The organism is Rhodoferax sp., assembly GCF_028689305.1.
In the GTDB taxonomy this organism is placed as follows: Bacteria; Pseudomonadota; Gammaproteobacteria; order Burkholderiales; family Burkholderiaceae_C; genus Rhodoferax.
This window is the reverse complement of record NZ_JAQTWM010000020.1, coordinates 1-41,838: the sequence shown is the minus strand read 5'-3', so window position 1 is coordinate 41,838 and position 41,838 is coordinate 1. Positions and strand designations below refer to the sequence as shown.

General features: G+C 60.6%; 36 protein-coding genes and 1 other RNA gene. 27 read left to right on the top strand and 10 right to left on the bottom strand.

The window, feature by feature from the left end; all coding sequences use genetic code 11:
• The 5 genes from pstA to phoR form a co-directional block, all read left to right on the top strand.
• The coding region (gene pstA / locus PHW99_RS06475) for a phosphate ABC transporter permease PstA (protein WP_300174924.1) at positions 1–609 on the top strand (609 nt) is incomplete at its 5' end.
• A 35-nt stretch (positions 610–644) separates the two neighbouring features.
• Entirely contained in the window at positions 645–1,427 is a 783-nt protein-coding gene (gene pstB / locus PHW99_RS06470; protein ID WP_300174936.1) for a phosphate ABC transporter ATP-binding protein PstB, read from the top strand.
• 53 nt (positions 1,428–1,480) lie between these two features.
• Positions 1,481–2,182: a phosphate signaling complex protein PhoU gene (gene phoU, locus PHW99_RS06465; RefSeq protein ID WP_300174922.1), complete on the top strand. Its 702-nt coding sequence runs from the start codon at positions 1,481–1,483 to the stop codon at positions 2,180–2,182.
• Positions 2,179–2,895 carry a phosphate regulon transcriptional regulator PhoB gene (gene phoB, locus PHW99_RS06460; RefSeq protein WP_300174920.1) on the top strand — a complete coding sequence of 239 codons (717 nt, stop codon included), beginning with the start codon at positions 2,179–2,181 and terminating at the stop codon, positions 2,893–2,895. Before phoU ends, phoB begins: the two co-directional genes overlap by 4 nt.
• A 24-nt stretch (positions 2,896–2,919) precedes the next feature.
• Positions 2,920–4,245: a phosphate regulon sensor histidine kinase PhoR gene (phoR, locus tag PHW99_RS06455; RefSeq protein WP_300174918.1), complete on the top strand. Its 1,326-nt coding sequence runs from the start codon at positions 2,920–2,922 to the stop codon at positions 4,243–4,245.
• 5 nt (positions 4,246–4,250) lie between these two features.
• Here phoR and PHW99_RS06450 read toward each other — a convergent pair whose 3' ends face one another.
• The 4 genes from PHW99_RS06450 to trxA form a co-directional block, all read right to left on the bottom strand.
• On the bottom strand, positions 4,251–5,957 hold the full coding sequence (locus PHW99_RS06450) for a hypothetical protein (RefSeq protein ID WP_300174916.1): 1,707 nt from the start codon (positions 5,955–5,957) through the stop codon (positions 4,251–4,253).
• 81 nt (positions 5,958–6,038) lie between these two features.
• A complete protein-coding gene (locus PHW99_RS06445; RefSeq protein WP_300088519.1) occupies positions 6,039–6,296 on the bottom strand; it encodes a type B 50S ribosomal protein L31 in 258 nt (85 codons plus the stop codon).
• A gap of 99 nt (positions 6,297–6,395) precedes the next feature.
• A complete protein-coding gene (gene rho, locus PHW99_RS06440) occupies positions 6,396–7,661 on the bottom strand; it encodes a transcription termination factor Rho (protein ID WP_300174914.1) in 1,266 nt (421 codons plus the stop codon).
• 201 nt (positions 7,662–7,862) lie between these two features.
• Positions 7,863–8,195, bottom strand: coding sequence for a thioredoxin TrxA (gene trxA, locus PHW99_RS06435; RefSeq protein WP_300174912.1), 333 nt, complete (start codon positions 8,193–8,195; stop codon positions 7,863–7,865).
• Between the two features lie 130 nt (positions 8,196–8,325).
• On the opposite strand from trxA, the gene PHW99_RS06430 reads away from it, so the two are divergent.
• Positions 8,326–9,579, top strand: a complete 1,254-nt coding sequence (locus PHW99_RS06430) for a TIGR03862 family flavoprotein (protein WP_300174910.1) — start codon at positions 8,326–8,328, stop codon at positions 9,577–9,579.
• Between the two features lie 122 nt (positions 9,580–9,701).
• Here the strand turns inward: PHW99_RS06430 and ffs are convergent.
• An RNA gene (gene ffs / locus PHW99_RS06425) (signal recognition particle sRNA small type) lies at positions 9,702–9,798 on the bottom strand.
• 72 nt (positions 9,799–9,870) lie between these two features.
• Here ffs and dnaX point away from each other — a divergent pair.
• The 4 genes from dnaX (at position 9,871) to PHW99_RS06405 (ending at position 13,336) form a co-directional block, all read left to right on the top strand.
• Positions 9,871–11,754 (top strand): DNA polymerase III subunit gamma/tau, encoded by a 1,884-nt coding sequence (dnaX, locus tag PHW99_RS06420; RefSeq protein ID WP_300174908.1) that lies wholly within the window; start codon positions 9,871–9,873, stop codon positions 11,752–11,754.
• 65 nt (positions 11,755–11,819) lie between these two features.
• On the top strand, positions 11,820–12,152 hold the full coding sequence (locus PHW99_RS06415; protein ID WP_300174906.1) for a YbaB/EbfC family nucleoid-associated protein: 333 nt from the start codon (positions 11,820–11,822) through the stop codon (positions 12,150–12,152).
• Between the two features lie 160 nt (positions 12,153–12,312).
• The gene (gene recR / locus PHW99_RS06410; RefSeq protein ID WP_300174904.1) at positions 12,313–12,903 is read left to right on the top strand and encodes a recombination mediator RecR; all 591 of its coding nucleotides are present in this window, start codon (positions 12,313–12,315) and stop codon (positions 12,901–12,903) included.
• Positions 12,904–12,922: 19 nt separating this feature from the next.
• Positions 12,923–13,336 carry an MAPEG family protein gene (locus tag PHW99_RS06405; protein WP_300174902.1) on the top strand — a complete coding sequence of 138 codons (414 nt, stop codon included), beginning with the start codon at positions 12,923–12,925 and terminating at the stop codon, positions 13,334–13,336.
• An 8-nt stretch (positions 13,337–13,344) separates the two neighbouring features.
• Here PHW99_RS06405 and PHW99_RS06400 read toward each other — a convergent pair whose 3' ends face one another.
• Together PHW99_RS06400 and gloB are read right to left on the bottom strand one after the other, a co-directional pair.
• The gene (locus tag PHW99_RS06400) at positions 13,345–14,877 is read right to left on the bottom strand and encodes a transglycosylase SLT domain-containing protein (protein ID WP_300174900.1); all 1,533 of its coding nucleotides are present in this window, start codon (positions 14,875–14,877) and stop codon (positions 13,345–13,347) included.
• Complete coding sequence (gene gloB, locus PHW99_RS06395; RefSeq protein ID WP_300174898.1) at positions 14,874–15,641, bottom strand: hydroxyacylglutathione hydrolase; 768 nt, start codon at positions 15,639–15,641, stop codon at positions 14,874–14,876. Before gloB ends, PHW99_RS06400 begins: the two co-directional genes overlap by 4 nt.
• Between gloB and PHW99_RS06390 the strand changes: the two genes are divergently transcribed.
• The 4 genes from PHW99_RS06390 (at position 15,640) to PHW99_RS06375 (ending at position 21,339) form a co-directional block, all read left to right on the top strand.
• Positions 15,640–16,428, top strand: coding sequence for a methyltransferase domain-containing protein (locus tag PHW99_RS06390; protein WP_300174896.1), 789 nt, complete (start codon positions 15,640–15,642; stop codon positions 16,426–16,428). The two genes, gloB and PHW99_RS06390, sit on opposite strands and share 2 nt — an antisense overlap.
• Positions 16,429–16,450: 22 nt before the next feature.
• Positions 16,451–16,900 carry a ribonuclease HI gene (gene rnhA / locus PHW99_RS06385; protein WP_300174894.1) on the top strand — a complete coding sequence of 150 codons (450 nt, stop codon included), beginning with the start codon at positions 16,451–16,453 and terminating at the stop codon, positions 16,898–16,900.
• A gap of 288 nt (positions 16,901–17,188) precedes the next feature.
• A complete protein-coding gene (locus PHW99_RS06380; RefSeq protein ID WP_300174892.1) occupies positions 17,189–18,235 on the top strand; it encodes an efflux RND transporter periplasmic adaptor subunit in 1,047 nt (348 codons plus the stop codon).
• A gap of 17 nt (positions 18,236–18,252) precedes the next feature.
• Positions 18,253–21,339, top strand: a complete 3,087-nt coding sequence (locus PHW99_RS06375; protein WP_300174890.1) for an efflux RND transporter permease subunit — start codon at positions 18,253–18,255, stop codon at positions 21,337–21,339.
• A 9-nt stretch (positions 21,340–21,348) separates the two neighbouring features.
• On the opposite strand, the gene PHW99_RS06370 is transcribed toward PHW99_RS06375, so the two are convergent.
• Both PHW99_RS06370 and ompR read right to left on the bottom strand, forming a co-directional pair.
• Entirely contained in the window at positions 21,349–22,737 is a 1,389-nt protein-coding gene (locus tag PHW99_RS06370) for a sensor histidine kinase (protein WP_300174888.1), read from the bottom strand.
• A complete protein-coding gene (gene ompR, locus PHW99_RS06365; protein ID WP_300174886.1) occupies positions 22,724–23,455 on the bottom strand; it encodes a two-component system response regulator OmpR in 732 nt (243 codons plus the stop codon). Before ompR ends, PHW99_RS06370 begins: the two co-directional genes overlap by 14 nt.
• Before the next feature lie 146 nt (positions 23,456–23,601).
• Here ompR and PHW99_RS06360 point away from each other — a divergent pair, with 146 nt between their 5' ends.
• The gene (locus PHW99_RS06360; protein ID WP_300174884.1) at positions 23,602–24,312 is read left to right on the top strand and encodes an SIMPL domain-containing protein; all 711 of its coding nucleotides are present in this window, start codon (positions 23,602–23,604) and stop codon (positions 24,310–24,312) included.
• Complete coding sequence (locus PHW99_RS06355) at positions 24,309–26,723, top strand: serine/threonine protein kinase (RefSeq protein ID WP_300174881.1); 2,415 nt, start codon at positions 24,309–24,311, stop codon at positions 26,721–26,723. Before PHW99_RS06360 ends, PHW99_RS06355 begins: the two co-directional genes overlap by 4 nt.
• 72 nt (positions 26,724–26,795) lie before the next feature.
• Here PHW99_RS06355 and PHW99_RS06350 read toward each other — a convergent pair whose 3' ends face one another.
• The gene (locus PHW99_RS06350; RefSeq protein ID WP_300174879.1) at positions 26,796–27,566 is read right to left on the bottom strand and encodes a 3-hydroxybutyrate dehydrogenase; all 771 of its coding nucleotides are present in this window, start codon (positions 27,564–27,566) and stop codon (positions 26,796–26,798) included.
• Positions 27,567–27,752: 186 nt separating this feature from the next.
• Between PHW99_RS06350 and PHW99_RS06345 the strand changes: the two genes are divergently transcribed.
• From PHW99_RS06345 to cas6f, 11 genes are all read left to right on the top strand, one after another.
• On the top strand, positions 27,753–28,649 hold the full coding sequence (locus PHW99_RS06345) for an alpha/beta hydrolase (RefSeq protein WP_300174877.1): 897 nt from the start codon (positions 27,753–27,755) through the stop codon (positions 28,647–28,649).
• A complete protein-coding gene (locus PHW99_RS06340; protein WP_300174875.1) occupies positions 28,646–30,889 on the top strand; it encodes a bifunctional (p)ppGpp synthetase/guanosine-3',5'-bis(diphosphate) 3'-pyrophosphohydrolase in 2,244 nt (747 codons plus the stop codon). The genes PHW99_RS06345 and PHW99_RS06340 overlap by 4 nt, the downstream gene beginning before the upstream one ends.
• Positions 30,890–30,964: 75 nt before the next feature.
• Positions 30,965–32,407 carry an exodeoxyribonuclease I gene (gene sbcB / locus PHW99_RS06335; RefSeq protein WP_300174873.1) on the top strand — a complete coding sequence of 481 codons (1,443 nt, stop codon included), beginning with the start codon at positions 30,965–30,967 and terminating at the stop codon, positions 32,405–32,407.
• Positions 32,408–32,571: 164 nt separating this feature from the next.
• Complete coding sequence (locus PHW99_RS06330; protein WP_300174871.1) at positions 32,572–32,769, top strand: Flp family type IVb pilin; 198 nt, start codon at positions 32,572–32,574, stop codon at positions 32,767–32,769.
• Between the two features lie 116 nt (positions 32,770–32,885).
• Positions 32,886–33,032: a hypothetical protein gene (locus PHW99_RS06325; RefSeq protein WP_300174869.1), complete on the top strand. Its 147-nt coding sequence runs from the start codon at positions 32,886–32,888 to the stop codon at positions 33,030–33,032.
• A gap of 111 nt (positions 33,033–33,143) precedes the next feature.
• Positions 33,144–34,142: a type I-F CRISPR-associated endonuclease Cas1f gene (gene cas1f / locus PHW99_RS06320; protein ID WP_300174867.1), complete on the top strand. Its 999-nt coding sequence runs from the start codon at positions 33,144–33,146 to the stop codon at positions 34,140–34,142.
• A complete protein-coding gene (cas3f, locus tag PHW99_RS06315) occupies positions 34,139–37,501 on the top strand; it encodes a type I-F CRISPR-associated helicase Cas3f (protein WP_300174865.1) in 3,363 nt (1,120 codons plus the stop codon). The genes cas1f and cas3f overlap by 4 nt, the downstream gene beginning before the upstream one ends.
• A gap of 208 nt (positions 37,502–37,709) precedes the next feature.
• Positions 37,710–39,035, top strand: coding sequence for a type I-F CRISPR-associated protein Csy1 (csy1, locus tag PHW99_RS06310; RefSeq protein ID WP_300174863.1), 1,326 nt, complete (start codon positions 37,710–37,712; stop codon positions 39,033–39,035).
• Positions 39,025–40,059: a type I-F CRISPR-associated protein Csy2 gene (gene csy2 / locus PHW99_RS06305; protein WP_300174861.1), complete on the top strand. Its 1,035-nt coding sequence runs from the start codon at positions 39,025–39,027 to the stop codon at positions 40,057–40,059. Before csy1 ends, csy2 begins: the two co-directional genes overlap by 11 nt.
• A 17-nt stretch (positions 40,060–40,076) precedes the next feature.
• Entirely contained in the window at positions 40,077–41,114 is a 1,038-nt protein-coding gene (csy3, locus tag PHW99_RS06300) for a type I-F CRISPR-associated protein Csy3 (protein ID WP_300174859.1), read from the top strand.
• Between the two features lie 4 nt (positions 41,115–41,118).
• Complete coding sequence (gene cas6f, locus PHW99_RS06295; RefSeq protein WP_300174857.1) at positions 41,119–41,682, top strand: type I-F CRISPR-associated endoribonuclease Cas6/Csy4; 564 nt, start codon at positions 41,119–41,121, stop codon at positions 41,680–41,682.
• Positions 41,683–41,838: the final 156 nt, after the last annotated feature.

Here is a 41,838-nt window from a genome sequence, read left to right as displayed (position 1 = left end):
GCTACATTGGTGGGGACACCGATAGGCGTCATGGCTGGGATTTATCTGGCCGAATTCGATACCAAGGGCTGGCTGGCTTCGGTCACACGGTTCGTCAACGACATCCTGCTGTCGGCACCATCCATTGTGATTGGCCTGTTTGTGTATGCCGTGGTGGTCACGCGATTCAAGTCATTTTCTGCTTATGCTGGTATTGCGGCATTGGCCTTGATTGTGATTCCGGTGGTCATTCGTACCACTGAAAACATGTTGCAGTTGGTCCCTGCCGGTTTGCGCGAGGCCGCTTATGCCTTGGGTGCACCCAAATGGAAGGTCATTTTGAGCATCACCATGCGCTCGGCACGTGCAGGTGTTGTCACAGGTGTGTTGTTGGCGGTGGCACGGATAGCCGGTGAAACTGCCCCGTTGTTGTTTACGGCTCTGAGCAACCAGTTCTGGACATCCAATTTGAGTGAGCCCATGGCCAGCTTGCCCGTCACCATATTTAAATTTGCCATGAGTCCTTACGAAAACTGGCAGAAGTTGGCTTGGGCAGGTGTTTTCCTGATCACCCTCGCTGTGCTGGGGCTGAATATTCTGGCTCGGGTTTTGACGCGGCAAAAAAATTGACCCTCTGTGCCCGCTACGTATAAAGGTTGTTGATGATGACAATGAATGTGACCACAAAACGCGAGAGTCCCAAGATTTCCGTCAGAAATCTGGACTTCTATTACGGAAAGTTTCATGCTCTCAAAGGGATCAATCTGGAGATCCCTGAAAAGAAGGTGACCGCCTTCATCGGTCCATCAGGGTGTGGCAAGTCCACACTGCTGCGGGTGTTCAACCGCATGTTTGAGTTGTATCCAGAACAGCGCGCACAGGGAGAGGTCATTCTGGATGGTGAGAACCTGCTGACCAGCAAGCAGGATGTGGCCTTGTTACGCGCCAAGGTAGGCATGGTATTTCAAAAGCCGACACCTTTCCCGATGTCCATTTTTGACAATATCGCATTTGGCGTGAAGTTGTTCGAGTCCCTGAGTGCGACGGACATGGAAGAACGTGTTGAGTGGGCACTGCGCAAGGCGGCATTGTGGCCGGAAGTCAAGGACAAGCTCAAGCAGAGTGGTTCGAGCCTGTCAGGTGGGCAGCAGCAGCGCCTGTGCATTGCCCGTGGTGTCGCGATCAAGCCGGAGGTGTTGCTGCTGGATGAACCCTGTTCTGCCCTGGACCCGATCTCGACCGCCAAAATCGAAGAACTCATCATTGAGCTCAAGCAGGACTACACGGTGGTGATCGTGACCCACAACATGCAGCAGGCGGCACGTTGCAGTGACAACACCGCCTATATGTATCTGGGTGATCTGGTGGAATTTGGTCCGACCGAGCAAATCTTCTTCAAACCTAACCGGCAGGAGACGGAAGATTACATTACTGGCCGATTTGGCTGATTTTTTGAAACCGGTGATCTTTTTCTTGATCGGTTTATTGAAAGCGCAAGACCATGCCCGAAAAACATTTATCCACGCAATTTGACAGTGAACTGAGTGCCGTTTCCACCCGGTTGATGGAGCTGGGAGGCTTGGTGGAATCGCAGATTCAACAGGCCATCTATGCCCTGTCCCAATTCAGCATCGAAGTCGCGGACCAGGTGACGGCGACCGAAGCCAAGGTCAATGCCATGGAAGTGGAGATTGACCGTGAGCTTTCCAGCATCATTGCCAGACGCCAGCCAACGGCACGTGACCTGCGTTTGCTGATGGCCATTTCCAAAGCCACTGCCAATCTGGAACGAGTGGGTGATGAAGCCGAGAAAATTGCGCGCATGGTGCGTTCCATCATTCGCAGTGGTGCTCCCCGGTCATTGCCATCGCTGGAATTGCGGGTGGCTTCCGACATGGCTTCTGGTTTGCTCAGAAAAGCATTGGATGCGTTTGCGCGGCTGGACACGGTCACAGCTCTGACCATCCTCAAGGACGATGATTTGATTGACAAGGAGTTTGATGGTTTTGTGCGCAAACTCATCACTTACATGATGGAGGACCCGCGCACCATTTCTCCCAGCCTTGATCTGCTGTTTCTGGCCAAGGCGATAGAGCGCATTGGTGACCATGCCAAGAACATCGCCGAGCTGATCATCTACATTGTCAAAGGGGCCGATGTGCGACACGCCTCCATGGCGCAAATTGAGTCGGTGGTGAAATGAGGCGTTTGCCCAGTGTATTGATCGTTGAGGATGAACCGGCCATTGCCGAATTGATTTCGGTGAATTTGCGCCACAGTGGTTTTCGGCCGATCTGGGCCATGGACAGCGCCACTGCCCAGGCGGAATTGGACGCGGTATTGCCGGATGTCATTTTGCTTGACTGGATGTTGCCCGGCGAGTCCGGGCTGACATTGGCCAAACGCTGGCGTTCCCACTCGCGTACCAAGGTGATTCCTATCATCATGTTGACAGCTCGCGCGGACGAACTGGACCGCGTGGCGGGTTTGGACGCGGGAGCCGATGATTACATTGCCAAGCCTTTTTCCACCAAGGAATTACTGGCTCGCATTCGAGCTGTGTTGCGCCGTCGCGCTCCGGAGCAGGATGTCGCCGTTGTGACCTTGGGTCAATTGAGTCTGGATGCTGCAACCTACCGGGTCACGTTTGCCGGCCTACCGGTGAAATTGGGGCCAACCGAATTCAAGTTGTTGCATTATCTGATGACCCATGCTGAAAGGGTGCATAGCCGATCACAACTGCTGGATCAGGTTTGGGGTGATCACGTGTTTATTGAAGAGCGCACGGTGGACGTGCATGTCAAGCGATTGCGTGAGGCCATGGGTGTTCAGGCTGCTGCCATGATCGAAACGGTTCGCGGAGCTGGTTACAGGCTCACCGTCCAGGGCCAATGTTCTGGTCCTGTCGCCGCTTGATCCAGCCTTTCTGACGGTTTTCTCATGTTTGGACGCATCGTCGCTTTCCTGGGGGGCCAGATCGTGGGAATTGGTTTGGGCTGGGTTCTGGGCTCGGGCGATGAGCGACCTGTTACTGCGTTGTCGGGCGGGTTGCTGGGGGCATCACTCTGGTTTTTGTTCGATGCCCTGCGCGCTGCACAGGCTTTGCGATGGTTGCGTGCGGATGAACTGAAGACACTCCCTCCAAAAAGCGGCATGTGGGGTGAACTGCTGGAACGAACCCAACGGCTGCTGCGGGCCAGAGATCGCGTCATTGCTGACAGTGACCATCGTCTTCAGGATTTTTTATCTGCGCTGCAGGCATCGCCCAATGGCGTGGTGTTGTTGGATGGGCAGGGCCGGATTGAGTGGTGCAACCAGACGGCGGCCACGCATTTTGGTTTGGATTCCTCGCGTGATTTGCAACAGACCATTGGGAATCTGGTGCGCGACCCTGGCTTCGCGGCCTATCTTGCCAGCCGCAGTTTCGATCATGAGCTGCGCATGCCGGGGCGCGACCATTCCCCCAGCCGGCCTGTCAACTTGTCGGTGCAGCTTTACCCCTATGGAGGAGGACGGTTACTGTTGTTGTCGCGTGACGTTACGGCTGTGGAGCAGGCCGAAGCCATGCGGCGCGACTTTGTGGCCAATGTGTCGCATGAAATCCGTACTCCCCTGACCGTGTTGGCCGGGTTTGTGGAAACTTTGCAGACACTTGAGCTCAGTCCTGAGGAGCGCGAAAACTATCTGGGCCTGATGGCCCGGCAATCCGGGCGCATGCAGAGTCTGGTCAATGATTTGCTGACGCTTTCCAAACTGGAGGGGAGTCCTGCACCAGGCCTGGACACCTGGTGCTCGGCTACGACGCTGATGCGGCAATTGGCGCAAGACGCACATGCCTTGACGCAAGTCCTCAATGGCACAGGCCAGCCTCAACACGAAGTGTCTTTTGACATCCTGTGGGAGGGGGAAATTGCTGGTATGGCCAATGAATTGCTCAGTGCCATGGGCAATCTGGTCAGCAATGCCATTCGGTATACGCCGCCAGGTGGCCGTGTCGAAGTCAGCATTCGTCCGTTGGCTGATGGACAAGTCATTTTTGAAGTTGTCGACAGTGGCCCCGGTATTGCACCAGAACACTTGCCTCGATTGACCGAGCGGTTTTACCGGATTGATCGCAGCCGGTCGCGTGAAACCGGTGGTACCGGGCTGGGGTTGGCGATTGTCAAGCATGTGGCTCAGCGCCATGGGGCGACGCTGGCGATCCATAGTGTCCTGGGCCAGGGAGCGCGGTTTGGAATTACTTTCCCGGCAACGCGTGTGCGCTGAAATGCCTAGTTGACCTGGCGTTCGTACAAATACAGCTTTTCATTGATGTCCGCCGGGTGATTGACGGCCCCCTTGAGTTGCCATGGTTTGCCGGGGATAAAACCAGCGGTTGCATGTGGGGTTTCACCATCAGCAATCAGCCAGGGACAGTTGGCTCCGGTTTCCACAGGTTTGAGATTCAGGTGACCGTGGAACTGGAAAGCCGCAGTCTGGCTGCGGCTCAAGCCGAGGGTGGACACACAGGTTGGTTTGTCAGGCATCATGGCTGTAGCCTGTTGCACCAGTGGCGCGTAACTGCGGGCAAAGTCCAGCAGTGGCAACCACAGTGTCATCAGCAAAAGCCAGCACAAGGCGGCGCCGCCGGCAGGCAGAATGACACTTTTCCAGAGTGCAGACCGGTGGCGCCCTGCACGCCACGTTACCAGCCAAGCCCAGGTAATGCTTGCACTGACCGCTATCAAAAATGTGGTTAATGAAAAACTGTGCTGAAACCCCGGCGCCAGTCGCGCGACGTTCAGTGCCGGCTGGGCCGGGATACCTGTTTCCATGGAAATCCAGACGACCCAGATGATCACGGCACAGCCGCTGAAAAATATCAGGGTGAACCAGTCGATCAGAGCCCCCACACTGCGTTTCAGGGTTGGCAGTGCAAATGCCGCCAAAGCGGCCAAGGCCGGCAGTGCCAGCAACAAGGATCGGTCAGCCGAGTTGGTGGTGAGGGTAGCCATGCTGGCTACAGCCACAAACCATAGCGGCAACCACAGGTGCCGGCTGGCGAAACGGGCTCCTAACAGTTGATGCCGCCAGCGCCACAATGTCCATACTGCCAAAGGCCAGGCGGGCCAGGTAAACCATAAAAAAAGGCGTCCCAAACTCTGCCATTCGGCCCAATTGGCAGATGGAACGGTCATGCGCCAGCGCCACAAATCAAGTTGCGTCGATAACACGGCGCAAGCCAACGTCATCATCAGCAGGACGGCGGCACGGTGTTTCTGCTGTCTGGATTCTTCCTGCCGCTGTCTGGATTCCAGCAGATAAATGGCTGCGCAACCCAGCCCCAGCAGCACAGCCATGCTAGGGGCACCCGACAGTGTTAGCCCGGTCAAACCGGCCACGGCACTGATGCCCGGCGTGATCGGGCGGCCAGGCAGAGCGGCTGTGGCGTAAAACAGCAGCGCAGTAAAACAGAGTTGTGCCAGGGCGGGTGTGCTTTCGTGGGCCAGTTGTGCCAGGCCTAGGCAGGCCATGAATGCCAAAACGCCTCCATCAGCAATCGCGCGGGCGTAGTCACTGGGGCGCGCTTCGCCACCAAACGCGAAGGCGACCGGCTGGGCCAGCGGGCTGCGCGCCAGGTAATACGTGCCATACCAGGTTGCCCAAAGTGCCAGCAACAGCAGTAACATGAAGGGTAGGCGTGCTGCCAGGTCAATGGGCAACCAGGCCGGAGCCAGTTCGATCGCCCAGGCGCCTAGCCAGTATGGCAGCAGCGCATCCACTTCGGGGCTTACCCCACCGAGCGTGGGATTCCACCAATCCGCCACGCCTCTGGCCAATTCGGCCATGTAGCCAAAAGCCGTGATGTCCGCCCGCTTCCAGGGGCCACGTCCCAGAAAACCCGGCAAAACATAGGCCAAGCAAAACAGCCAAAGCACCAGTCGTGGCAGACGTTGGACCGCATCCTGGGCAACGATGGCTGGCGTGGGCTGGTTCACGGTAGATGTGCTGGATGCTGAGCGCAAAGAAAAAGGCAGCTCGGAATCACCCGGCTGCCTTTGGCAGAACGCAAAAATGGTTTACTTGGCAGCTGTTTTGCCGAAACGGTTGCGGAAGCGTTCCACGCGGCCGCCCATGTTATCCACGGATTTTTGTGTACCGGTGTAGAACGGGTGCGATTCGCTGGAAGTGTCAAGCTTGAAGAGCGGCAGTTCGCGACCATCTTCCATTTTGATCATTTCCTTGGCATTGGCGCAGGAACGTGTCACGAATTTGAAACCATTGGACGAGTCCAGGAAACAGACTTCGCGGTAATTGGGGTGAATGCCTTCTTTCATATTTTCTCCATCAGTTGCGTTAGCCGCGCCAGCCCTTGCACAACCCACTGCGCAATTCAAAGCTGCTCGTACTTTTCGCGAAAAGCTTTAGATTATAGTTCAACCACCACGACGCATCATATCGAAGAATTCGCTGTTGTTCTTGGTGGCCTTCATTTGCTTGAGCACCATTTCCATGGACTCGATTTCGTCCATGTTGTAGAGGAATTGGCGCAGGATGCGGGTCTTTTGCAGGATGTCCGGGGCCAGCAGCAGCTCTTCACGACGCGTACCACTGCGGTTGAGCTGGATCGACGGAAACACGCGCTTTTCGTACAGGCGGCGATCCAGGTGGATTTCAGAGTTGCCGGTGCCCTTGAATTCCTCAAAAATCACCTCATCCATGCGGCTGCCGGTATCGACCAGCGCCGTGGCGATGATGGTCAGCGAGCCGCCTTCTTCCACATTGCGCGCCGCACCAAGGAAGCGTTTGGGGCGTTGCAGCGCATTGGCGTCGACACCACCGGTCAGCACCTTGCCGGAGGAGGGCACCACGTTGTTGTAGGCGCGGGCCAGGCGGGTGATGGAGTCCAGCAGGATCACCACGTCTTTTTTCAGCTCTACCAGGCGTTTGGCACGCTCGATCACCATTTCGGCCACGTGCACGTGGCGGGCGGCGGGCTCGTCGAAGGTTGAGGCAATCACCTCGCCCTTGACGGTGCGCTGCATTTCAGTCACTTCTTCAGGACGCTCATCGACTAGCAACACCATCATGTGGCTGTTGGGGTAATTGGCGGAGATGGCGTGGGCGATATGCTGCATCATCACCGTCTTGCCGCTCTTGGGTGGGGCCACCAGCAGGGCGCGTTGGCCCTTGCCGATGGGGGCGATGATGTCGATGATGCGGCCGGTGATGTTCTCGTCACTCTTCAATCCGTCACGTTCCAGGCGCATTTGCTCCTTGGGGAACAATGGCGTCAGGTTTTCAAACATGACCTTGTGTTTGTTTTCCTCGGGGCCGCCGCCGTTGACCTTTTCCAGCTTGTTCAGCGCAAAGTAACGTTCACCGTCCTTGGGCGTGCGGACTTCACCCTCGATCATGTCACCGGTGTGCAGGTTAAAGCGACGCACCTGGCTCGGGCTGATGTAGATGTCATCGGTGCTGGCGGTATAGCTGGTATCGGGGCTGCGCAGGAAGCCAAAACCGTCGGGCAGGATCTCCAGCACGCCGTCCGCAAAAATCTGTTCGCCGGCGCGCGCACGTTTTTTGATGATGGCAAACATCAGCTCCTGTTTGCGCATGCGCCCGGTGTTTTCAATCTCAAGATCTTCAGCTTGCTTGAGGACTTCTGACACGTGCAGTGCCTTGAGTTCGTTTAAATGCATGGATTTACGCGTTCGATGTGGGAGAGCAAAAACGGGGGAGGTGTGGCGGCCGGACTTGTTGTGCTAAGTCGCATGAGCCTCTGCCGGAGACTCTGGCCGACCCTTGGTGAGAGTCGGTGAGTGCTCGGATTATGACAGGAAAAACGCCGGGTTGAGAGTGGCAGGTGAGGGCGGGTGCGACAACCCGCCCGGGGACACGGATCAGGCCAGTTGCTGGTCGATGAAAGCAGTCAGTTGCGCCTTGCTCATGGCACCAACTTTGGTGGCAGCCAGTTGGCCGTTTTTGAACAGCATGAGGGTGGGGATGCCGCGGATGCCGAACTTGGCGGGAATGTCGCGGTTTTCGTCGACATTCATTTTGGCAATCTGGAGTTTTCCCTCGTAAGCAGTGGATACTTCATCCAGAATGGGGGCGATCATCTTGCAGGGGCCACACCACTCAGCCCAGTAATCCACCAGAACGGGAACACCGGATTGGAGGACATCGCCCTCAAAAGACGCATCGGACACATGTTTGATCAGTTCGCTGGCCATGAATTTTCCTGTTGGATGTATGTGACGAAAAAAGTAACTGCGAAATTGTGACAGAAAGCGGCATTGTCCACTATCCATCGATGCCTGACCTCACGGCATTTGTGCAAACCCATGAAAGCGTTGTAAAGAGATGAAAAAAATATTGGTGGTCGGCGCCGGACCGGCTGGTCTGATGGCGGCTGAAGTGTTGTCACGTGCTGGTTTGGCGGTGGCGGTTTATGACGCCATGCCCAGTGTCGGGCGCAAATTTCTGCTGGCCGGCAAAGGTGGCCTGAATCTGACACATTCCGAGCCGGCGGACCGGTTCGCCTCGCGTTATGGCCAGCGGCGCCAGCAGATCGAGTCCATTTTGCAGGGTTTCAACGCGGCGGATGTACGCGCCTGGGCGGGCTCGCTGGGGGTGGAAACCTTTGTCGGCAGTTCGGGCCGGGTGTTTCCGGTGGACATGAAAGCTGCCCCTTTGCTGCGTGCCTGGCTGCACCGGCTGCGTCATCCCGAGACCGGCCCGTCGGTGCAGTTTTTCATGCGTCACCGCTGGATTGGCTGGGGCCCGGGTGAGGGGGCACCGACCTGCCTGGACTTTGACACCCCTCACGGGACCGTTCGGGTGCAGGCCGATGCCGTGGTTCTGGCGCTGGGCGGCGGCAGTTGGGCCCGGCTGGGCTCCAACGGCGCCTGGGTGCCGTGGTTGCGCACCCGTGGTGTGGCGGTGGCGCCGCTGCTGCCGGCCAACTGCGGTTTTGACGTGAAGATGGGCTGGAGTGCCTACTTTGCCAGCCAGTTTGCCGGCCAGCCGTTCAAATCAGTCTCGATCTCGCTGAACACCAGCCACGGTGTCCGATTTGAGCGCCGGGGCGAGTTTGTGGCGACTGCCACTGGCGTCGAGGGCAGTCTGATCTATGCCGCGTCCCATCTGCTGCGCGACGACATCACGGCCAGCGGGCAGGCCACGTTTGAACTGGACCTGCTGCCGGATCGGCCCCTGTCCTGGGTACTGGCCGAGGTCTCCCATCCCCGTGGCAGCCGTTCCTTGTCGAGTCACCTCAAGAGCCGGCTGCATCTGGATGGCATCAAGACCGCCATCCTGCATGAAGTCTTGACCAAGGAGCAACTGCACCAACCCGAAGTCCTGGCTCGGGCCCTCAAGGCGCTACCGATCACCCTGCAGGCAGCACGGCCGCTGGATGAGGCCATCAGCAGCGCCGGTGGCGTGTTGTTCGAGGCGGCTGATGACCATCTGATGCTGGAGGCCTTGCCCGGCGTGTTTTGCGCCGGTGAAATGCTCGACTGGGAGGCACCAACCGGCGGCTACCTGCTGACTGCTTGCCTGGCCAGCGGTGTGCGGGCCGGGCAGGGTGTTTTGCAGTTTTTACAAGAAAAATAGGGGCTAGCCCGCGTGTTGATTGCTTTGATAGCTATGAAATTTGAAGCAATCAACAACTTGTCCGCAAGTCCAGCTGGCCGGCGCAAGCCACCGCCTGCTTGGGCATTTGAAAAAATTGGGGGGTTGACGAGCCTTGACCCCGGCACTGGCTCCACAGTTAGGGCTGCTTGGTTCCCCACCTGACCCGGTTGGCCGCTTCACCATGCGGGAAGGCCCGTCGGCGTGAATTGTAGCCAATGCCGGGATGCCCTGACGCAGCAGGTGCAACGTCGCCCTATAGAATCTGCGGCTATGTCCTATCTCGTGCTCGCCCGCAAGTATCGCCCCCGCAACTTCACCGAGATGGTGGGGCAGGATCACGTGGTGCAGGCGCTCTCGAATGCGTTGTCTACCGGCCGCTTGCACCATGCCTACATGTTTACCGGCACCCGGGGCGTTGGCAAAACCACGGTGTCGCGCATCCTGGCCAAATCGCTCAACTGCCAGGGGCCCGACGGCCAGGGCGGCATCACCGCCACGCCGTGTGGCGTCTGTCAGGCCTGCACCGACATTGACAGTGGTCGTTTTGTGGACTACACCGAGCTGGATGCCGCCTCCAACCGGGGGGTGGATGAGGTGCAGGCTCTGCTGGAGCAGGCGGTCTACAAGCCGGTGCAGGGGCGCTTCAAGGTCTTCATGATCGACGAGGTGCACATGCTCACCAACACAGCGTTCAACGCCATGTTGAAAACGCTGGAAGAGCCACCTGAATACCTGAAATTTGTGCTGGCCACGACCGACCCGCAAAAAGTGCCGGTCACGGTGTTGTCGCGGTGTCTGCAGTTCAACCTGCGCCCCATGGCGCCCGAGACCATTCGTGAACACTTGCAAGGTGTGTTGCAGACCGAGCAGGTCCCGGCTGACCTGCAGTCGCTCAAGCTGCTGGCCCGCGCCGCGCGGGGCTCCATGCGGGATGCCCTGAGCCTGACCGACCAGGCGATTGCTTTTGGTTCTGGCGCTCTTGAAGAAACCACGGTGCGCCAGATGCTCGGCAGTGTTGACCGTTCGCATGTGTTTCGTCTGCTGGACGCACTGGCCATGGGGGATGGCCAAGTGGTGGTCGAGACCTCCGAGACCCTGCGCCTCAACGGGCTCAGTGCCGCCTCCACCCTTGAGGAAATGAGTGCCGTGCTGCAACGCATGGCTGTGTTGCAGGCGGTGCCTGAGGCGGCGCAGGCCGATGATCCGGACCCGGAACTGGCCGAGCTGGCCCGTCTGGCCAAACTGATGCCCGCCGACGAAACCCAGTTGCTCTACAGCATCTGCCTGCATGGCCGTTCTGAATTGGGTCTGGCACCCGACGAATACGCGGCACTGACCATGGTGCTGCTGCGTCTGCTGGCGTTCAAGCCTGCGCGATCCAGCAACGGCGCGGCTGAAAAAAAAACCCTGAAAACAGCCCGGCCTGAAATTCCGGTGCCACCACGGGCGCTGGCGGCGTCTGCACCAGGCGTTGCAGCGGTCGGGGGGGCGGCGCTTGTTTCAGCAGAAAAAGTGGCTCCACCCCAGGTCGATCATGCTCGGATCGCGGCTGAACATGGTGCTGATGCGGCGTTGCCGGCGGGGCAGCATTTGCCTGTGATGACGATGCATGGGCCACTGCCGGTGGCCGAAAATTTTGAACAAAATAGGCCTCCAGCCCGGGTGGAATATGCCTCGGATGCTTCAAAAATTGAAGCAATTCAGGTGCGTGTGCAAGCCGATTCGGCACGGGATGCCGTGGTGGCTGGTGCGCCTCAGGTTCTGGGAGCCAGTGCCGAAGGTGATTTCTGGCACGCCACGGTCCAGGCGCTGATAGCCAGCGATGCCATCAGCGCCCTGGTGCGTGAACTGGCGCTGCAGTCACAACTGGTGGCGCGTGACACCGATCAATGGCTGTTGCGGGTCGAGCGCGAGTCGCTCAATCAGGGTGGCAGCCGCGACCGCCTGACGGCGGCGCTGGCGGCGGCGGGGTATCCGGTGCGGCTGATGGTGGAGGTCGGGCGCGTGACCGACAGTCCGGCCAGACGTAATGCCGCTGCCGCTGCCGAGCGACAGCTGGCTGCCGAGAAAATCGTTTTTGATGACCCGCTGGTGCAGTCGATGATGCGTGAATTTGGGGCGAAAATCGTGCCCGGCAGCATCAAGCCCCTGTGACTCCCGCACCAAAACGCGGGTTGGCGGCTATCCATCTTTTTTAATGACACCAACCAAGGAATTCCATGTTCAACAAAGGACAACTCGCCGGCCTGATGAAGCAGGCCCAGGCCATGCAGGAAAACATGAAAAAAGCCCAGGACGAGCTGGGCAATATCGAGGTCAGCGGTGAATCAGGCGCCGGTCTGGTCAAGGTCACCATGACCTGCAAACACGAAGTGCGCCGTGTCACCATCGACCCCAGTCTGCTGGCCGACGACAAGGATATGCTGGAAGACCTGGTGGCTGCGGCTTTTAACGCAGCGCTGCGCAAGGCCGAGGAAACCTCGACCGAGAAAATGGGCAAGATCACCGCAGGGATGCCCGGCCTCCCCGGCGGCATGAAATTCCCTTTCTAGGATGGCTACCGAGCGAGCGTGATCCGTCGTTGCGGGGCCTGTCTGGAAATCCTCACGTACAGGAAGTACGTTCCGGTTTCCATCCACCCGCGCCTAGGCTGACGCTCGCTCGCTACGCCCGACACCATTTTGGTTTCTGAATTCAATACTGGGCTCGCAGATGTCTGATGCCAACGCGCTTGAAGTCCTGATCCAGGCACTGCGGCGCTTGCCGGGCGTGGGGGTGAAGTCGGCGCAGCGCATGGCGTTTCATCTGTTACAGCATGACCGTCCGGGGGCGCAAACCCTGTCGATGGCGTTGTCGCATGCAGTGCAAGCGGTGCAACATTGTGAGCGCTGCCATACCTTCACCGAGTCCCAGGTGTGCGCCACCTGCCTGGATGAACGTCGTGACGCCAGCAAGCTGTGTGTGGTGGAAACGCCTGCCGACCAATCGGCGGTGGAGCGCACTGGCGCTTTCAAGGGTCTGTATTTTGTGCTGATGGGCCGCCTGAGTCCGCTCGATGGCATTGGGCCCAAGGACATCGGCTTGAAAAAGCTGTTTGACCGGGCGTTGGATGGCAGCGTGCGTGAAGTGATTCTGGCCACCAACTTCACCGCCGAGGGCGAGGCCACGGCCCATGTCATCAGCGAGGGGCTCAAGGGCCGTGGGCTGCAACTCACGCGGCTGGCGCGCGGTGTGCCGGTGGGTAGTGAACTGGAATATGTCGACCTGGGTACCATTGCCCACGCGCTGGTGGACCGGCGTTAACAACACGGAAGGATTTGTGATGGTGGTGACGCACTTTACGGTGGCCTATTGGTGTGTTCTGGTGGCAGCCTTGCTGCCGCTGAGTTGTGCGGTCATTGCCAAATGGGGCGCACTTGGCAAGCCCCGGCGTGACGGTGGCTTTGACAATGAAAACCCGCGTGCCTGGCTGGCCAGACAGTCCGACTGGCGCGCCCGCGCCAATGCGGCCCAGGCCAACAGTTTTGAGGCCATGCCGTTTTTCATCGGCGCGGTGGTGATTGCGCACCAGATGGGCGCTTACCAGACCCGGCTGGACATGCTGGCGTTTGTTTTTGTCGTGCTGCGCATGGTGTACATCATGCTTTATCTGGCTAACCTGGCCAATTTGCGCAGCCTGGTGTGGACGCTGGCGCTGCTGATCAACGTCGCCATCCTGTTTGCCGGGTATCGCTGAAACGCTGCTTAATTGCGCGCCACCCGGGTGGCTTTTTTGGCCGTGACAGGTGCTTTTCTGGGGGCTTTGGCGACTGTGGCGCTGCGGGATGAGGCCTTGGCTGTCGCCGCAGGTGCGGATTTCCCTGGCAGGTACAACACCACTGGCTGGCTGGGTTTGAACGCTGCCGTGGGACTGACCTTGTTCCATTCGGCCACTTGGGCCGGGCTGATCCGGTAACGCTGGGCCACGGTGGCGACGGTGTCCTTCTTGCCGGCCTTCACCACGGTTTTGCGCAGCACCACTTCGGGCGCCAGGGACAGCCAGCCTTTGTCGGCTATTTGGCTGCTGACATCGGTGTCGAGGCCTCCGTTGCGCCGCACCACCAGTGTTGAGCCAGCCTTGATCAGGACCCGCGGAGGAATCTGGTTCACGGCCCGCAATTCACTCTCTGTCATGCCAACCCGCTTGGCAGCGTCCGCCGGCTTGAGGGTGCTGGGCGCAATCCAGGCGGTCCAGCTGGCCAGCCGGCCACCGGTGTAGGCTTCCAGATTACTCTGGAACACCGTGGCGTTGTCCCAGGGCAGCAGGATTTGGGCCGAGCCGGCAGCCAGCAGCACCGGCTTGGAAGCCGACGGGTTCAGCGCCCGGAAATCATCCAGCGACACGTCGGCCAGCTTGGCCGCCAATGCCACATCAATATCGCGCTGGATGTCTACCGTCTGGAAATAGGGGTGGTTGCCAAGCGGGGGCAGGGTGGCGTTGAACCTGGCCGGATCGGCAATGATGTTTTTGACGGCCTGCAGCTTGGGCACGTAGAACTGGGTTTCCATCGGCATCTTCAAGTCGACGTAACGGGTGCCCAGCCCGGCCTGCCTGTTTTTGGCAACGGCCCGCGCCACCCGGCCTTCACCCCAGTTGTAGGCGGCCAGGGCCAGTTGCCAGTCGTCGAACATGCCGTAGAGCTTCTGCAGGTAATCCAGCGCCGCCCGGGTCGAGGCCAGCACGTCGCGCCGGTCGTCACGAAACATGTTTTGTGTCAATTCAAACGTCTTGCCGGTGGCCGGCATGAACTGCCACATGCCGGCGGCCTTGGCGCTGGACACGGCTTGCGGGTTGAACGCACTTTCGATGAAGGGCAACAGGGCCAGTTCCGACGGCATATTGCGCCGTTCCAGTTCTTCAACGATGTAAAAAAGGTATTTGCTGCCGCGGCTGGTCATGCGCTGCACGTAGTCTGGCCGGCTGCCATACCACTGCTCCCGGTCACGCACCAGGTCGCTGTCCAGGTCCGGCATGGCAAAGCCGCGGCGCACACGTTCCCACAAATCAGCGGGGGGTTCAAGGGCGTGGACACCGGCGGCACTGATCTGGGCGTTGGCCAGCGGTTGCAACTGGCTGTTGGGGTAGACCGGGTTGGCCGCCTTGGCCGGGGTGCCGGCGGTGCTGACCAGCGGCACGGTGTCGGTGGGAGTGGCTGGCACCGGGCTGGTGTTTTGCGTGGCACAGCCCGCCAGCCAAAAGGCGGACAGCAGTGACAGCAGTTGGATGAATGGTTTCAAAACTGGTTTTTCCATGTTCGCAGCGCAGCAAAAACGCCGACGGGGTCAAGCGCGGCTGGATCAAAACGGCGTACCACACTGACCATCTCGGGCAAGTGGGTGCGCAGGAACGGGTTGGTGGCTTTTTCCAGCCCGATGGTCGACGGCAAACTCGGCTGATGTTGCCGACGTAGCGCAGCCACTTCTGCCTGGCGCTTGATCAGCGCCGGATTGTCCGGCTCAAGCATGCGGGCAAACACCAGGCCGCTGGCAGTGTACTCGTGTGCGCAACACACACGGGTGTCATCCGGTAGCGCCGCCAGCCGGCTCAAGGATGACAGCATTTGCGCCGGGCTGCCTTCAAACAGCCGGCCACAACCGGCACTGAACAGCGTGTCACCACAAAAAAGCAGCGGGGCCTGCCCGTCAGTTTGGCCAAAGTACGCAATGTGGCCGGCGGTGTGACCCGGCACCTCAAACACCTGCAGGCTCAGGCCCAGCGGGCTGATGACGTCACCCTCACCCAGCCGGGTGAGGGGTTCGGGCATGGTTTCGTGCTTGGGGCCAAACACCTGGGCACCGGTGGCGTCACGCAGCGCCGCCACACCCCCGGTGTGATCGGCATGATGGTGCGTGACTAGAATCGCATCAAGTTTGACCCCCAAGCGTTGGATGGCTTCAAAAACCACCCGTTCATCGCCCGGGTCCACCACCAGGGCACGCTGACCATCGTGCAGCATCCAGAGGTAGTTGTCGTTGAAAGCAGGTAGTGGAAGTAGCGTCATGAGCGGTCAAATTATAGGGATGCATGAGTGGCTTGCCACCCCCATCGGGCAGTACCTGCTGGCGTGGGAGCGCGCCCAAATGGCTGCTGCCGTGGCGGACGTGTTCGGCTTTCATGCCCTGCAGCTGGGCCTGCCAGAGCTGGACGCGCTGGAGGCCAACCGCATGCCACACCGCTGGCTGGCGACACAGTCTCCCGCTGAACTTGATCTGGGGCGGCGCGTCACCCTGGTCACCGAGTTTTCGGCCCTGCCGTTTCCGGCCAACAGTCTGGATCTGGTGGTGTTGCCCCATGCCCTGGAACTGACCGCCGACCCGCACGGCACGTTGCGTGAAGTGGCGCGGGTTCTGGTCCCCGAGGGGCGTGTGGTGATTTGTGGCCTCAACCCCTTGAGTCTTTGGGGACTGCGCCGACGCCGGGTGCAACTGTATCGGCGCCTGGGGCTGGAACGCCTGTTTTTGCCACAGGCCGGTGAATGGATCGGGTATCGGCGATTGCGCGACTGGCTCAGCTTGCTGAATCTGGCGATTGAAGATGAGCATTTTGGTTGTTACTGCCCGGCTTTTTCCAGCCACGCCCTGTTGCAACGTTTTGCCTGGATGGAAGCCGCGGGTGCGCGCTGGTGGCCGATACTGGGGGCCAGCTACTGCCTGGTGGCGGTCAAGCGGGTGCATGGCATGACCCTGCTCAATCCGGCCTGGAAACCGGCCAGGCGTCTCTCTGGTGCTCCTGTTTCAGTAGCTAATAGTGCAGGCTCTAAGCGGGCTGGAAGCCAAAAACATGGTTGATAAAGAGAATGGAAACGACTTGTTGAACACGATAGAAATCTACACCGACGGCGCTTGCAAGGGCAATCCGGGGCCAGGCGGTTGGGGCGCATTGCTGAAGTCGGCCCAGGCGCAAAAGGAACTGTGCGGCGGCGAGCTGGGCACCACCAACAACCGCATGGAAATGATGGCGGTGATTGAGGCCCTGTCGGCCCTCAAACGCCCGTGCAAGGTGATTCTGCATGTGGACAGCCAGTATGTGCTCAAGGGCATGACCGAGTGGCTGCCCGGCTGGAAGGCACGCGGCTGGAAGACAGCAACCAAAGCGCCAGTGAAAAATGTTGACCTGTGGCAGCGGCTGGACGCATTGGTCAACGGCGCGGGGCACCAGATTGACTGGCGCTGGGTGCGTGGGCACAACGGCGACCCCGGCAATGAAAAGGCTGACCAGTTGGCCAATCGCGGTGTCGAGATGGCGCTGGCCCAGCGCTGACGCCTGAATGTGAACGGCTGGTAAAGCCGCCTTGACAGCGCGTCAATTTGTGAAGCACTCCGTTACATTAACGGCTGGTTTCTCCTCACCATTGATTGCGTTGGAAGTTTGTTCATGGCCAGAAAATTCCTTTATTCTGTAACAGCTGTTGTTGGTATCGCTGTGGCTTCTGGCGCAGCGTGGTGGTTCCAGTCGAGGCCTCAGGGGCCAGAGACGATGGTGGAGAATGGCCAGAAAGCGGCGTCCCCTGCCAGCCGGGCATCGGCTGTGGCGCCAAGAGCAGCTGGGGTGGAAGTGGCCAGGGTCCAGGTCCAGCCTTTGCGCGACGATGCCCAGACGGTAGGCAGTCTGCGCGCACGCCAAAGTGTGATGCTGCGCCCCGAACTGGTGGGGCGTATTGCTGCCCTGGGTTTCAAGGATGGTCAGACGGTGCGCAAGGGCCAGGTCCTGGTGCAGCTGGACGATGTGCTGCAACAGGCCGAGGTGCAACAAATGCAGGCCCAGCTGGCCATTGCGCAGGCCAATTACAAACGCACCCAGGAGCTGGTGGCGGCCAACTTCATGGCGCAACAGACGCTTGATACCAGTGCCGCCAATCTGCAAGTGGCGCAAGCCCAGCTGGCGTTGTCGCAGGCGCGGTTGTCACGCATGGCAATTCGGGCTCCGTTTGACGGCACGGCCGGTATTCGCCTGATGAATGTGGGTGACTACGTCAAGGACGGTACGGATCTGGTGGCGCTGGAAGACACACGGGAAATGCTGGTGGATTTCCGGCTGGCTGAGCGTTTTGCCGACCGCCTCAAGGTCGGGCAATCAGTGGATCTCAGCCTGGATGCCTTGCCCGGACGCCGCTTCAAAGGCACGGTGCAAGCCATGGACCCCCTGCTGGATGTGAATGGCCGTTCCATCGGGGTACGGGCTGTGCTGCCCAATGCTGGCAAGGCCGGTGAAGCCTCCCCTTTACGTTCGGGCATGTTTGCCCGGGTGACCGTGGTGTTTTCCGTCAACGAAGCGGCGCTGGTCGTGCCGGAAGAGGCCATCGTGCCGCAGGGCGGGCGCCAGTTTGTGATCAAGGTGGTCAAGCCGCAGGCAGATGTCAAATTGCCGCCGGATGTGCAATTTGTGTCCCAACGCCAGGAAGTCAAGCTCGGCGTGCGTCGGCAGGGCAAGGTGGAGATCACCGAAGGTGTGGCCGCAGGTGACACCGTGGTGGTTGCTGGCCAGCAGCGTCTGCAGAAGGATGGCTCACCCTTGCGTATTGTTGAACTCGACAAACCTGCCGGGAAATCCGCTGGCAAGCCGGCTGCGGGTGCATCCGCAGCCGCCAGTCGCTGATCAGCGGGGAGCGTTTTATGCAACTGGCTGAAACATCCATTCGCCGTCCGGTCTTCGCCACCGTGATCTCGCTGCTGATCGTGCTGATCGGCGCGGTCTCGTTCAACCGGCTGACGGTGCGTGAATATCCCAAGATTGATGAACCGGTGGTGTCCGTGACCACCACGTTTGCCGGCGCCTCCAGCGAGGTGATGGAAACCCAGGTGACCAAGGTGCTGGAGGATTCACTCTCCGGCATCGAAGGGGTGGATGTGATCACCTCCACCAGCCGCCAGGAGCGCAGTCAGATTTCGGTGCGTTTTGCCCTGAGCCGCGATGCCGATTCCGCCGCTGCCGATGTGCGTGACAAGGTCACCCGCGTGCGCCAGCGTTTGCCGCAGGGCATCGATGAGCCGGTGATTGCCAAGGTGGAAGCGGAGTCGTTTCCGGTGATCTTTCTGGCGCTGAGTTCAGACACCCACAATGCTTTGCAGCTGTCGGAGATGGCCAACACCCTGGTCAAGCCGCTGCTGCAGACCGCGCCCGGCGCTGCGGAGGTGAATATTTACGGGGAGCGCAAGTTTTCCATGCGCATCTGGGTCGACCCGGACAAGCTGGCCGCCTACAAGTTGACGGTGCAGGACCTGGAGGACGCCTTGCGCCGCTCCAATCTGGAAGTGCCGGCCGGACGGATTGAGAGTTCACAACGCGAGTTCAACGTGACGGCGGCGACCGACCTGCAGCGCCCCGCCGAATTTGCCCAGGTGGTGATCCGCACGGTCAATGGCCAGTCCATCCGTATTGGGGATGTGGCGCGGGTGCAGCAGGCGCCGGTGGATGAGCGTTCGTTTGTCCGGCTCAACGGCCGTGATTCGGTGGGCGTGGGGGTGGTGCGGCAGTCCACCGCCAATCCGCTGGAACTAGCGGCCGGCGTGATGGGGCTGCTTGACAAGCTGCGCACGGACCTGCCCGCAGGTGTGCAGATTGAGGTGGCCAATGACAACTCGGTGTTCATCGACCAGTCGATCAAGGCAGTGTTTCGCACCATTGTTGAAGCGGCAGTGCTGGTGGCCTTGGTGATTTTTGTGTTTTTGCGCACCTTGCGCGCATCGCTGATTCCGCTGGTCACGATTCCGGTGGCGCTGATCGGCACGTTTGCGCTGATGGCGGCTTTTGGCTTCAGCATCAACACACTGACCCTGCTGGCGCTGGTGCTGGCCATTGGTCTGGTGGTGGACGATGCGATCGTGATGCTGGAAAACATCTATCGCCATATCGAAGAAGGCATGGCGCCTTTTCAGGCTGCCATCAAGGGGGCGCGGGAAGTCGGCTTTGCCATCGTGGCCATGACCATGACGCTGGTGGCGGTGTATGCACCGCTGGCGTTTTCGCCGGGCCGCACGGGCCGCCTGTTTTCCGAGTTTGCGTTGGCGCTGGCCGGAGCGGTGGTGATTTCGGGTCTGATTGCGCTGACCTTGTCACCCATGCTGTCGTCGCTGCTGCTGCGGCACAACCCGCACCCGACCTGGTTTGACAGCCACATGGAAAATTTGCTGGAATGGGCCACCCGCACTTATGGCAAGTTGCTGGCGTGGTCGCTCAAACGCCGTTATCTGGTGCTGCTGGTGATGGCGCTCAGTGGTTTGGTGTCCTGGTGGGCGTTGGGTGACCTCAAGCGTGAACTTTCTCCGCTGGAGGATCGCGGGGTGGTGTTGGCGCGGATCAACGCGCCCGACGGCGCTACGCTGGCCTACACCGATCGTTATGCCCGCAGCATTGAGCGTGTGGCGGAAGACTACCCGGAGTTTGACCGGATTTTTTCCACCATCGGCAACCCGACCGTGTCGCAGGGCAACATCTTCTTCAGGGCCATCCCCTGGGAGGAACGCCAGCGCAGCACGCTGGAGATGGCGCGGGCCATGACACCGCGGGTATCGGGTCTGTCGGGGGTCACAGCGATTCCCATCACACCGCCTTCGCTGGGTCAGGGTTTCAGCAGCCGGCCGATTGAGTTTGTCATCATCACCTCTGACAGTTACCAGAACCTGGCGCAAACCGTGCGCGCCTTTCAGGACGAACTGGCGAAAAATCCGGGGTTTGTCCAGGTGGATACCGATTTGCGGCTGAACAAGCCGGAAATCAAGCTTGAAGTGGACCGCGAGCGTGCGGCGGACATGGGCGTCGGGGTGGACCTGATTGCGCGTGCCATCGAAACCATGCTGGGCGGCCGCAAGGTGACACGCTACAAACGGGGTGGCGAGCAATACGACGTGATTGTGCAGACCAACCCCTCGGGGCGTTCCACGCCGGACGACATTGAGAAAATCTTTGTGCGCGGCAAGAGTGCCGAGCTGATTCCGCTGTCGGCACTGGTCAAAATCCGTGAAGTGGTGGTGCCGCGTGAACTGATTCACTTCGGCCAGCGCCGCTCGGCTTCCATCACGGCCAACCTGTCTGCCAACTACTCGGTCGGCGAGGCGCTGGACTTCATGAACGCCACCGCGAAAAAAATCCTGCCGCCCGGTTATGCGACGGATCTGAACGGCATCAGCCGCGAGTTCAAGAAATCATCGGATTCGCTGACCCTGGTGTTTGCCTTGGCGCTGCTGTTCATCTTTTTGGTACTGGCGGCCCAGTTCGAAAGTTTTGTGGACCCGTTCGTGATTTTGTTCAGTGTGCCGATGTCGATGGCCGGTGCTTTGCTGGCGCTGAAATTCTCTGGCGGAACGCTCAATGTGTTCAGCCAGATCGGCCTGATCACGCTGGTGGGCCTGATCACCAAACACGGGATTTTGATTGTGGAGTTTGCCAACCAGCTGCGTGAGCAGGGCATGGACACCCTGGCGGCGATCCAGCAGTCTGCCGCCCAGCGCCTGCGTCCGATCATGATGACCACCGGGGCCATGGTGCTGGGGGCGGTGCCATTGGCCATTGCCACCGGCGCTGGCGCCGAGAGCCGCCACCAAATCGGCTGGGTGATCGTCGGCGGTATGAGCCTGGGGACCCTGCTGACGGTGTTTGTGGTGCCCACCATGTACACCTTGTTGGCCCGCCAACATGCCCCGGGCCCCAAGAAGGCCCCGGCCATCAGTCACTCGTCAGCACCTGATCATGAACCCGCCTGACGGGGCGGTTCAGGCGCTGGCCCGTTGCAGCAGGATGTCGACGCACAAGCCGCCGCTGTTGGCGTTGCTCAGTTCCAGCTGGCCCCCCATGCGGGAGACGGTCTGCTCCACAATGGCCAGCCCCAGGCCGGTGCTGTTGGAGGCGGTGCGCGCCGACTCGCCCCGGAAGAACGGGGTGGTGAGCTGTTTGATCTGGTCCAGTGGCACGCCGGTGCCGTGGTCCCGCACCCGCAGGTGGACCTGGTTGTCGCGGTGGCGGGCAGAGATGTCGATCATGGCAATGCCCGTGTCCACCGACTTGCCGTAGCGGGAGGCGTTTTCCAGCAGGTTGTCAATCACCCGCTGCAGCTCAACCGGATCGGCCTGGACCCTCAGGCCGGCTTGCAGTGCCACCTTGAATTCAAGGTCGGCGCGTTTGCGCAAGGGGGCTAGGCAGTTTTCGATGGTGTCATTGAGCGACACCGGGCTTAAACGGATGTTGCCCGGGCGGGCATAGTCCAGAAATTTACCGATGATGGCATCAAGCTGGGCGATGTCGGCGGACATGGCCTCGCGCGCCTCCAGGTCAGCCACACTGAGTTCGGTCTCCAGGCGCAGCCGGGCCAGCGGGGTGCGAAGGTCGTGTGAAATGCCGGCCAGCATGACGGCACGGTCCTGTTCGATCTTGGCCAGCTTTTTCGTCATGCGGTTAAAGCCGACATTGACCGCCCGGATCTCCCGCGTGCTGACGGTTTCGTCCAGCGCACTGGCTTCAAAGTCGCCCTCACGAATCCGGCTCGCGGCAAACGACAGTTGCTTGAGCGGGCGATTGATCAGACCGGCAATCCCTGCCGCACCAGCCAGTGACAGCGCGGCGGCGGTGAGCAGCCAGATCAGCCAGGTGCGCCCGGCCGGCTGGTCGAAACGGGCGCGGTCGGTTTGCAGCCAGTAGTGGTCCTTGTCAATGGAAAACCCGACCCACAGGCCGTCCACCTGATTGACACTGCTGGCCACCACGGCGTCGGGCCCCAGGCGGGAGCGGATCTGCTGCACGATGTGCTGGCTCAGATCGTCGTCGCTGAAGGGTTCAGCCACATCCTTGGGTTCACGCGGTCGGATGGTCACGTGTTCCTGGTCTTTCATGGTTTTGAACAGCGACACCCTGGCAATCGCGTCGGTGTGCATCACCGCGGCACGGCTCAGGTTGACCACCGAGGCGATTTGCTGTGCGGTTTGCAGCGCCCGCGGCTCAAACTCCATTTCCCGCAGGGTTTGGGTCCAGGCCACCACACAACCTACCAGCAGCAGGGCCAGCAGAAAAAAGGTGCGCCAGAACAGGCTCAGACCGGTTCTGCGCCCCGAGGTGGCTTCCAGATCATCCAGGCCCAAAACCGTCTCGCCCGGTTTATGTCTGGTCATCCGGGATGAACACGTAGCCGATGCCCCAGACCGTCTGGATGTAACGCGGCACCGCGGCGTCGGTCTCAATCAGTTTGCGCAGGCGCGAGACCTGCACATCCAGACTCCGGTCAAACGGCTCAAAGTCGCGGCCGCGTGCCAGTTGCGCCAGCTTTTCGCGCGACAGGGGTTGGCGCGGGTGACGCACCAGCGCCTTGAGCATGGAAAACTCGCCGGTGGTCAAGGTCAGTTCTTCGGTGCCCTTGTGCAAGGTGCGTGCACCCATGTCAAAGGTGAACGGGCCGAAATGGGCCACCGCCTTGTCGCCCGCCGGTGAGCCGGGCACCTCTTGCGGTGGGCGCCGGCGCAACACGGCGTTGACGCGGGCCAGCAGTTCGCGCGGGTTGAAGGGTTTGCCCAGATAGTCGTCAGCGCCGACTTCCAGGCCCACGATGCGGTCAATGTCTTCGCCCTTGGCGGTCAGCATGATGATGGGGGTGCGGTCATTGGCGCCACGCAGGCGGCGGCAGATCGACAGACCGTCCTCGCCAGGCATCATCAGGTCCAGCACGATCAGGTCCACCGGCTCACGCAGCAGCACCCGGGTGAGGGACTTGCCGTCCTCGGCCAGCAACACATCAAAACCCTCCTGGGTCAAATAGCGGCGCAGCAAATCGCGAATGCGTGCGTCGTCATCCACCACCAGAATTTTGTCAACACGTTCGGAATTTGCAGCCATACTATGTCCCATCCAATTTGTAACAAGCGCGATTTTGCGTGGGTTGTGCCGGTTTTTCAGGCGGGTAAACGCTGATTTGACATGCTGTTACAAATTTTTCGGTGGCATGGCGGATCGGGTTGATCATCAAGCAAGAAGGAGTTGTCATGAAATTAGATATGAAATTAATAGCATTCATCGCAGTATCCACCTGGGCTGGAGCCGTTTTTTGCCAAACAAATGCGGCACCTTTGCCGGCCCAGCGGGTGAGTTTGTCGGCCAGTGCCCGTGTGCAGGTGGCGCAGGACCTGCTCAGCATGTCGCTCACCACGGCGCGTGAAGGGGCTGACCCGCAGCTGGTGCAAAGCCAGCTCAAGACGGCGCTGGATGCTGCATTGGCACTGGCCAAACGCGCCGCCAGTCCGGGGCTGATGGAGGTGCGCACCGGCCGCTTTGGCCTGTCACCGCGGTACGGCCGCGATGGCAAGCTCTCGGGCTGGCAGGGCTCGGCCGAGCTGCTGCTGGAGGGAACAGACTTTGCCCGCATCAGTGACACCGCCGGCAAACTGCAGACGCTGACCGTGGCCAGTGTCAGTTTTGGGCTGACACAAGCCCAGCGCCAGGCCGCCCAGGCGCAGGCCCAGAGCCAGGCGATTGCACTGTACCGTCAGCGCGCCAGCGAGATCGCCCGCAGTTTTGACTTCAGCAGCTACACGCTGGGTGAGGTGACAGTGAGTTTTGATGACGCGGCACCGGTGTACCGGCCGCAGATGTTTGCCGAGCGCGCCATGTTGGCCGAAGCGCCCGCTCCGGTGCCGGTGGAGGCGGGTCTGACCCCGGTGAGTGTGGTGGTGTCTGGATCGGTGCAGCTTAAATGACGGTAAAAATTGGTCGTTTTGAAAGAAAACAGCTGCTGGGGCAGGGTGCCCAGGCGCAAGTCTGGCTGGCCTATGACCCGCGGCTGGACCGGGAAGTCGCCATCAAGCTGATGAAACCGGTGGCATCGTCCGAGCAGGGCGCCGTGAACCAGTGGCTGCAGGAGGCGCGCAGCGTCAGCCGGCTGACCCATGCCAACATCGTGCCGGTATTTGAGGCCGATGTGCAGGACCAGCAGCCCTACCTGGTGTTCGAGTACGTGCCCGGCCAGACACTGGCCCAGCACTTGGCAACACAGGGCGCCTTGCCAGCGGTCAAGGCGGTGGCCATCATGCAGGACGTGCTGGGGGCCTTGGTGGCAGCGCATGCGGGTGATGTGGTGCATCGTGATCTCAAACCCTCCAATGTGCTGATCGACAGCCGTGGCCGGGCGCGGGTGATGGACTTTGGCATTGCCAGCCGCATCAGCCATACGTCCGTGCTGGGGGGGATCGCGCGGGCCTCCGGCACGCCGGCCTACATGGCGCCTGAGGCAGTACGTGGTGAACCGGTGAGTCCACTGATGGACATTTACAGCGCTGGCCTGATGCTGGCTGAGCTGTTGTGGGGCAAGCCGATTCGCCGCAGCGCGGATCTGGAGCGGCTGCTTGACCAGATCGCCCGTGAGCCCTTGCAACTGCCGGCTGAACTGATGGCCACCCTTGATGAGGGGCTGTCGGCCATCGTGCTGCGTGCCACGGCGTTTGACACCCGACTGCGTTACCCCAGCGCCCAGGCCTTTCTGGAGGCCTTGCTGGAATGGTCCGGCAAGCAGCAGGACGCCCTTGCACTTCAGGGCGGCGACAGTGATGGCCAACACAACAGCACGCTGGAATTCCTGTTGCGGCGCATGCGCAGCAAGAGTGATTTTCCGGCGCTGTCCGAGTCGGTGGGGCGCATCCAGAGCATGGCCACCTCGGAAAAGGAAAGCATCAGCAGCGTCACCAACGAGATCCTCAAGGACGTGGCCCTGACCAACAAGTTGCTGCGCCTGGTCAACAGTGCCCACTATGCCCGCGGCAGCAGCATCGGCACCGTGTCGCGGGCGGTCAGCCTGGTGGGGTTCAATGGCATCCGCAACATGGCGTTGAGCCTGGTGCTGCTGGAGCACATGCAGGACAAGGCCAACGCCCACCTGCTCAAGGAGGAATTTTTGCGCGCCCTGATGGCTGGCACCATCGCGGCGGAACTGGGCAGCACCACCGCCGAAGGTGAAGAAGCCTTTATCGGGGCCCTGTTCCAGAACCTGGGGCGCATGCTGGCGCAGTTTTATTTTCCGGAAGAGGCCGCCAGCATCCGCAACCTGGTCCATGCGCCGCATGATCCGATGAGTGAAGTGAGGGCGTCAACCCGCGTGCTGGGTCTGACTTTTGAAGCGCTCGGGCTTGGCATCGCCAAGGCCTGGGGGCTGCCCGAGAGCATCCAGCGTTGCATGGTCAGGCCCAGTGGGGAGCCGCCCAGTCTGGCGCAAAAAGAACCCCTGAACCGTCTGCGCTGGAGTGCCCGCGCTGCCAATGACATGGCTGACGCCATGCTGCACGCCGATGCCGAGGAGGTGGACCACCGGCTGGCACAAGCAGCCAGACGTTATGGCAAAACCTTTGGTTTGTCCCCTGAGCGAGTGCAGGCCACCACGGTCGTGGCGCGCAAGAAGCTGATCGAACTGGCTGAGGCCATGGAAATCACCGTAAGGCCGGGTTCGCTGGCCGCGCAGTTGCTCAATGACCCGGGCGCCACCCCCGAGCAGCAGGCTGCGTCGGCCGCGCAGGAGGCCAATGCGCTGACGGCCACCGAATTGCAGGCCACCCAGGTGTTGTCAAGCCCGCAGGCGGCTGCCCGGCAACAAAAGAAGGACCAGGTGGCCCAAACGCTGGCGGCAGGTATTCAGGACATCACCAATGTGATGGTGGAGGACTTCAAGCTCAGCGACGTGCTGCGCATGATTCTGGAAGCCATGTTCCGGGCGCTGGACTTTCAGCGGGTGGTGTTTTGCCTGCGCGACCCCAAAACTGACACCCTGACCGGGCGTTTTGGCCTGGGCGAAGGGGTCGAGCGTGTGGTGAAAATCTTCAACGTGCCAATGAATGTCAGTGACCGGCCCGACCTGTTTGCCGCCGTTTGCAGCAAGGGCGCCGATACCCTGATCAGTGACGCCAGCGACCCGCGCATCGTCGAGCGCCTGCCAGCCTGGTATCACCAGAGTTATCACGCGCCAACGTTCCTGATCCTGCCGCTGCTGCTCAAGGGCAAGCCGTTTGGCCTGATTTATGCCGACATGACGCAGCAGGGGGATCTGGTGCTGGACGATAAAGAACTCGCTCTGCTGCGCACCCTGCGGAATCAGGCGGTCATGGCGTTCAAGCAATCTTCTTAGTGTTTTGGGGCTCCAGCCCGGAAGAAATAAGCCTGCAGTGCTATATTTAATGTAGCACTTCAGGATGGGTGTTTATTGCGCCACCCAGCCGCCGTCCATGTTCCAGGCGACACCGCGCACGTTGTTGGCCGCCGGTGAGCAGAAGAACACCGCCAGCGCGCCCAGCTCTTCGGGGGTGGTGAACTGCAGCGAGGGCTCTTTTTCGCCCAGCAGCCGGTTTTTGGCCTCGTCGTTGGAAACGCCCAGCGCCGCAGCCCGGGCGTCCACCTGTTTTTGCACCAGCGGTGTCAACACCCAGCCCGGGCAGATGGCGTTGCAGGTGATGCCGCTGGTGGCGTTTTCCAGCGCGGTGACCTTGGTCAGCCCGACCACGCCGTGTTTGGCAGCGACGTAGGCGGCTTTTTCAGCCGATGCCACCAGGCCATGGACGGAGGCCACGTTGATGATGCGGCCCCAGCCGGCCGCCTGCATGGCCGGCAGCGCCAGCCGGGTGGCATGGAAGGCACTGCTCAGGTTGATGGCGATGATGGCGTCCCAGCGCTCGGGCGGGAAGTTCTCGATCCGCGCCACATGCTGGATGCCGGCGTTGTTGACCAGAATGTCAACCCGGCCAAACTGCTCGGCGGCGTAGCGCATCATGGCTTCAATCTCGGCCGGTTTGCTCATGTCGGCCCCGTGGTAGGCCACCTGGACCCCGAGTGCGGCCACTTCGGCCTTGGGGCCGTCCACATCGCCAAATCCATTCAGGACAATATTGGCGCCCTGGGCCGCTAGGGCCTTGGCGATTCCCAGACCAATGCCGCTGGTGGAGCCGGTGACCAGCGCTGTTTTACCTTTGAGCATGCGTTTTCTCCAAAAAAAGGGTTGATTGCGCGCCCCTGCCAGAGGATGCCCGCAAGTTTGAATTAGGATGTTGCCATGTTATTGCTCATCGTTGTTGCTGCGGTTGTGGCGGGTCCCGCCGGGCCAACTTGCTGACCCTCAACCGCGTCTGCGCCAACCCCGTCATTATCTCGAGTCCTGTTCACCATGTTCGCCCCCACACTTGAATTTATCCACTGCCCGGACGCCAACGGCGGCCACCGCATGGCCTATTGGCAGTGGGGCAACCCGGCCAGTGCGCATGTGGTGCTGTGTGTCCACGGCCTGACCCGCCAGGGGCGCGACTTTGACACCCTGGCGCAGGCCTTGTGTGCGCGTGCGGGTGACCAGATCCGGGTGATCTGCCCGGATGTGGTGGGCCGTGGCCAGAGCGACTGGCTCAAAGACCCGCAGGGTTATCAAATCCCGTTTTACGCTGCCGACCTGCTGGTTTTGCTGGCCCAGCTGCAGCCCGCCACTCTCGACTGGCTGGGCACCAGCATGGGCGGGCTCATTGGCATGGTGGTGGCCGGACAGGCCGAGCTGCCGGCTTATGCCCGGGTGCGCCGCCTGGTGCTCAATGATGTCGGGCCGACCATCGAATGGCAGGCGCTGCAACGCATTGGCCAGTACCTGGGGCAGCTGGGTGTGTTTGCGTCCGAACAGCAGGCGGCTGACGCCATGTGGGCTGTCTCCAGCAGCTTTGGCCCGCACACACCGGCGCAGTGGCTGGCCTTGTCACGGCCCCAGCTCAAAGCGCTGGGAGATGGCAGCGGGCGTTTCACCCTGCACTACGACCCGGCCCTGGCCGAACCGTTCAAGGCCGTCAGCGCCGAAACCGCTGCCCAGGGCGAGGCGCTGTTGTGGCAGGCGTATGACCAGATCCAAGCCGACACCTTGCTGGTGCGTGGCGCCGACTCGGACTTGTTGTCACCGGCCACCGCCCAGGCCATGACCCGGCGCGGCCCCCGGGCCCGGCTGGTGGAGTTTGCCGGCGTGGGTCATGCACCGACCTTTGTGGCGCCGGATCAGGTGCAGGCGGTGTTGTCCTTTTTGCTGGCATGAAGAGCCTCTACACCACCCAGACCTCAGCCAGCAGCGCCGACCAGCCAGTGTTGCCGGTGGTGGCCGCCACCGCTCACAGCCTGCCCGAGCAGGCCCAGTCGCTGGCGCGCGCACGCGCCTTTGCCGAACCCTTGCTGGCCTGTGAAACACTCGACACCGGTGAAAACATCCTGGCCCACGCTGATGCCGTGGCGGCCATCCTGAGGGGCATTGGGGGTTCCGAAGCCATGCAGGCGGCCACCTACCTGGTCTGGGCCTGGGACCACTTGGCCAAGCCGCAGGAGGTCATCAGCAAGGCCTTTGGTGACAGTTTTGCCGCGCTGGCCATGGAAACCACCAAGCTGGTGCGGGTGCAGCGCCAGGCACGCCAGGCGCATCTGGCCAAACCGCCAGGCACGCCGGACACCCCGGCGGCACAACATGCGGCTGCCATCCAGACCGAAAACGTGCGCAAGATGCTGCTGGCGTTCTCGCGCGACCTGCGGGTGGTGATGCTGCGGCTGGCCTCACGCCTGCAGACGCTGCGTTTTTTTGCCGCCAGCAAGCTGCCCATGCCGGCTGGCATTGCCGCCGAGAGCCTGCAGGTGTTCGCGCCCCTGGCCAACAGGCTGGGCATCTGGGAATTCAAGTGGGAGATGGAAGACCTGGCGTTTCGTTTCCTGGAACCCGACACCTACCGTCAGGTGGCGCGTCTGCTCGATGAAAAACGGGTCGAACGCGAGGCCCATGTCGAACGCATGCGCAGCCAGCTGGAGCACGACCTCAACGCCAACGGCATGAACGCCCGGGTGTCGGGCCGGCCCAAACACATCTACAGCATTGTCAAAAAAATGCGCGGCAAGTCGCTGGGGTTTGACCAGGTGTATGACGTGCGGGCCCTGCGCATCATTGTCGACAGCGTGCCCGAGTGTTACAGCGCCTTGGGTTGGGTGCACAACCATTTCACGCCGATCACCGAAGAGTTTGACGACTACATCGCCAAGCCCAAGGTCAACGGCTACCAGTCCCTGCACACCGTGGTGCGCGACGCCGCCGGTCAGCCAACCGAAATCCAGATCCGCACCCAGGCCATGCACGACCACGCGGAAAACGGCGTGGCGGCGCACTGGGCCTATAAGGAGGCTGGCACCAAGGGTTATGCCGGGGTGTCCGCCACTGGCGCCTATGACGCCAAGATTGCCGTCTTGCGCCAGCTGCTGGCGTGGGAGCGCGACCTGTCGGGCACGCAGACGCAAAACCTGCTCGATGACCGCATTTATGTCCTGACGCCTGACGCCTCCATCGTCGAACTGCCGCAGGGCGCCACCGCGGTGGATTTTGCCTACAGTGTGCACACCAGCCTGGGGCACCGCTGCCGCGGCGCACGGGTGGACGGGGTGATGGTGCCGCTCAACACACCACTGAAAAACGGCCAGACGGTCGAAGTCACCACTGTCAAGGAAGGCGGGCCATCCCGTGACTGGCTCAATGCCGACCTGGGTTACCTGGCCAGCCACCGGGCCAAGGCCAAGGTGCGGGCCTGGTTCAATGCACTGGCTGTGGATGCCACCGTGGCCAAGGGCCGCGAGGCGGTTGAAAAACTGCTGCAGCGCGAGGGCAAAACCGCCGTTAAGCTCGATGATCTGGCTGTGCAACTGGGTTTTGCCAATGCCAATGCCCTGTTTGAAGACGTGGGCAAGGACCTGTTTTCGCTGCGCAACATCGAACTGCTGTTGCGCCCGCCGGAGACCCCGCAGTTTGATGCCAATGCCCCGCTGCTGCGCAAACCCCGGGCAGATCAGAATCCGGTCAAAGGTGGCCTGCTGGTGGTGGGCGTGGATTCGCTGATGACACAGATGGCCAAATGCTGCAAACCGGCGCCGCCGGACGCCATCTGCGGCTTTGTCACCCGTGGCAAAGGCGTCAGCGTGCACCGCGCCGATTGCCCGAACCTGCGTGAGATGGTAGCCAAGAATGGTGAACGCCTGATCGAGGTGGAGTGGGGCGTGGCCCATGCGGCCTCGGGCGCGGTTTACCCGGTGGACGTGGCGGTGCAGGCGCAAGACCGCACCGGCTTGCTGCGTGACATTTCCGAGGTGTTCACCAAGGAAAAAATGAACGTGACCGGGGTACAGACCCAGTCCATCAAAGGCACGGCCTGGATGACCTTCACGGTGGAGGTGGCCGACTCCGGCCGCCTGCACAAAGTGCTGGGCCTGGTGGCCGAACTGCCCGGTGTGAAATCGGCACGCCGCAAGTAAAAAAACAGGCTCTAGCCCAGGTAAAACCTGTTTTTGTAGCTATATATTTGGTAGCAGAAATTGATCATGGTTGGTATGACGCACACCTTTCTCTGGCACGACTACGAAACCTTTGGCCTCCAGACCCGGCGTGCCCGCCCGGCCCAGTTTGCTGCCATCCGTACCGACGCAGACTTGAACCAGCTTGGTGAGCCGATCATGCTGTACTGCCGGCCTGCCAATGACTTTTTGCCAGAGCCGCAGTCCTGTCTGATCACCGGCATCACGCCGCAGGAATGTTTGGGAAAAGGCCTGCCAGAGCACCAGTTTGCCGGCCAGATCGAGCAAGCCCTGGCCTGGCCCGGCACCGTGGGGGTGGGCTACAACACCATCCGGTTTGACGACGAAATCACCCGCTTCATGTTCTGGCGCAGCCTGATCGACCCCTACGCCCGTGAGTGGCAAAACGACTGTGGCCGCTGGGACCTGCTCGACGTGGTGCGCACCGCCTACGCCTTGCGCCCGGAGGGTATCCAGTGGCCGGTGAATGCCGAAGGCAAACCCAGCTTCAAACTCACCGACCTGACCGCCGCCAACGGCCTGGTGCACGAGTCCGCGCACGATGCCTTGAGCGACGTGCATGCCACCATCGCCCTGGCGCGGTTGATCAAAACCGCGCAGCCCAAGCTGTTTGATTTTTGTTTTGGCCTGCACAAAAAAGACCGGGTGCTGGCCGAGCTGGGTTTGCCGTCCACTCAGAATCACGCCAGACCGTTTGTGCACATCTCCGGCATGTTTGCGCCCGAACGGGGTTGCCTGGCGCTGATGTGGCCGCTGGCCATGCACCCGGCCAACAAAAACGAACTGCTGGCCTGGGACCTGGCGTTTGACCCGAGTGAACTGGCCAGCCTCAATGCCGAGCAAATCCGCCTGCGCCTGTTCAGCAAAAGCGCCGACCTACCCGAGGGCTTGAGCCGCTTGCCGGTCAAATCGGTCCACCTGAACAAGTCACCGATGGTGATGAGCAACCTGAAGGTGCTCAGCCCGGCCATGGCCGAACGTTGGGGCGTGGATGTGGCCGCGCAATTGCAGCATGCAGCCTTGGCGCGTGACCTGCCCGACATGAGTGCCATCTGGGCCAAGGTGTTTGCACGGGAGGCGGCCGGGCCGGTGGATGTGGACGAAGACCTGTATGGCGGCTTTGTCGGCAATGCCGACCGGCGCAGGCTTAACGATTTGCGCCAGAGTTCACCCGAGCAACTGGCCAAAGCTCGCCCAGCATTTGAAGATGGCCGGCTGAGCGAACTGCTGTGGCGCTACCGGGCGCGTAATTTCCCACACAGCCTGACCCCCGAGGAAGTAGCGCGGTGGGAAGCCCACCGCGCGGCGCGTTTGCTGCAAGGTGAGGGCGGGGCACTCACCCTGACCGCGCTGTTTGATGAACTCGACCAACTGGCCGAAACCGCTGACGAGCGCGGTGAGGCCATATTGGGCGCGCTGTATGACTACGCGGAGATGATTGCGCCGCAGGGGGATTGATCGCTGGTAGGTTGACAAAAGGTTGATTTTTTTCAACTTTTGTCAAATGATCGGCCACCCGAAAGGTAGATACTGCATCCACGTCAGTGGCGCAAGAGGCCGACGTGTGGCCGATGCTGCCGTCAGGTCAGCCATCAGCTGTTGTAACCGTCCTGGAGGTCATCATGGACACATTGCTGTCTGCAACCCGCCGCTTCCTACGTGATGAAGAAGGCGTGACCATCGTCGAATATGCCATGATTGCGGCCCTGATTGCCCTGGGTGTTGCCGCGACGGTGCTCCTGGTTCGTGACACGATGGTTGATGTGTTTGACAAGATCCGCGCCTGTCTTGCAGCCCCGAATGTGACCAATTGCACCTGAGCGGCTGCCTGGCCTTGATGTAGCTATCGGCCTGGGAGCGGGTTCTCGATCTGAGTGAGTTGGCCAGCCTGCCCTCCAAGAAAACCGCCCGCTGAGAGGCTCCCCGTGCTGCGCATTTGCTGCAAGGCGAGGGCGAGGTACTCACCCTGACTGCGCTGTGTGATGCGCGCGGCAAACTGGCCGAAACCGTTGACGAACAGGATGAAGAGGTGTTGGGCGCGTTGTATGACGACGCGGAGATGATTGCGGCGCAAGGGGATTGATTGAGCCGCTCAATCTTTTTTGTTGCCAAGACCCTGCACGGCAACGTTTCAAGCTGTGACGCGGCATCCACATCCATAATCTGTCCAGCGCATTTCAGGGACGAGACAAGCATGGTAACTGTTGACGCTTCAAATCTGAAGTCCATCCTGCACTCCCAACGTGCCAACATTTACTATCTGGAGCACTGCCGGGTGCTGGTGAATGGGGGGCGCGTTGAATACGTCACCGACGAGGGCAAACACTCTCTTTACTGGAACATTCCCATCGCCAACACCACCACCGTTCTGCTGGGCACGGGCACGTCGGTCACCCAGGCGGCCATGCGTGAGCTGGCCAAAGCAGGCGTGCTGGTCGGGTTTTGCGGCGGTGGCGGCACGCCCTTGTTCAGCGCGAACGAGATCGACATAGAGGTGGCCTGGTTTTCCCCCCAAAGTGAATACCGCCCCACCGAATACTTGCAGCACTGGGTGCGATTCTGGTTTGACGACGGCTTGCGCCTTGCTGCGGCCAAAGAATTCCAGCAAATTCGGCTACAACGTGTGCGCCAGCAATGGCACAGCTTGAGCCAGTTGCGCGACAGCCCTTGCACCGTCGATATGACCCAACTGGACGCGCTGCTGAAGCAGTCCAGCCAAGGTGTTGCCAATGCGTCGAGCCAAACCGAGCTGTTGACCGAAGAAGGCCGCCTGACCAAACAGCTCTACCGGCTGGCGACCCAAGCCACGCAATACGGGGAGTTCGTGCGCAGCCAGCGGGGCGACAGCATCGACGCGGCCAACCAGTTTCTTGACCACGGCAACTATCTCGCCTACGGGCTTGCTGCGACGGCCACTTGGGTACTGGGTCTGCCCCACGGGCTGGCTGTGTTGCACGGCAAAACCCGGCGCGGTGGCTTGGTGTTTGATGTGGCCGATCTGGTCAAAGATGCCGCCATCCTGCCCCAGGCCTTTATCTCTGCCATGCGGGGTGACACCGAGCAGGAGTTCCGCCAGGCCTGTATTGACAAGCTGACCAGCAGCGAGGCGCTGGACTTCATGATCGACACCCTCAAGGTCGTGGCGCTCAAGATTGGCCGACTGGCCCAAACCCAGCCAGCCGCGGACGCATGAACATTCTGCTGATCTCCCAGTGCAACAAGCGGGCACTGACTGAAACCCGCCGCATCCTTGACCAATTCGCCGAACGACGCGGTGAGCGCACCTGGCAAACGCCCATCACCCAAGCTGGGCTCGACACACTGCGCCAGTTGCTGAAAAAAACCGCCCGCAAAAACACTGCCGTGGCCTGCCACTGGATTCGCGGGCAAGACCACAGCGAACTGCTGTGGATCGTGGGAGATGCCAGCCAGTTCAACAGCCAGGGCGCGGTGCCCACCAACATGACACGGCGCAATATCTTGCGGCGGGGGGATGAAAACGATTGGCATACCGGGCAAGACATTCACCTGCTCAGCGCCTTGGCCGCCTTGTTGCATGACTTGGGCAAAGCCAGCCAGGCTTTTCAAATGCGCTTGCTTGGGCAATTACAAGAGCGCAACCAGTACCGCCATGAATGGGTTTCGCTGCGCCTGTTTGAAGCCTTTGTGGGAGACGATGACGATGCCACCTGGCTGGCCCGCCTCGCCAACCCGTCTGCTGCGGACGATGCCACCTGGTTGGGTCGCCTGCAGCGTGATGGTCTGGATCAATCCGTGCAACCGCCCTTTGCCCATCTGGCGCGGGCACCTTTGGCGCAATCCATCGCCTGGTTGGTGGTCACCCATCACCGCTTGCCCGTGGCCCCCGAGAAAGATGCCGAACCCGGAAGCAACACCTATCTGGGCAAAAAGGTTGGTTGGGTCTCAGCCCACGCGCTCAAAGATGTTCTCCACCTGATGGATGCCGGTTGGAACGAATTGAATCGTGGGGGTGATGACAAGCAGCTTGCCTTGTACTGGCACTTTCCACACGGCTTGCCCGTAACCACCGACTTGTGGCGCAAGCGGGCAGCCCGTTTGGCTGGGCGACTGCTGGCCTTGTGCCAGTCGCCCGATAAAGGCCAGTGGCTGAACAACCCGTATGTGATGCATGTGTCCCGACTGTGCCTGATGCTGGCAGACCACCACTATTCATCCCTGGCCGTGGACGACAAAGGCAAGCCCGCAGCAGGCCGGGTCACCGGTCAGAAAAACTACCCGCTTTACGCGAATACCCAAGGGCCAGCAGGCCAGCTCAACCAGACGCTGGACGAACACCTGCTGGGCGTGGCCCAGCACAGCAGTGAGGTCAGCCACGCCTTGCCGCGCTTTGAGTTGAACCTGCCCCGGCTGGCTCGCCACAGGGCGTTGAAAAAGCGTGCCCAAGAGGCCCGCTACCGCTGGCAAGACAAAGCATTCGAGGTGGCGCAGGCCATGCGCGACCGCAGCCAACGCCAGGGGGCTTTTATCGTCAACATGGCCTCTACCGGGTGCGGCAAAACTTTGGCGAATGCCCGCATCATGTATGCGCTGGCAGACCCCGAGCAAGGCATGCGCTGCGCCTTTGCCATGGGCCTGCGCACCCTTACCCTGCAAACCGGTCGGGCGTTTGGTGAGCTGTTGGGGCTGGGCGATGCTGAGCTGGCCATCCGTGTGGGCGGCAGCGCCAGCCGGGCACTGTTTGAACACTATGAGCGAGAGGCTGAAAAATCCGGCTCAGCTTCAAGCCAAGCACTGCTGGAAGAAGGCAGCCATGTGGTGTTTGACGGCAACACCGATGAGCACCCCTTGCTACAGCGCATCATGCACGACCCCGCCGCCCGCGCCCTGCTGGCGGCACCCCTGCTGGTGTGCACCATCGACCACCTGACCCCTGCCACAGAAAGCCAACGCGGTGGCCGCCAGATTGCCCCCATGCTGCGCTTGATGAGCGGCGATCTGGTGCTGGACGAGCCTGATGACTTCGACATTGCCGACCTGCCAGCGCTGACCCGCCTAGTGCATTGGGCTGGCCTGCTGGGTGCACGGGTACTGCTGTCATCCGCCACCTTGCCACCGGCCCTGGTGCAAGGCCTGTTTGAAGCCTACCGCAACGGTCGCCAGCACTACCAGCGCAATCGTGGCGAACGCCCCAGCGCAATGGCCCAGGCCACGGAAATTTGTTGCGCCTGGGTCGATGAGTTTGACGTGCAACAGGCCAACTGTGTGGATGGCGCGAGTTTTGTCAACGAACACGGCAACTTCGCCAAACGACGGGCATTGCGACTGGGCAAAGCCGAAGTGCGCCGCCGGGCTGAGTTGGTGACTTTGAATCTGGGGCAAAAAGCTTACCCTCTGCTAATCATGGGCTTTGCAAAAGAAGCCATGCGCCATGCCGTTGGTTTACACAACAAGCACCACCAGCCTGATCCTCAAAGTAGCAAGCGTGTCAGCTTTGGTCTGATCCGCATGGCCAATATCGGGCCACTGGTGGACGTGGCGCTGGAGCTTTACCGCCTGCCCTGGCCCGAAGGTGTGCGCGTACACCTGTGTACCTATCATTCCCAATTTCCGCTGTTGATCCGATCCGCCATTGAGCACCAGTTGGATCAAACCCTGAATCGCCGCCAGCCCGATGCCGTGTTTGCCCTGCCGGATATTCGCCAGCGCTTGGACGAGAACCCCGAGCCAGACCACCTGTTCATCGTGCTGGGGTCGCCGGTCACTGAGGTCGGCCGCGACCACGATTACGACTGGGCCGTGGTCGAGCCATCCTCCATGCGCTCATTGATCCAGCTTGCGGGCCGGGTGCGCCGACACCGTGAGGGTGAATGCAGCACCCCCAATATTCGCGTGTTTGACACCAATCTGCGCCACTTCGCTCACCCTGGTAAGCCCGCTTTTTGCAAACCCGGCTTTGAAACAGAACAGTTTCCTTTGCAGCCCCACAGCTTGGGCCAATTGATGATCCCTGATGAAGTCGCCGTGATGGATGCGCGGCCCCGCATCGTGGCGCGAGAAAAGTTGCAGCCCCGCAGCCGACTGGTGGACTTGGAACATGCACGTATGCAGGCGGCGATGCTGCCCCTGCCTCCCAGTTCCTCTATGCTGAACGCAGCCAGTTGGTGGCAACTGGCCCCGGCAGATGCGCTGCTGACCGCCGTGTTGCCACAGCAGCAACCTTTCCGAGACGACCCGCTGCAACGTGTGGATTTGGAACTGCGCCCCAATGAAGACGGTGATGACTACACGCTCGTCTTGGTGATAGACGACAAACAGGGACGGCGTGGGGGCAAGACTTACATCGAAGCTGAAAAGTCAAACAACAAGCGCATTCCAGATGCCAAGGTGCAAGGCGAACACATCACAGCCTGGGGGGTGAGCGACTACATGGAGGCGTTGACCGATTTGGCTACCACCATGGACATCCCCTTGGATCGATGTGCCCAACGCTTTGGCACTTTGAGCTTGCCCGAAAGCACCAACGGCTGGCGCTTTCACCCGGCGCTGGGGTTTACGAAAGACAACACCTGAAAAGGCGAGGCCGACACAAGGTCGGCCTTGCTGCCTGTGCGGCAGTTGATGGTTAGTACAAACCGTAGGTAACTTTTCTGAACTGCCTTTTCGGCAGTACGAGAAGTGTACTTTGAACAATAAATATTTCAACAAATCATAGTTAACTGGTATAGGATTGGTCTAACCTGAATTCAGGCTATGTTTTGAATCAACGAAGGGAGTCTCAATGGGAAATAACAAACCGCTGCGGGTAACCGCGTTGCGGGCGGTGATCACCGATTTTCTGGCTGCGCGCTACAAGGACAAACTTGAAGCCGTCAAAGAAGATGCCAATGATTCCAATGCCGCCAATCTACAAAGAGAGAAATTGCGCCAGCAATTCGACCCCGCAACCTGGCTGGAAGATGCCGCCCGACGTGCCGCGCAAATTCAGGCGGTGACGCACTCTCTGAAACCTGTGCACCCGGATGCCAAAGGCACCAACCTCTACAGCCCACCCAGCACACTGGCTGGCATTGAGCTGGTGGGAAGCCACTGTCTTGGTGATGCCTTTGCCGGCGATGTGGTCGGCAATGCTGCGGCCCTGGATGTGTACAAATTCCTCAAGCAGATGCACGAAGGCCACAGCCTCTTGGCGCTTTCTGTGGCGGGGGATGCCGATCTGGCCGCGGCCTTGAGCGATGACCCCGCGCAGGCGCAAGTCTGGCTGCAGGCCTTTGCCACGCTCACCGAGCCGCGTGGCCGAGTCACCTCGCACACCCTGGCCAAACAGCTCTACTGGCAAACCGGTGACGATGTGCAGGCAGACGACAGTTACCACCTGCTCTCGCCCCTGTACGCCAGCTCTTTGGCGCACCGGGTTTATGAGACGCTGCAAGATGACCGTTTCAGTGAGGCCGCCAAAGCTGCCCGTGATGCCCGCAAAGCCAACACCTTCAGCGAGCGCCCGGTGCATGAATACCCGCACATGGCCGTTCAGCAACTGGGTGGCACCAAGCCGCAAAACATCAGCCAGCTTAACAGTGAGCGCCGGGGCAACAACTGCTTGCTGGCCTCATTGCCACCGGTGTGGCGCTCGACGGACTTGAAGCCGCTGCTTAACACCGATTCAATGTTCCACCGCTATAGCCGTCGCCCCGAAGTGCGCCAAGCCGTCAAAGACCTGTTGGCCTTTTTGAAGACCGACCCCACGCGAAATGTGGCAACCCGCAGCAAGCGTGCAGCCTGGGTCAATCTGCTGATTGACGAGTTCTTGCAGTTCACATCCGAGCTGCGCAGCCTGGAGCCCGGCTGGAGCCAAACACCTCAGTGCAAATTGACTGAATCCGAGTGCCGCTGGCTGGATGACGATGGCGTGAAAGCGACCGATACCGAGTTGGATCGTGCGCCCCCCACCGATATTCCTGAGCGCATCTGCGCGGCTTTTGCCAACTGGCTCAATGCGCAGTTGCGTCCTCCGCTACCCATGGGTGACCCTGAGTTTTTGGCTTGGCGCAATGCCATGATGGAAGAAATCAAGGCGCAAGAACGGGAGGGCACTCATGCCGAATGAACATACGCAACACGCCGTGCTGGTGCTGCCGCGCCTGCGGGTGCAAAACGCCAATGCCATATCCAGCCCGTTGACCTGGGGGTTTCCGGCCATCACCGCCTTCACCGGGCTGATGACCGCACTGGCCCGACGCATGGGGCCAGACGCAGGCATCCGCTTTCACAGTGTGGGCGTGGTATGCCATGGCTTTGAAGCACAGGTGACCCAAGGCGGCTACACACGCAGCTTTTGCCTGACGCGCAACCCCGTGTTGCAAGACGGCTCAACGGCGGCGATTGTGGAAGAAGGTCGGGTTCATCTGGACATCACCCTGGTGTTTGAAGTGACGCTGAGTGCTGCCTTGCTTGACGATGCCAAACGTGCCCAGTGCGCCGCCGATGCTGGTCAATGTGTTGCCGCCATGCGTATTGCTGGCGGCAGTGTGATGCCACCTTTGCATGGTGCATTGCGGCGGCCACCACGCGCCAAATTGACGCTGTTGGGTGGAGATGTGGAGGCACAAGCCAAGCAATTCAAACGACTCAGCCGCCAGTGGCTGCCGGGCTTTGCCTTGGTGTCGCGTGACGACGTGTTGCAAAACCGCCTGGAAGAGCTGCGTGCCAGCGCACCCGTTGAGGCCGCCCCGCCCACGTTGCTGGACGCATGGCTAGACCTGTCACGCATCAACCACCGCGCCAGCCGCAAAGCCGTGCCAGATGCCAACCTGGGTGAACCCGCCGAAGTGGTGGAGTGGGCCACCGACAGCCGCAACGGTTGGCTGGTGCCCATACCGGTGGGCTATGCCGCCTTGTCAGACTTGTACCCCCCTGGTGCAGTGGCAGGCGCACGCGACACCGGTGTGCCGTTCCGTTTTGTTGAGAGTGTGTATTCCATCGGCCAGTGGGTCAGCCCGCACCGTCTGGCGGACATGACCCAACTCACCTGGCGGCCCGACTACGCACCCGCCAGCGGTCTGTACCGCTGCGTCAATGCATTTCAAGCACCCGCAACCGATTCATACACCCCCGTTTCTTTTACCGATTGATTTCAAGGAGTTAAACCATGGCTACTACCAACACACTCAAAACTGCCTCCGTGCTCGCGTTTGAACGCAAGATCGACCCGTCTGATGCCCTCTTTGCCGCAGGCACCTGGGCGCAACGCAGCACCAGCCAAACCTGGCCTGCCGTTGAGGTGCGGGCCAAGTCGGTACGCGGCACCATTTCCAACCGTCTCAAAACCAAAGACCAAGACCCGGCCAAGCTTGATGCCGCCATTGAAAACCCCAACCTGCAAACCGTGGATGTGAGCATGCTGCCAGCCGATGCTGACACGCTCAAAGTCAGCTTCACCTTGCGCGTGCTGGGTGGCACCGGCACACCTTCGGCCTGCAATAGTGCCGACTACCAAGCCAAGTTGTTGGCTACCGTGCAGACCTACGCAAAAGCACCGGGCTTTGGTGAGCTGGCTCGGCGTTATGCACACAACCTGGCCAATGGCCGTTTTCTGTGGCGCAACCGTTTGGGCGCGGAGCAAATCGAAGTGCAAGTCGCCCAGTTGGCAGACGGACAAGCCGTGCAACGCTGGACGTTTGATGCCCTGGCCCATTCGCTGCGCGACTTTGATGCCAGCTCTGCGGAATTAACGCAATTGGCGGCCTTACTGGAACAAGGCTTGAGCGGTTCAAAGTATGTGTTGCTGCAAGTGACGGCCTTTGTGCGCGTGGGTGCAGGCCAAGAAGCGTTTCCGTCACAAGAGCTGATTCTGGACAAGGACAAGGCAGGTAAAAGCAAAACGCTTTACGCCGTGAACGGCATCGCCGCCATGCACTCCCAAAAAATCGGCAACGCCATCCGTACCATTGACACCTGGTACCCCGCAGATGACGGCATGAGCCAAACGATCCCGATTGCGGTGGAGCCCTATGGCTCAGTCACCTCGCAGGGCAAGGCCTACCGACAGCCCAAGGTCAAGATGGATTTTTACTCTCTGCTGGATGCCTGGGTGTTGAAAGACCAAGTGCCCGACGTGGCGCAGCAGCACTTTGTGATGGCCAACCTGGTGCGTGGTGGCGTGTTTGGCGAATCTGGCAAGGACTGAAGCCATGAACCACTATGTTGACCTGAAGTTGCTGCCCGACCCCGAAATTGCGCAGCCGCATTTGATGGGGGCCTTATTCAGCAAACTGCACCTGACGTTGGTGGCCCAGCGTAGCGAGCACATCGGCATCAGCTTTCCGGCGATGCGAGACACACCACCGTGGCTGGGCGACTGTTTGCGTTTGCACGGTAGCCAAGCCGAGCTGGCCGCGATGATGGCCGCGCCATGGCTGGCAGGCATGCGTGACCATGTGCAGGCCAGCGCTGTGTTGCCCGTGCCGACCACTGCCCGCTATCGCGTGGTGAGCCGTGTGCAGGCCAAAAGCAACCCGGATCGCCTGCGCCGCCGTCAAATGCGCCGCCACGGCATTGATGCCGCTGAGGCCTTGGCGCGTGTACCCGACACCGCCGCCGAACGCCTGGATTTGCCTTACGTGCAACTGCGCAGCCTGAGCACCGTGCAGTCATTCAAGCTGTTCATCCGGCATGGAGCCCTGCAAGATGCCGCAAGCCCTGGCGTGTTTGGAGCCTATGGTTTAAGCCCAACGGCGACGGTGCCCTGGTTTTGACCCTTTTTTGAGGCTGTAAGAAAAAGTCTTTGAAATCAACGGCTTGCTGAAACCCCTGGGAAGAGGGGTTTTTGCGAATTTTTGTCGAAAGCTGTTGAAATTCAAGACCTTATTGTCGGATGGGGATAGTTCACTGCCGCATAGGCAGCTCAGAAA

Excerpts from the sequence above, each read along its gene's own strand:
- pstB (WP_300174936.1), top strand. The coding sequence starts at position 645 with ATGACAATGAATGTGACCACAAAACGCGAGAGTCCCAAGATTTCCGTC.
- phoU (WP_300174922.1), top strand. The coding sequence starts at position 1,481 with ATGCCCGAAAAACATTTATCCACGCAATTTGACAGTGAACTGAGTGCC.
- phoB (WP_300174920.1), top strand. The coding sequence starts at position 2,179 with ATGAGGCGTTTGCCCAGTGTATTGATCGTTGAGGATGAACCGGCCATT.
- phoR (WP_300174918.1), top strand. The coding sequence starts at position 2,920 with ATGTTTGGACGCATCGTCGCTTTCCTGGGGGGCCAGATCGTGGGAATT.
- PHW99_RS06445 (WP_300088519.1), bottom strand. The coding sequence starts at position 6,296 with ATGAAAGAAGGCATTCACCCCAATTACCGCGAAGTCTGTTTCCTGGAC.
- rho (WP_300174914.1), bottom strand. The coding sequence starts at position 7,661 with ATGCATTTAAACGAACTCAAGGCACTGCACGTGTCAGAAGTCCTCAAG.
- trxA (WP_300174912.1), bottom strand. The coding sequence starts at position 8,195 with ATGGCCAGCGAACTGATCAAACATGTGTCCGATGCGTCTTTTGAGGGC.
- PHW99_RS06430 (WP_300174910.1), top strand. The coding sequence starts at position 8,326 with ATGAAAAAAATATTGGTGGTCGGCGCCGGACCGGCTGGTCTGATGGCG.
- dnaX (WP_300174908.1), top strand. The coding sequence starts at position 9,871 with ATGTCCTATCTCGTGCTCGCCCGCAAGTATCGCCCCCGCAACTTCACC.
- PHW99_RS06415 (WP_300174906.1), top strand. The coding sequence starts at position 11,820 with ATGTTCAACAAAGGACAACTCGCCGGCCTGATGAAGCAGGCCCAGGCC.
- recR (WP_300174904.1), top strand. The coding sequence starts at position 12,313 with ATGTCTGATGCCAACGCGCTTGAAGTCCTGATCCAGGCACTGCGGCGC.
- PHW99_RS06405 (WP_300174902.1), top strand. The coding sequence starts at position 12,923 with ATGGTGGTGACGCACTTTACGGTGGCCTATTGGTGTGTTCTGGTGGCA.
- PHW99_RS06390 (WP_300174896.1), top strand. The coding sequence starts at position 15,640 with ATGAGCGGTCAAATTATAGGGATGCATGAGTGGCTTGCCACCCCCATC.
- gloB (WP_300174898.1), bottom strand. The coding sequence starts at position 15,641 with ATGACGCTACTTCCACTACCTGCTTTCAACGACAACTACCTCTGGATG.
- PHW99_RS06375 (WP_300174890.1), top strand. The coding sequence starts at position 18,253 with ATGCAACTGGCTGAAACATCCATTCGCCGTCCGGTCTTCGCCACCGTG.
- PHW99_RS06370 (WP_300174888.1), bottom strand. The coding sequence starts at position 22,737 with ATGACCAGACATAAACCGGGCGAGACGGTTTTGGGCCTGGATGATCTG.
- ompR (WP_300174886.1), bottom strand. The coding sequence starts at position 23,455 with ATGGCTGCAAATTCCGAACGTGTTGACAAAATTCTGGTGGTGGATGAC.
- PHW99_RS06360 (WP_300174884.1), top strand. The coding sequence starts at position 23,602 with ATGAAATTAGATATGAAATTAATAGCATTCATCGCAGTATCCACCTGG.
- PHW99_RS06355 (WP_300174881.1), top strand. The coding sequence starts at position 24,309 with ATGACGGTAAAAATTGGTCGTTTTGAAAGAAAACAGCTGCTGGGGCAG.
- PHW99_RS06350 (WP_300174879.1), bottom strand. The coding sequence starts at position 27,566 with ATGCTCAAAGGTAAAACAGCGCTGGTCACCGGCTCCACCAGCGGCATT.
- PHW99_RS06345 (WP_300174877.1), top strand. The coding sequence starts at position 27,753 with ATGTTCGCCCCCACACTTGAATTTATCCACTGCCCGGACGCCAACGGC.
- PHW99_RS06340 (WP_300174875.1), top strand. The coding sequence starts at position 28,646 with ATGAAGAGCCTCTACACCACCCAGACCTCAGCCAGCAGCGCCGACCAG.
- sbcB (WP_300174873.1), top strand. The coding sequence starts at position 30,965 with ATGACGCACACCTTTCTCTGGCACGACTACGAAACCTTTGGCCTCCAG.
- PHW99_RS06330 (WP_300174871.1), top strand. The coding sequence starts at position 32,572 with ATGGACACATTGCTGTCTGCAACCCGCCGCTTCCTACGTGATGAAGAA.
- cas1f (WP_300174867.1), top strand. The coding sequence starts at position 33,144 with ATGGTAACTGTTGACGCTTCAAATCTGAAGTCCATCCTGCACTCCCAA.
- cas3f (WP_300174865.1), top strand. The coding sequence starts at position 34,139 with ATGAACATTCTGCTGATCTCCCAGTGCAACAAGCGGGCACTGACTGAA.
- csy1 (WP_300174863.1), top strand. The coding sequence starts at position 37,710 with ATGGGAAATAACAAACCGCTGCGGGTAACCGCGTTGCGGGCGGTGATC.
- csy2 (WP_300174861.1), top strand. The coding sequence starts at position 39,025 with ATGCCGAATGAACATACGCAACACGCCGTGCTGGTGCTGCCGCGCCTG.
- csy3 (WP_300174859.1), top strand. The coding sequence starts at position 40,077 with ATGGCTACTACCAACACACTCAAAACTGCCTCCGTGCTCGCGTTTGAA.
- cas6f (WP_300174857.1), top strand. The coding sequence starts at position 41,119 with ATGAACCACTATGTTGACCTGAAGTTGCTGCCCGACCCCGAAATTGCG.